Annotated in this window: 58 protein-coding genes (1 of these 58 running past the window's edge); 34 read left to right on the top strand and 24 right to left on the bottom strand. The window is 62.0% G+C overall.

Annotated features, from left to right (window positions below):
* From gabT to QZ564_RS00265, 5 genes are all read right to left on the bottom strand, one after another.
* On the bottom strand, positions 1-708 hold the 5' portion of the coding sequence (gabT, locus tag QZ564_RS00285; RefSeq protein WP_297103046.1) for a 4-aminobutyrate--2-oxoglutarate transaminase. It extends 579 nt beyond the left edge of the window; only the first 708 of its 1,287 coding nucleotides appear in the window; the start codon lies at positions 706-708; the stop codon falls past the left edge of the window.
* Positions 709-955: 247 nt separating this feature from the next.
* The gene (locus QZ564_RS00280; RefSeq protein WP_297103043.1) at positions 956-1,747 is read right to left on the bottom strand and encodes an ABC transporter permease; all 792 of its coding nucleotides are present in this window, start codon (positions 1,745-1,747) and stop codon (positions 956-958) included.
* A complete protein-coding gene (locus QZ564_RS00275) occupies positions 1,744-2,934 on the bottom strand; it encodes an ABC transporter permease (RefSeq protein WP_297103040.1) in 1,191 nt (396 codons plus the stop codon). The genes QZ564_RS00280 and QZ564_RS00275 overlap by 4 nt, the downstream gene beginning before the upstream one ends.
* Positions 2,931-3,977 (bottom strand): ABC transporter ATP-binding protein, encoded by a 1,047-nt coding sequence (locus QZ564_RS00270; protein ID WP_297103470.1) that lies wholly within the window; start codon positions 3,975-3,977, stop codon positions 2,931-2,933. Before QZ564_RS00270 ends, QZ564_RS00275 begins: the two co-directional genes overlap by 4 nt.
* A gap of 137 nt (positions 3,978-4,114) precedes the next feature.
* Positions 4,115-5,098: an ABC transporter substrate-binding protein gene (locus QZ564_RS00265; RefSeq protein ID WP_297103467.1), complete on the bottom strand. Its 984-nt coding sequence runs from the start codon at positions 5,096-5,098 to the stop codon at positions 4,115-4,117.
* A gap of 232 nt (positions 5,099-5,330) precedes the next feature.
* Here QZ564_RS00265 and QZ564_RS00260 point away from each other — a divergent pair, with 232 nt between their 5' ends.
* The 3 genes from QZ564_RS00260 (at position 5,331) to QZ564_RS00250 (ending at position 6,950) form a co-directional block, all read left to right on the top strand.
* Positions 5,331-6,272, top strand: a complete 942-nt coding sequence (locus tag QZ564_RS00260; RefSeq protein WP_297103037.1) for a LysR substrate-binding domain-containing protein — start codon at positions 5,331-5,333, stop codon at positions 6,270-6,272.
* 355 nt (positions 6,273-6,627) lie between these two features.
* On the top strand, positions 6,628-6,774 hold the full coding sequence (locus QZ564_RS00255; protein ID WP_297103034.1) for a hypothetical protein: 147 nt from the start codon (positions 6,628-6,630) through the stop codon (positions 6,772-6,774).
* Positions 6,775-6,794: 20 nt separating this feature from the next.
* Positions 6,795-6,950 (top strand): hypothetical protein, encoded by a 156-nt coding sequence (locus tag QZ564_RS00250; RefSeq protein ID WP_297103030.1) that lies wholly within the window; start codon positions 6,795-6,797, stop codon positions 6,948-6,950.
* Positions 6,951-6,993: 43 nt separating this feature from the next.
* Here QZ564_RS00250 and QZ564_RS00245 read toward each other — a convergent pair whose 3' ends face one another.
* A complete protein-coding gene (locus QZ564_RS00245; protein WP_297103027.1) occupies positions 6,994-7,494 on the bottom strand; it encodes an SRPBCC family protein in 501 nt (166 codons plus the stop codon).
* On the bottom strand, positions 7,472-7,837 hold the full coding sequence (locus tag QZ564_RS00240; protein WP_297103024.1) for a metalloregulator ArsR/SmtB family transcription factor: 366 nt from the start codon (positions 7,835-7,837) through the stop codon (positions 7,472-7,474). The genes QZ564_RS00245 and QZ564_RS00240 overlap by 23 nt, the downstream gene beginning before the upstream one ends.
* A 741-nt stretch (positions 7,838-8,578) precedes the next feature.
* Between QZ564_RS00240 and QZ564_RS00235 the strand changes: the two genes are divergently transcribed.
* Positions 8,579-9,985: a serine hydrolase domain-containing protein gene (locus QZ564_RS00235; protein ID WP_297103021.1), complete on the top strand. Its 1,407-nt coding sequence runs from the start codon at positions 8,579-8,581 to the stop codon at positions 9,983-9,985.
* A gap of 64 nt (positions 9,986-10,049) precedes the next feature.
* Here the strand turns inward: QZ564_RS00235 and QZ564_RS00230 are convergent, their stop codons facing one another.
* Together QZ564_RS00230 and QZ564_RS00225 are read right to left on the bottom strand one after the other, a co-directional pair.
* Positions 10,050-11,288: an MFS transporter gene (locus QZ564_RS00230; RefSeq protein WP_297103019.1), complete on the bottom strand. Its 1,239-nt coding sequence runs from the start codon at positions 11,286-11,288 to the stop codon at positions 10,050-10,052.
* Positions 11,289-11,437: 149 nt separating this feature from the next.
* Positions 11,438-12,220, bottom strand: a complete 783-nt coding sequence (locus QZ564_RS00225; RefSeq protein ID WP_297103017.1) for a DUF4386 domain-containing protein — start codon at positions 12,218-12,220, stop codon at positions 11,438-11,440.
* 35 nt (positions 12,221-12,255) lie between these two features.
* Here QZ564_RS00225 and QZ564_RS00220 point away from each other — a divergent pair, with 35 nt between their 5' ends.
* From QZ564_RS00220 to QZ564_RS00170, 12 genes are all read left to right on the top strand, one after another.
* Complete coding sequence (locus tag QZ564_RS00220) at positions 12,256-13,287, top strand: AraC family transcriptional regulator (RefSeq protein ID WP_297103014.1); 1,032 nt, start codon at positions 12,256-12,258, stop codon at positions 13,285-13,287.
* Between the two features lie 265 nt (positions 13,288-13,552).
* Positions 13,553-14,467 (top strand): AraC family transcriptional regulator, encoded by a 915-nt coding sequence (locus QZ564_RS00215; protein WP_297103011.1) that lies wholly within the window; start codon positions 13,553-13,555, stop codon positions 14,465-14,467.
* A 138-nt stretch (positions 14,468-14,605) separates the two neighbouring features.
* Positions 14,606-15,508 (top strand): alpha/beta hydrolase, encoded by a 903-nt coding sequence (locus QZ564_RS00210; protein WP_297103008.1) that lies wholly within the window; start codon positions 14,606-14,608, stop codon positions 15,506-15,508.
* Positions 15,509-15,539: 31 nt separating this feature from the next.
* The gene (locus QZ564_RS00205; RefSeq protein WP_297103003.1) at positions 15,540-16,280 is read left to right on the top strand and encodes an NAD(P)H-binding protein; all 741 of its coding nucleotides are present in this window, start codon (positions 15,540-15,542) and stop codon (positions 16,278-16,280) included.
* The gene (locus QZ564_RS00200) at positions 16,277-16,984 is read left to right on the top strand and encodes a DUF4386 domain-containing protein (RefSeq protein ID WP_297103001.1); all 708 of its coding nucleotides are present in this window, start codon (positions 16,277-16,279) and stop codon (positions 16,982-16,984) included. The genes QZ564_RS00205 and QZ564_RS00200 overlap by 4 nt, the downstream gene beginning before the upstream one ends.
* A 63-nt stretch (positions 16,985-17,047) precedes the next feature.
* Positions 17,048-17,245, top strand: coding sequence for a VOC family protein (locus QZ564_RS19175; RefSeq protein WP_363311244.1), 198 nt, complete (start codon positions 17,048-17,050; stop codon positions 17,243-17,245).
* Entirely contained in the window at positions 17,190-17,477 is a 288-nt protein-coding gene (locus QZ564_RS00195; protein WP_363311242.1) for a hypothetical protein, read from the top strand. Before QZ564_RS19175 ends, QZ564_RS00195 begins: the two co-directional genes overlap by 56 nt.
* A gap of 364 nt (positions 17,478-17,841) precedes the next feature.
* Positions 17,842-18,732, top strand: coding sequence for a metal ABC transporter substrate-binding protein (locus QZ564_RS00190; RefSeq protein WP_297102998.1), 891 nt, complete (start codon positions 17,842-17,844; stop codon positions 18,730-18,732).
* On the top strand, positions 18,729-19,604 hold the full coding sequence (locus tag QZ564_RS00185; protein WP_297102995.1) for a manganese/iron ABC transporter ATP-binding protein: 876 nt from the start codon (positions 18,729-18,731) through the stop codon (positions 19,602-19,604). The genes QZ564_RS00190 and QZ564_RS00185 overlap by 4 nt, the downstream gene beginning before the upstream one ends.
* Positions 19,601-20,452 (top strand): metal ABC transporter permease, encoded by an 852-nt coding sequence (locus tag QZ564_RS00180; protein ID WP_297102992.1) that lies wholly within the window; start codon positions 19,601-19,603, stop codon positions 20,450-20,452. The genes QZ564_RS00185 and QZ564_RS00180 overlap by 4 nt, the downstream gene beginning before the upstream one ends.
* Positions 20,452-21,282 (top strand): metal ABC transporter permease, encoded by an 831-nt coding sequence (locus tag QZ564_RS00175; protein WP_297102989.1) that lies wholly within the window; start codon positions 20,452-20,454, stop codon positions 21,280-21,282. The genes QZ564_RS00180 and QZ564_RS00175 overlap by 1 nt, the downstream gene beginning before the upstream one ends.
* A 460-nt stretch (positions 21,283-21,742) precedes the next feature.
* Positions 21,743-22,771, top strand: coding sequence for a DUF2793 domain-containing protein (locus tag QZ564_RS00170; protein WP_297102986.1), 1,029 nt, complete (start codon positions 21,743-21,745; stop codon positions 22,769-22,771).
* Between the two features lie 139 nt (positions 22,772-22,910).
* On the opposite strand, the gene QZ564_RS00165 is transcribed toward QZ564_RS00170, so the two are convergent.
* Positions 22,911-24,569 (bottom strand): MBL fold metallo-hydrolase, encoded by a 1,659-nt coding sequence (locus QZ564_RS00165; RefSeq protein ID WP_297102983.1) that lies wholly within the window; start codon positions 24,567-24,569, stop codon positions 22,911-22,913.
* Positions 24,570-24,677: 108 nt separating this feature from the next.
* Between QZ564_RS00165 and QZ564_RS00160 the strand changes: the two genes are divergently transcribed.
* The gene (locus tag QZ564_RS00160) at positions 24,678-25,028 is read left to right on the top strand and encodes a DUF1428 domain-containing protein (RefSeq protein WP_297102980.1); all 351 of its coding nucleotides are present in this window, start codon (positions 24,678-24,680) and stop codon (positions 25,026-25,028) included.
* A gap of 50 nt (positions 25,029-25,078) precedes the next feature.
* On the opposite strand, the gene QZ564_RS00155 is transcribed toward QZ564_RS00160, so the two are convergent.
* Together QZ564_RS00155 and QZ564_RS00150 are read right to left on the bottom strand one after the other, a co-directional pair.
* A complete protein-coding gene (locus tag QZ564_RS00155) occupies positions 25,079-25,630 on the bottom strand; it encodes an ActR/PrrA/RegA family redox response regulator transcription factor (protein ID WP_297102977.1) in 552 nt (183 codons plus the stop codon).
* Between the two features lie 51 nt (positions 25,631-25,681).
* Positions 25,682-26,989 (bottom strand): ActS/PrrB/RegB family redox-sensitive histidine kinase, encoded by a 1,308-nt coding sequence (locus QZ564_RS00150; protein WP_297102974.1) that lies wholly within the window; start codon positions 26,987-26,989, stop codon positions 25,682-25,684.
* Positions 26,990-27,128: 139 nt separating this feature from the next.
* Here QZ564_RS00150 and QZ564_RS00145 point away from each other — a divergent pair, with 139 nt between their 5' ends.
* The 4 genes from QZ564_RS00145 to QZ564_RS00130 all read left to right on the top strand — a co-directional run bounded on the left by QZ564_RS00145 (position 27,129) and on the right by QZ564_RS00130 (position 29,623).
* Complete coding sequence (locus QZ564_RS00145) at positions 27,129-27,584, top strand: DUF2852 domain-containing protein (protein ID WP_297102970.1); 456 nt, start codon at positions 27,129-27,131, stop codon at positions 27,582-27,584.
* Positions 27,585-27,669: 85 nt separating this feature from the next.
* Positions 27,670-28,482: a SprT family zinc-dependent metalloprotease gene (locus QZ564_RS00140; protein ID WP_297102967.1), complete on the top strand. Its 813-nt coding sequence runs from the start codon at positions 27,670-27,672 to the stop codon at positions 28,480-28,482.
* 49 nt (positions 28,483-28,531) lie between these two features.
* Positions 28,532-28,870: a hypothetical protein gene (locus QZ564_RS00135; RefSeq protein WP_297102964.1), complete on the top strand. Its 339-nt coding sequence runs from the start codon at positions 28,532-28,534 to the stop codon at positions 28,868-28,870.
* A 63-nt stretch (positions 28,871-28,933) separates the two neighbouring features.
* Positions 28,934-29,623, top strand: a complete 690-nt coding sequence (locus tag QZ564_RS00130; RefSeq protein ID WP_297102960.1) for a L,D-transpeptidase — start codon at positions 28,934-28,936, stop codon at positions 29,621-29,623.
* A gap of 92 nt (positions 29,624-29,715) precedes the next feature.
* On the opposite strand, the gene QZ564_RS00125 is transcribed toward QZ564_RS00130, so the two are convergent.
* Complete coding sequence (locus tag QZ564_RS00125) at positions 29,716-32,433, bottom strand: PBP1A family penicillin-binding protein (RefSeq protein ID WP_297102957.1); 2,718 nt, start codon at positions 32,431-32,433, stop codon at positions 29,716-29,718.
* Positions 32,434-32,691: 258 nt separating this feature from the next.
* Here QZ564_RS00125 and QZ564_RS00120 point away from each other — a divergent pair, with 258 nt between their 5' ends.
* Positions 32,692-33,222: a hypothetical protein gene (locus tag QZ564_RS00120; RefSeq protein WP_297102954.1), complete on the top strand. Its 531-nt coding sequence runs from the start codon at positions 32,692-32,694 to the stop codon at positions 33,220-33,222.
* Here the strand turns inward: QZ564_RS00120 and QZ564_RS00115 are convergent.
* From QZ564_RS00115 to mutM, 8 genes are all read right to left on the bottom strand, one after another.
* Positions 33,219-34,241 carry an LLM class flavin-dependent oxidoreductase gene (locus QZ564_RS00115; protein WP_297102952.1) on the bottom strand — a complete coding sequence of 341 codons (1,023 nt, stop codon included), beginning with the start codon at positions 34,239-34,241 and terminating at the stop codon, positions 33,219-33,221. The genes QZ564_RS00120 and QZ564_RS00115 overlap by 4 nt on opposite strands.
* A 276-nt stretch (positions 34,242-34,517) precedes the next feature.
* Entirely contained in the window at positions 34,518-36,971 is a 2,454-nt protein-coding gene (gyrB, locus tag QZ564_RS00110) for a DNA topoisomerase (ATP-hydrolyzing) subunit B (protein ID WP_297102949.1), read from the bottom strand.
* 99 nt (positions 36,972-37,070) lie between these two features.
* Positions 37,071-38,186, bottom strand: a complete 1,116-nt coding sequence (gene recF / locus QZ564_RS00105; protein WP_297102946.1) for a DNA replication/repair protein RecF — start codon at positions 38,184-38,186, stop codon at positions 37,071-37,073.
* 132 nt (positions 38,187-38,318) lie between these two features.
* Positions 38,319-39,440 carry a DNA polymerase III subunit beta gene (gene dnaN, locus QZ564_RS00100; RefSeq protein ID WP_297102943.1) on the bottom strand — a complete coding sequence of 374 codons (1,122 nt, stop codon included), beginning with the start codon at positions 39,438-39,440 and terminating at the stop codon, positions 38,319-38,321.
* 122 nt (positions 39,441-39,562) lie between these two features.
* On the bottom strand, positions 39,563-39,958 hold the full coding sequence (locus tag QZ564_RS00095; RefSeq protein ID WP_297102939.1) for a hypothetical protein: 396 nt from the start codon (positions 39,956-39,958) through the stop codon (positions 39,563-39,565).
* Positions 39,959-39,995: 37 nt separating this feature from the next.
* Complete coding sequence (dnaA, locus tag QZ564_RS00090; RefSeq protein ID WP_297102936.1) at positions 39,996-41,447, bottom strand: chromosomal replication initiator protein DnaA; 1,452 nt, start codon at positions 41,445-41,447, stop codon at positions 39,996-39,998.
* Between the two features lie 908 nt (positions 41,448-42,355).
* Positions 42,356-42,622 carry a 30S ribosomal protein S20 gene (gene rpsT, locus QZ564_RS00085; protein WP_297102933.1) on the bottom strand — a complete coding sequence of 89 codons (267 nt, stop codon included), beginning with the start codon at positions 42,620-42,622 and terminating at the stop codon, positions 42,356-42,358.
* A 157-nt stretch (positions 42,623-42,779) separates the two neighbouring features.
* The gene (gene mutM / locus QZ564_RS00080; protein WP_297102930.1) at positions 42,780-43,664 is read right to left on the bottom strand and encodes a bifunctional DNA-formamidopyrimidine glycosylase/DNA-(apurinic or apyrimidinic site) lyase; all 885 of its coding nucleotides are present in this window, start codon (positions 43,662-43,664) and stop codon (positions 42,780-42,782) included.
* 114 nt (positions 43,665-43,778) lie between these two features.
* Between mutM and ubiE the strand changes: the two genes are divergently transcribed.
* The 6 genes from ubiE (at position 43,779) to moeB (ending at position 48,649) form a co-directional block, all read left to right on the top strand.
* Positions 43,779-44,543, top strand: a complete 765-nt coding sequence (ubiE, locus tag QZ564_RS00075) for a bifunctional demethylmenaquinone methyltransferase/2-methoxy-6-polyprenyl-1,4-benzoquinol methylase UbiE (RefSeq protein ID WP_297103464.1) — start codon at positions 43,779-43,781, stop codon at positions 44,541-44,543.
* Positions 44,544-44,546: 3 nt separating this feature from the next.
* A complete protein-coding gene (gene ubiB / locus QZ564_RS00070; RefSeq protein ID WP_297102925.1) occupies positions 44,547-46,091 on the top strand; it encodes a 2-polyprenylphenol 6-hydroxylase in 1,545 nt (514 codons plus the stop codon).
* Positions 46,092-46,182: 91 nt separating this feature from the next.
* The gene (locus QZ564_RS00065) at positions 46,183-46,782 is read left to right on the top strand and encodes a hypothetical protein (protein ID WP_297102922.1); all 600 of its coding nucleotides are present in this window, start codon (positions 46,183-46,185) and stop codon (positions 46,780-46,782) included.
* Positions 46,779-47,231: a dUTP diphosphatase gene (dut, locus tag QZ564_RS00060; protein WP_297102918.1), complete on the top strand. Its 453-nt coding sequence runs from the start codon at positions 46,779-46,781 to the stop codon at positions 47,229-47,231. The genes QZ564_RS00065 and dut overlap by 4 nt, the downstream gene beginning before the upstream one ends.
* Positions 47,176-47,928 carry a DUF2259 domain-containing protein gene (locus QZ564_RS00055; protein ID WP_297102915.1) on the top strand — a complete coding sequence of 251 codons (753 nt, stop codon included), beginning with the start codon at positions 47,176-47,178 and terminating at the stop codon, positions 47,926-47,928. The genes dut and QZ564_RS00055 overlap by 56 nt, the downstream gene beginning before the upstream one ends.
* Entirely contained in the window at positions 47,918-48,649 is a 732-nt protein-coding gene (gene moeB / locus QZ564_RS00050; protein WP_297102912.1) for a molybdopterin-synthase adenylyltransferase MoeB, read from the top strand. Before QZ564_RS00055 ends, moeB begins: the two co-directional genes overlap by 11 nt.
* 69 nt (positions 48,650-48,718) lie before the next feature.
* Here moeB and QZ564_RS00045 read toward each other — a convergent pair whose 3' ends face one another.
* From QZ564_RS00045 to fabA, 3 genes are all read right to left on the bottom strand, one after another.
* A complete protein-coding gene (locus tag QZ564_RS00045; RefSeq protein WP_297102909.1) occupies positions 48,719-49,606 on the bottom strand; it encodes a PAS domain-containing protein in 888 nt (295 codons plus the stop codon).
* Between the two features lie 121 nt (positions 49,607-49,727).
* A complete protein-coding gene (gene fabB, locus QZ564_RS00040) occupies positions 49,728-50,954 on the bottom strand; it encodes a beta-ketoacyl-ACP synthase I (protein WP_297102906.1) in 1,227 nt (408 codons plus the stop codon).
* 87 nt (positions 50,955-51,041) lie between these two features.
* Positions 51,042-51,572, bottom strand: a complete 531-nt coding sequence (gene fabA / locus QZ564_RS00035) for a 3-hydroxyacyl-[acyl-carrier-protein] dehydratase FabA (protein WP_297102904.1) — start codon at positions 51,570-51,572, stop codon at positions 51,042-51,044.
* Positions 51,573-51,743: 171 nt separating this feature from the next.
* Here fabA and irrA point away from each other — a divergent pair, with 171 nt between their 5' ends.
* The 6 genes from irrA to QZ564_RS00005 all read left to right on the top strand — a co-directional run bounded on the left by irrA (position 51,744) and on the right by QZ564_RS00005 (position 55,575).
* The gene (irrA, locus tag QZ564_RS00030) at positions 51,744-52,190 is read left to right on the top strand and encodes an iron response transcriptional regulator IrrA (protein ID WP_297102901.1); all 447 of its coding nucleotides are present in this window, start codon (positions 51,744-51,746) and stop codon (positions 52,188-52,190) included.
* A 97-nt stretch (positions 52,191-52,287) separates the two neighbouring features.
* Positions 52,288-53,124 (top strand): arylamine N-acetyltransferase, encoded by an 837-nt coding sequence (locus tag QZ564_RS00025; protein ID WP_297102898.1) that lies wholly within the window; start codon positions 52,288-52,290, stop codon positions 53,122-53,124.
* Between the two features lie 4 nt (positions 53,125-53,128).
* Positions 53,129-53,725, top strand: coding sequence for a YdeI/OmpD-associated family protein (locus QZ564_RS00020; RefSeq protein ID WP_297102894.1), 597 nt, complete (start codon positions 53,129-53,131; stop codon positions 53,723-53,725).
* Positions 53,722-54,261 carry a DUF1697 domain-containing protein gene (locus tag QZ564_RS00015; protein WP_297102891.1) on the top strand — a complete coding sequence of 180 codons (540 nt, stop codon included), beginning with the start codon at positions 53,722-53,724 and terminating at the stop codon, positions 54,259-54,261. Before QZ564_RS00020 ends, QZ564_RS00015 begins: the two co-directional genes overlap by 4 nt.
* Positions 54,262-55,155, top strand: coding sequence for a ribokinase (locus tag QZ564_RS00010; RefSeq protein WP_297102888.1), 894 nt, complete (start codon positions 54,262-54,264; stop codon positions 55,153-55,155). It abuts the gene before it with no gap.
* 66 nt (positions 55,156-55,221) lie between these two features.
* Positions 55,222-55,575 carry a hypothetical protein gene (locus QZ564_RS00005; protein WP_297102885.1) on the top strand — a complete coding sequence of 118 codons (354 nt, stop codon included), beginning with the start codon at positions 55,222-55,224 and terminating at the stop codon, positions 55,573-55,575.
* Positions 55,576-55,706 lie beyond the last annotated feature (131 nt).

Here is a 55,706-nt window from a genome sequence, read left to right as displayed (position 1 = left end):
GAAGACAATGCCGTGCTGGTCGCAAAGCGTGCGCAGAGCCTGCAGCAGCTCAGCCGGCGCCGGCAGAAAGCCCCCCTCACCCTGAACAGGTTCAATAATGATGGCCGCGACATCGGTCGGATCAATGTCTGCTCGAAACAGGTACTCGAGCGCCCGCAAGCTGTCGGCGACACCGATGCGGGCCGCCTCGCTCGGAAAGGGAACATGATAGATGCCGGCAGGTGAGATACCGAACTTCTTCTTGTAGGGGGCGACCTTGCCTGTGAGCGCCATGCCCAGATTGGTTCGGCCATGAAATCCGCCGGCGAACGCGATCACGCCGGGTCGGCCTGTGGACGCACGAGCGATTTTGATGGCGTTCTCAACCGCCTCGGCACCGGTGGTGAAGAGTATGCTTTTGGCGGCGCCACTGAACGGAGCCAGGGCGTTCAGGCGTTCACAGACCTCAACGTACGGTTCGTACGGAAGAACCTGGAAAGCCGTATGCGTATAGGCGTCCAGCTGGGTGGCGACGGCGGCCATGACTTTGGGGTGGCGATGACCGGTATTCAGCACTGCGATGCCGCCAGCGAAGTCGATAAGTCGGCGTCCTTCGGTGTCCCAAAGCTCGGAACCCTCCGCGCGTGCCACGTAGACGGGAAAGGCATTGGCAATGCCGCGCGGGATAGCGTCGATGCGACGGGCATGTAGCTCTGCATTTGTGCTCATGGAACACTCCTTCTTGTCATTGCCTGGGATAGGCGTGGAGGCGAGGCACAAAAAGCAGATAATCAGCGACAGGGTGGTGCATTTGATGCACCACCCATTTGGCTCAATGCCAGCTTGGAACGCCGGCACGATCGGCAAACCGGCAGGGTCGCCAGCATGCAAGAAAAAAGAGCGCTGCCCGGGCAAGGCCCGAGCAGCGCTCATCTGACGACCGAAGCGGCAGCGCCGATGTGTTTCTACGGTGGCGTCACACGGTCACCGTAGACGGCTTCTGCCGTTGCGCCGCGGCCCGGAAAAGTAAGACCAGTCCGGCAACGACAACAGTTCCCACGATGATGACGAAGGCTGCGGCCGCGATGGCGGGACTGATATTCTCACGGATTGACGAGAACATCTGTCGGGCGAGCGTGCGTTGGTTGGGACCCGCCACGAACAGGGTCAGCACGACCTCGTCCAGCGACGTGGCAAAAGCCAGCACGGCCCCCGAGAGAACGCCCGGCAGCATCAGGGGTAGTGTAACATGCCCAAACACGCGCAGGGGATTGGCTCCCAGGCTCATCGCGGCGCGCTCCACCCGCATGTCGATCCCTGCCAGCGACCCCGAAACGCTGACGATCACAAAGGGCAAGGCTACTACCGTGTGCGCAATGATCACCCCCACATGCGTGTTGACGAGGCCCAACTGGATGAAGGTGATCTGCATCCCCACCCCCAGGATGACCGCCGGTACCACCATGGGCAGAAGGAGCGCCGACTTGAGTATGCCGGAGAATGCGAAGGACCGCCGGAGCCCTAGCGACACCAGGGTACCCAGAACTGTGGCCAGCAAGGTCGCCCCGGCGCCAATCACCAGGCTATTGACGATCGACATGCGCCAGGCGTCCGAGATCATCAGTTCCTCGAACCACCGTAACGAGAATGACCTTATGGGGTAGCTCAGTAGGTCGCTCGACGTGAAGGCCAAAGGCAGAATGGTCACCAGGGGCGCCATCAGGAAGGTTACGGCAAGCAATCCGAATACGATCTTGGCGGCTTTCATGTCGAACGTCCGTTGGTCCGCGATGTCACCCGGTCGTAGGCGACGTAGAGCAAGAGGGTTGGGATGAGCAGCAGGACTCCAAAAGCCGCCGCCATGCCCCAATTGGCGGAGCCCATGGCAAAGAAGGCGATGAGCGAGCTGATCATCTGGTCGGTCGGCCCGCCGATCAGCGCCGGGGTAATGTAGTAGCCAATCGCCGACATGAAGACGAGCAGGGAGCCGGAGGCAATGCCCAGCGAGCTGAGCGGCAGCTGCACATGCAGGAATGATCGGATCGGATTGGCGCCGAGCGAAGCCGCGGCGGGACCGAGATTGGGCGGTATGGTCAACAACACGCTGTAGATCGGCAGGACCATGAAGGGCAGGAGCACATGGCTCATGGCAATGACCACGCCGGTACGGCTGAACAGCAGCCCCAGCGGTTCGTCGATGAGGCCCACCCATTGCAGGGCCGAATTGATCAGCCCCTTGTCTTGCAGCAGGACATACCAGGCGGCCGTGCGGACCAGCAGGGAGGTCCAGAGCGGCAACAGTACCGATGCGATCAAAACGCCCCGGACCCAGCCCCGGCTGGACGCCATCAGCATGGCATAGGGGTAGCCGATGAGCAGGCACACAAGCGAGACGGTCGCAGCGATTGCAAATGTCCGCAGGAAAGTGTCGCGATTGGCGGAGACGTCGGGACCGACTGTGCCGATATTCCCCGCGGCATCCCTTGCCATGTCGACAGCAGCCAGCAGGAACCGGTCGGTCGTGGGAGACATGGTTGCGGCAATTGCCTGCGAGTAGATCGGATCATCCCAGCGCGGGTCAATAGCCACCAGGTCGATGGAGGCGTCGTCGGCGAGGCGGTTGAGAGCCCCGCTGGTCCGCGAGATGAGCGTACGGAAGCCGGCCTGCTGGCTATTGAGGCGACGGACCACGTCGCCCAAAATCTGGGGATCGTCGATGGCGCGCAGATCTTCGGCCAGGGCCTCCTGCATGGCGATGGTCGGTGCCGTATGCGGATCCCACTCCGCCACGGCCGCGACTGTCGCGGGCAGGGCATTGCTGATTGCGGGGTCCGAGACTGACTGTACAAGCACGGTCCAGATCGGCAGGAAGAAAACCATTGCCATGAAGACAAGCGCCGGCCCCAGCAGCATTGCTCGCGCGGACGCGGTCTTTATCTCCTGGGGGGCGCTCATGTGGGAATCACCCGGCAATTGTCTGCCTGGAAGACCACATCCACTTGGGTTCCCACCGCGTAGTCCGCGACTTGGCGGTCGAGCCGCGCAATCATCCTGCGCTGTCCGCAATCGAGGTGCAGGCGGAGATGGTCGCCCTGATAGACGCTGTCGGCGACCTTGGCCTGCATGATGTTGACCCGCTCGGTCCGGCGCGCAGTGCCAACAGGCTGCACCGTTACATTTTCGGGGCGAACGGAGAGCAGTGCCTCATTGCCAGCTGCCGGCCAATCGGCGGCCGAGGCTGCCATATCTTCCCCGCTATCGAGCCGGATCAGGCTGCCGTCCGGACCAGTCGTAGTGACCTTTCCGGCCATCAAATTGGTTTCACCGATGAACTCCGCAACGAAGCGCGATGCTGGGCGGTCATAGATTTCGGTGGGAGAGCCTATCTGCTCGATCCGCCCGCGGTTGAACACGGCGATCCGATCAGACATTGTCAGCGCCTCACCCTGATCGTGCGTGACGAATACAATGGTCAGGCCCAGCCGCCTGTGCAGGTCCCGGATATCGAGCTGCATCTGCTCCCGGAGTTGTTTATCCAGCGCCCCGAGGGGCTCGTCCATCAGCACAACCGAGGGCTCGAAGACGAGGGCGCGCGCCAGAGCGATGCGTTGCTGCTGCCCCCCTGACAGCATGGCCGGGCGGCGGTCACGCAGGTGCTGGAGCTGGACCATGTCGAGCGCGCGCGTAACCCGCTGCTCGATCTCCTCCCTGCCAACCCGGCGCATCCGCAGCGGGAAGGCCACATTGTCGGCAACCGACATGTGGGGGAACAGGGCATAGTTCTGGAACACCACGCCCATGTCCCGTCGATGCGGGGGCAGGTGGTCGATACGCTTGCCGCCCAGACAGATTGAACCTGCCGTTGGCTGCAGGAAGCCCGCCAGCAGCATCAGAATTGTGGTCTTGCCTGAGCCAGAAGGTCCCAGCAGGCTTACAAACTCGCCGCGGGTGATGGTCAGGTCCAGCTGATCGACGACGCGATGCGTTCCGAACATCATCTCGACTTGCTCAAGAGCAATGAAGGGTGCAGATGCGCCGTTCATTGCCGCGACCCGTGCCGAACTTGCTGCCATGCTGCCATCCCGCCCGGTGGTAGAGCCGCGCCCGGAGGCGCGGCTGGTTGCCATTGAGGCCGTCATTGATTCAACCAAGCATTGAAGCGCTGGGTCAGGGATTCTGAATTGTCGATCCAGAAGTCGACGTCCAGCGGCAGTGCTTCGGTCAGGTTGTCCGGATAGGTGGGCAGGTCAAGCTGATATTCGGCGGGGACCATGTCCGAGGCGCTGATCGAAGGGAGGCCATAGGCGATGAATTCGGGCAGCTTTGCCAGGTTCTCGGGCTTGCTTGCGAACGAGATGAAATCGAGAGCGGCCTCCTTGTTTTCGGCATCCTTGAGGATGACCCAGCTGTCCACGGCCAGGATACTGCCCGGCCAGACGACCTTGAAATTGCGCCCTTCGCTGCGATTGATGCCGGTGATACGGCCGTTGTAGGCCGCCGTCATCACCACCTCGCCACTGGCCAGGAGCTGCAGCGGCTGCGCACCAGCCTCCCACCACACCAGGCTGTCCTTGAGCTCATCGAGCTTGGCAAAGGCCCGATCGACACCGGGAGGCGTACTCAGCACCTGATAGACGTCATGGGGGGGCACGCCGTCGGCCATGAGGGCGAATTCCAGCGTATACTTCGGCCCCTTCCGCAAGGCCCGCTTGCCTGGAAACTTGGCCGTGTCCCAGAAGTCTGCCCAGGAATTTGGCCCCTCGGCAAGCACTGCGCTGTCGTAGGCGATGGCGGTGGACCAGACGATAGCACCTACGCCGCACTCACTGATCGCCGGCGGGAGGAAATCGTTCTGATCGGCAACACGGGACCAGTCGATGGTTTCATAAAGGCCATCGAAGCAGCCCAGGGCCAGTTCCTCGGCCTCGACCTGCACCACGTCCCAGTTGGGGTTCCCCGCCCGAACCTTGGACTGGATCACACCGATGCCGCCATCCCACGCCTCGTCCAGAACCGGCATGCCGGACGTTTCAGCGAAGGGCTTGAAGAAAATCTCGCGCTGCGCGTCCTGGTAATTGCCGCCCCATGAAACGACCGTCAGGTCTCGTGCCATGGTCATAGTAGGCGCCAACAGGGTCGATAGACCCACCACTCCGGCGATCGTCAAAGTCAGTCTGTTGCTCATTTGCTTGCCTTTGCCATCTAGATTCCCCATTTGCATTTCGCCTACCAATCGAGGCCCACGCGCAACTTAAGCTAACGTTCCACCGCGGAACGAAACAGCAGATTTATGTTGCCAAGGTGGTTCATCACATGCTCCACTAAATTGTTCAGCATGTATGGACTGTTTGATGAGTTCAAAGGACGATCCCGACGCCCGTGTTGCGCCGCTCGGCAAGCTTGTTGCTCGCCTTCCGCCGCTTCTGATGGTGAGGGCGTTCGAGGCGGTTGGGCGTACGGGAAGCATGCGCAAGGCGGCCGATGATATCGGCGTCAGCCACACCGTGGTCAGTCACCATCTGCGCAATCTCGAAGGGTGGCTCAATGCCAGCCTCATCGAGCGCAGCCCAAGGGGTGTGTCGCTAACTCCTGAGGGACGTCATTTCTTTGCTGCGGTTTCGGGCGCGCTCAACACGATTGCCGCTGCGGCGCTGGAGATACGCCCGCAGACCCGGCAGGGAGCGCTCCGCATATGGTGCATGCCTGGGCTGGCATCGCGCTGGCTAACGCCAAAGCTCTCAGAGCTGGAAAGACATCTCCCCGGGGTAGAGATCATCCTGCGGGCAATCGACCGTCTGCCAGACTTTACCCGCTACGAAGCGGACGTGATGATCGTGTTTGGTGAACGGGACGATGTGCCGCCAAGCGCCCAGATGATTGTTCGTCCCAGGATATTTCCCGTCGTCAGTCCGGAGTGGGCGGCTGCCAATCCGGTGCCGCGTTCGTTGCAGGATTTACTCGGCCAGCCTCTTCTGCATGAGGAAAGCCGCAGCCAATGGCGCCGATGGCTGATCGCTGCGGGGGTGGATGATCCAGGCGAACTGACCGGACCCCGGCTTTGGAATGCGAATCTTTGCCTGGATGCAGCCTTGGCCGGCCAGGGAATTGCGCTCACCTTTGCCCCAATGGCCACAGACCTGATCCGCAATGGCCAACTGATCGAAGTTCTCGAGACAGAAGTCACCTTGGGCGCCTATTTCCTGGTGGCGCCGGGAGAACGATGGACCGATCCTATCCTCGCCAAATTCAGGAAGTGGATCGAACAGAGCCTCTCAGGCGGCGAGCCCCGCTGAGGCGGCTACTGCCTTCACCCCGTTGAAGACGAAGCACCGGCGTGAGCTGACGGACAGCTGTCGGGATGCCGCCGAAGGGGTGCCGATGACCGAAATGGGGCGCACTGCCGCCGGTCTTGCCCTGCCGTCCATATGGGTGAAGTGCCTGTGGGGTCTTCACTCCGTAGCAAGGAACTGTAGGTTGATGATCCTGAAGTGTTCGGACGTTGCGGAGGAAGCTTCGTGGAAAAGACCGAGCTCATTGACATGGCGACACGCCTCGTCCGAGTTCATCGGGCCAGCGACGGGCGGGTGCATGGCGACGTTGCCGCGGTCGTAGTGTCGGCAACTGGGAATGTAATCCAGGGCGTCTGCGTTGATACCGCGAGCTGAGGGCGGCAAGATCGTCGGACAGCGCTTCACGGCGCAGCGGCCTGTCGGTGTCTGGCGTGCGCCCATGCGCCTGAAGATGGATGGCGATCACCTGACGGTTCTTGACCAGTTCAGCCAGATTGCTCCGTAGCTGTCAGGATTGCTCCCCCCGTGAAGAAGAACGAGCGGCTTGCCGACACCATTCACGCTGTAGATTATTCGCTGACCATTGACGTCGGCAAAATTCTCATCCGGCATGTCAGAGGGCTGCTCGGCTTGAATCCGAAGGGCCGCAGTGAGCGCTTCGGTCGCTATGGCGGTTTTTAAGAAATCGCCTCTCAGTATGTTGTCCTCGTGTCTCGTCGTATGATCACAGTCCACCTGCAAGCAATTCATCCAGCTGCGCAAACTGTTCGGGCAGCGCTTCTGCCGAACCGGCGAGGGCCTCGTCGAGGGTTACCGTCGTGGGATAGAGCTCGTGGAAGGTGAGAAGCGTCTTGCCGGCATGTTCTTCGAACGTCACTGTCGTCACGGCGCCCTGATCGCTTTCGTCGTTTGTCCAGACGATGCGCTTGTTCGGCACGACTTTTTTGTACGTGCCGAAGAACGCCATCGTCTGATCGGAGTCCGGAAAGCGGAACACGAGACGATATCCGCCCCCGGTGCGCATATCGATTTCGCACGAGAGCAGCGACAGGCTCATCGCCTTAGGGACCCACCAGCGCCGGAACAGTTCGGCTTTGCTCCATGCTTCGAAAACAATGTGCGCAGGGGCATTGAACCTGCGCGTCACGACGAGTTCGCGGTCAGACTTGCGCTCCACGACGGTGTGCTTCACTGCGGCGGGACTACTTGTTACTTCTACCTGCATGGGCCTTCTCCTTGGCTTTCAATTCTTCGACAATCTTGTCCAACTCGTCGAAACGTTCACACCACAGTTGGCGGTGCCTCTCGATCCAAGCGGCTTCTTCTTCGAGTGCGCGAATACCAAGCCTGCAAGTTCGGATGCGCCCAACCTTTTCTGTTGTCACGAGCCCCGCCCTTTCCAACACGCCAACATGCTTCTTCATCCCCGTTAGGGTCATGTGAAACCTGTCGGCGAGATCCGTGATCGAAGCATCGGCGCGGCCAAGTTGCTCCAGCACACCGCGCCGGGTGGCATCCGATAGCGCGGCAAATGAAGCGTCGAGGCGGGCTTGAGAATACTGAACCATAAGGTTCACTGTTAGCAGGCAGCTTGCCAGCGTGCAAGGAGAAACTCAAAATCATCCAGGATCACCGGCGAGCGCTGCTCGCACCGCGCAATGCCGCGAGTTGGTGCCTGTCGGTGCGTTGAGGCGACCGGAGCTGCCGGGCATTTGGTCTTGTGTGTGTGAGGGGAGGTCGGCCGCCCAACCAACCTTGCGGTCCCGCAGAAGCGCCTCGCTTTGGCTATAGAAATTCGTTCTACCTGCTTCCGTTTGGATCGAGTTGTGGAGCCTCCTGCCCTACAATCCTCCACGCCAGCGCCTCCAGCGGGGGCCGCTTGCGGACTCTCAGGTTCTGGACAGCAAACCACTTGAGCTGTCATTGTTTTAGCGCAGCGTGGCTCCCACTTGGATTCTCCGCTTCTGACATCTGTGATCTAGGCGTATGCGCCCTTTCGTTGAGTTATTGCCGGCCGCTTCCAAGGGACCACCACGATGAAATTCTCTCTGCAACGTGCTGTGGTCTTAGCCAGCGTTGGCCTGCCACTTGGCTGCGTACTGAGCGCCCTTTTCCTTGCCATTTCAGAGCAACCTATTGTAGCCGGTCAAATACTACCTGGAGGACCTGCCGTGGCGGGAGTGGCTGCCGCTTTCGGCGGGCTCTGGAGATCGCCAGAGTAGTTACAAGACCAAGGCATTTCCGGTCCTGTTGACTGGGATCGATCAATCCAATCCGGGTGACCGGAAGGCGCTGAGGGACACCACAGCATGCGGCTCTTCTTTATTCTGCTTGCATTGGGAGTCGTCACTGCAGCGCGGGCAGACGCACCCCGAGGGTCAATCGGTGACTTCATAGCTGCTGAGATGGCAGTCTCGGGCGTGCCGGGCCTGGCCTATGCGATCGTCAAGAATGGAGAATTTCAGTCGGACGCGTATGGTGAGGTGCTGATCGGCAGCGGTAGATTGGTGACACCCGATACGCCGTTCCTGCTCGGCTCGATCTCAAAGAGCTTCACAGCAATGGCCGTGATGCGGCTGGTCGAAGTTGGCAAGGTGGATCTGGATGCGCCGATTTCGCACTACCTGAAGGCGTTTGCGGACCAGTCTTCTGGCGCCATCACCACACGGCAATTGCTTAGTCACACGAGCGGTTACTCAACCCTGCAGGGCAACGAAGCCGCCTTTGATCCCGTCGACGACAAGGAGGCGCTCTCGCGGCAAGTGGACCGCATCGCGGGTTGGACACCGGCCTACGTGCCCGGCACCAAATGGGAGTACTCAAACGCAAATTACCAGATCGCCGGCGCCCTGATCGAGGCTGTAAGCGGCCGAGGCTATGCGAGCTACATCAGAACAGAGATTCTTGATCCGATCGGCATGACGCACAGCTTCGTTGCTGATGGACAAATCCATGACGAAATGGCGCGGGGACACCGGCCATGGTTTGGAACCAAACACGCCATGGAGCCGGATAGGACGAACCGTGTCACCGCACCTCAGGGCGGCGTCATAGCAAGCGCCAGGGATCTGGCTCGGTATCTGGCGATCATGATGAACGGCGCAGACGACATTATCAGCTCCGAAAGCAAAGCGGCCATGCTACGCCCGGCCAGCACCGTGTCACCCTTTTACGGACTTGGCTGGTTTCTATCGAGCGAGACTGGAACCGCGTTCCATTCCGGATCCAGTCCAGGAGTGGAGACACTGGCAACTCTAATGCCAGCACAGAATAAGGGGGTCGTCGTTCTGGTCAATGCTGGGAGTGGCATAGGGTTTGGGGAAACGACCGAACTGCGGACCGGCATCAGCGCCAGGGCCCTTGGTCTCGACTATGCAGGCGAGGGAAGCCGCTGGGAGCAGAAAGCGGTGTTTGTCGCACTTGTTCTTTTGCCCATTGCTTACGTGCTCAGCATGATCTGGGCTTGGCTACATCGAGACGATCTGCGCGCGAAATCCGGATGGTCTGGCCAGTTTAGCCTGTGGTTTCCGTTGTGCACGACGTTGGGAATTGCCGGGATTGTTTTTCTTCTGATTCCGAGGGTTTTCGGGGCCTCCATTGAAACGCTGAGCCGCTTTCAGCCTGACTTGGGTATCGCGTTCGTGGCGACAGCGGCCACTGGAGTGCTTTGGGCAGCATTTCGGTTGGGCCTCGCTTATTCCAGGCCCGACAGATAGTGACGCGCGAAATCGGCAAGCGCCATCCGTCCATGCGATGGTCGCGACCCCTAAACGATTGATATTACGGTCCAAGACTGACCCTTAAGGGCAATGTCTTCATGGCAATCCAGTAGTGGAATGCACTCCATACGCCAATCAGCTGAACACTGACGATGGACCAACCAAGCGCCCGGTCCCCGGATGCAGCGAAGACCGTGTCGCTCAATACCCCAATAAGCGTTGGTCCCACACCAACGCCCACAACGGAAAAGGCGAACATGAATATCGCTGTCGCCATTGGGCGCATCGCTGGTTCCACACGTCCGTGCAGGAAGGCGAAGGTCGGCCCCCAGAAGACGCTCGCCAATCCAATCGGCACCAGTAGACATAATAGTGCGACAACGGTTGGCTCGATAATGGCGAAGGCGGCAGAAAAGGGTTTTCCAATCAAAATTGCCGCAGCGACCATGCCCAAACGGAAGCGCGGATTTTTCTGCCCGTATCTGTCCGCGAGCTGGCCGCTTGCCCAAGTGACAGCCCCGCCCAGGATTCCCGCGCTCAATGCGAGAAAGACCCCGGTCTGAATGAGCGACAGGCCGTGGGTCCGGATCATGAATGGGGCGTTCCAGGTAAGGCCGGCATGTGTCAGGACGGACGCGAGGAAAACCCCGATCAGGGCGTGACGCAGCCCACGGTCCCGCCAGATTGCATGCCAGGTCTGGAGGAACAGGCTACCTTCCAGAACCCGCGCATCATGGTCGCGCTGCGGCTCACGAACAAAGACAAACAGGACCACCGAAAGGATGAGGCCTGGCACGCCGGCAATCAGAAAGGCGCCTCTCCATCCCACCAGCTCGCCGGCGATGCCGCCGACCAGAAAGGCCAGCAGAACCCCGAGATTGGCGCCCACGACAAAGCTCGCCATGGCCGAAGTGCGCCGATCGGCAGGATAAAGATCAGAAATGATGGAATGGGCCGGCACGACCGCCCCGGACTCCCCGATCCCAACGCCAAAACGCGCCAGCATCAATTGCCAGAAGTTCTGCGCCGCAGCGACACTGAGCGTCAGCAGGCTCCATACCGCGGTCGTCAATCCAATGATGTTGCGGCGATTGCCACCTGCGGAAAGCTTCGCAATGGGGAAGCCAAACAGCGCATAGACGACAATCAGCACGCCCCCCGATAACAAGCCGAGTTGGGTATTGCTCAGGCCGAATTCCAGCGAGATATCGTCAAGCAGAATGGACAAAATCGTCCGATCCATCTGATTGACCGCCAAAATGGCGATCAGGATCAAGAGGACGGTGCGTGGGTTTTGCATGTGGTTCGCCCCTTTTGAGAATTCGAGCAGAACTCGCTAGCCCTTTTTTCCCGCCAAATGCATCCAGATCAACCCGCGCAAAAAAAACGCCCCACAGTCAGGGGCGCTTTGCACTTGGTTTGCGTACAGAAAGGACCCTTTCTGAACCCTCATGCTTTCCGGCTGAGCAATACGAACCCGACCCAAACAAACCAGGCGATGTAGCCAAGTCCGAACACGGAACCGGCAGTGTCATTGAGCGCCGGGATTAGGGTCAACAGTCCGGACACTCCAATCAAGAAGCTGAAAAAGCCAAGGGGCTTCGGCATCAGTGCGGTGCGCAGCATGGCTGCCCCAGCCACCAGCGCCCAGACAGCACCGGCGATCTCATTGCCGCCGCCAAGGCCGTTTTCAACGCCCGAGAAAATTTGCCACATCAGCACTGCGGCCTCGGGGTCGGAAGCGTACTGGGAAGCGACGACCTCTTTACCGACATTGGCGACCATGCCCGCTCCGACCACAAGGGTCGCCCAAAGCGCACCAAACACCTGGATGACGGAGGACAGCGTCGGCGCATGCGGCTTGAAGATGTCTGCGAGCGCAATGGCGAGCAGAGCGACCAGAAAGCCATTGACCACATAGATGATCGTGTACCAGCTGGTCATGAGCTGCCGTTCGCTGACCACGAAGGAAACGACGGAGGCGGGATCAGCATCCGCCATGCCGTACCCGGATCCGGCAAGGACTGTGAGCAGGAGAACGAAGCCGAAGACATAGGTCGCGGCAGCACCAAATCCGGCTGCGGCGCCCCATTTTTGAAGTGAGAACATGTCTGTCACCTTTCTTTTCGTGGGGCGAAACCACTGTCCCCGTGTTGGAATGGTGAGGGGATAGGCGACGGCTCTCCAGATGAGCATGACCGTTGGTTTCAAGTTGTTGGCCTTGGGCGTCATGTTGACTAAGGTCCTGCCAAAACGAGGATGGTCAGGTGAAACGCGCAACGGTTGCCGCAGGATTAGTCCGCTCGCTCGCTGCATACGCGGCGCGCTATGGATTGCACCAGCCGGACATCCTTGAAGATGTTGGACTGACCGAGGCCGACCTCAGCGATCAAGACAGCCGCGTCGGCCTAGACACCTACCTGGATCTCATTGACGTGCTCATCTCTCAGACCGGCGAACCAGCTTTGCTGGCAAAGCATGCCGTTGAGACGCAACTTGAGAAAATCAGTGTCGTCGGGTTGATCGTGGGCTCCGCTGCCTCCCTGCCTGATGCAATGCAGCAGCTGAACCGCTATTCCACACTCATGGTGGATATCGACATCATGGAAAGGGGCCCGCGGTTCAGCGTGTCGCAGGAGGGCGCAGAAGTCTGGATCATCGACAACCGTCCCGATCCGAACCGAAGCCCTGCGTTGACCGAGGCCGCTTTTGGACGCTTCATCGGCGAGTTCAGGCGCAACCTTCCCGAGCACCCGTTCGCCGTGCGAATTGAAATGACCCATGCCAAACCGGCGCATGCGGGCCAATTGGAGCAATTGCTGCAATGTCCCATCACTTTTGGATGCACGCGCAACGCAATGCAGATCGCTCCGGAATGGCTCCTGCGTCCTTTCGAAAATACCTCTCGCTACGTATTCGGCATATTCGCAGACAAGGCGGATGCCCTGCTCAAGGACCTGGCAAGAGACGATAGTATCCGTTCACGTGTGGAAGCTGGACTGATGCCTGGCCTTCACAAGGGCGAGGTCTCGAGCGACGCGATCGCTTCCGAACTCGGTATGAGCCGGGCAACACTCTATCGGCGCCTAAAGCAGGAAGGCACGACCTTTGCGGAGGTCGCCGATGAATTGCGATGCCGCATGGCATCTGACTATCTTTCCGCCCGCAAGGTCTCCGTCAATGAAGCGGCTTATCTCGTGGGTTTTTCGGAGGCTTCCTCGTTTGTCCGCGCCTTTCGTCGCTGGACCGGCCAGACCCCGGCCGAATATCGCGATCAATTGCTCGCCTCTTCGGCCTGATTGCCGGGGAGCGACCGGGCATAGGGTGAGGGCGGTAATCGACTTTCCGGCAGACGAAATGGCAAGTTCGTGAGCGTCGCACGAGCCAACCTGCCGAACCCCAAGGTCGACCATCTGCAACTGACGTGGTACCCCAACCCTCAGGGTAGGCGTCCATATCTGGCACAGCATGGGAACCGTAACAGCAGCATTTGCGCGGGCCTTGGCGAGCGCAGCCGGGTTGAGACTGACCGAGGACGGAGGTCTGTTCGACGGGAAAGAGCGCGTGCGCCAGCTTGAATGCGTCGATGGCAGGCTCACGGATACCGATTACTTCGACCTGACCGCCTGGATTGGAGACACCCATCCCGATCGTGTTGGCCTGCCCTTTGCCTATGCCCAGGCTGTCGATGTCGACAACCTGGGTGCCTTGGGCCTCGCCATGAAGACCGCGCCGCGCCTCAGGGACACCTTGGAAAGGGCCGAGCGCTATTTCAGGCTGTTGACCGACACCGTGTCCTATCAGTTGGACGAAGGGGCCGAGCCAGCACTGTTCATCCTCCGTCGGCAGACCAGGGAGCATCCGGCGCTGCACCTGCGCAACGAATGCGCCCTTTGTGGCTTTGGCCGCATCTTCAAGCAGTTTATCGGTCCTGATCTGTCCTACGACTTTGTGTCTTTCCGACACCCAACACCCGGTCCCATTGCGCGGTATGAAGGTTTCTTCGACGCCCCGGTCCGCTTCAGCGCCGAGCGGAACGCCATCGCCATCCGTTCGGACATGCTGGACTTGCCGACACGGCTTGGCGATGCCGCCGTGTCGCGTTTCCTGACCGAGCACCTGGACGCGGAGCTTGGTGCCATGACATCCCCGGACAGTCTGCAGCGCGCCCTGGCCGAGCACCTTTCCGAAGCCCTAAGCAATGGCATTCCCAAGGCCAGCAATGTAGCGCGCGCCCTTGGAATGAGCGAGCGGACGCTCTATCGACGGCTGGCCGAAAGCGGACAGACCTATCAGGAGGTGCTGGAAGACACCCAGCGCTCTCTGGCCGAACGCCTGCTGTCCCAGCCTGCCTTTTCCATTCCTGACATTGCCTTTCTCACCGGGTTTTCGGAGCAAAGCAGCTTCAATCGCGCCTTCAAGCGCTGGGTCGGCCAGACGCCCGGTGCCTATCGCCGGGCCGCATCTCAGGTCGCCTGACAGCGCTACGCCCCTTCCATCGCTGTCCCGCACAGCGTCTTTGGCAGGCTCGGCCAAAACCCTGGCAGTGTCGGCAAATACTGCAGACCTCGATCCGCCTATTCCCTTGAACACCGCTTCAACAAGGGAGTCCGAGCGATGCACACCGATCAATTCATCCTCGCAGCCACCAATCCAGTCCGGCGCAGCAATCGCCTTGCCCTGATCGCGCCGTTGGCGTTGTCGCTGTTGCTTCCTGCCACCGCTCTGGCTGAGCAAGGCACGATCAGCTCAAATGGCGTTCATATCCATTTCGTCGATGAAGGCGAGGGCGAAACCGTCGTGTTCCTGCACGGTTTTGCCGGCTCCTCGGACATGTGGTCGGCCATCGGCCTGACGCCTATGTCGAACTTCCGCACCATAGCCCTGGACGCCCGCGGCCACGGCAGCAGCGGCAGGCCGGACGATGCCAGTGCCTATGGCCTGACCATGGTCGACGATGTTGTGGCCGTGATGGAGGCTCGCGGCGTCACCAAGGCGCACTTTGTGGGCTATTCGATGGGTGCGGAAACCGCCCTGAAACTGGCCGTCATCCATCCGGACCGCGTTGCGTCGCTGATCATTGCCGGCTCCGGCTGGTCAGGAGAAGCTGAAGCCGAAGCCTATAGCTTCGTCTCGGGCGCCTTGTCTGAAAATGAGACCTTCGGAAGCTTCATGGCAGCCATGGCGCCGCCCGACCAGGACATGCCGCCAGAAGCACAGGCGGCTATGCTGGAGCTTCTCGCTGCACACGGCATAGACCCGGAACAGCCAACCGGGCCCCTCGCGGTTGTCGCTGCGGCGCTGCCCGAGATCATCGATCTCGATGCTGCGGAACTGTCCGCCATCACCGCGCCCGTTCTCGGGCTCGCCGGAAGTGACGATCCTGAACATGACAATGTTGCCAGACTGGCCGGACCGCTACCCAATTTCACCTTCGTCAGCATCGAAGATGCCGACCATCTCATGGCGCCGCTCAGCCCGGACTTTGCCAGCGCGGTCTTCGACTTCCTCGGCAACTGACGTCCCACGTCCGCAGCAGGAGTGAACCACCATGAAACACATTGCGATCATCGGCATCTCAGGCAAGCTCGGCCAGTTGATGGCCAAGCACGCCCTGGCCCGCGGTTACCGGGTTACCGGCGTTTGCCGGCCGGAAAGCGTTGGAAAGCTGGACCACTTCCAGGACCACATTACGGTCGTTCCTGGCGAGACGAGCGATCCCGACGTCATCGCGAAGGCAATCTGGGGTTGTGACGGGGTTTTGACGGTCTTGGTGCCTTGGGGCATCGGTGGCATGGCCACGAAAACGGCGCTGACTGTGCTCGAACGCGCCGACCCGGGAGCGCGCCTGATCTTCTCGGCCGGCTGGCACATCCGCCGTAACGAGCATGACCGGTACGCGCTCAAGGATCGGCTGACGACCTGGGCTTTCGGCCGTCTCGCCCGTTTGACCGGCATGGCCGATATCAGTGACCATGTTCGGGCCGCGCGGCTCATTTTCGCATCTGATCGGGACTGGACCCTGGTGCGCGCCTCGGATCTCGAGGATGGCGACAGTGAAGGCTTACCCGTCTGGGCACCTCATGTCGGTGACCCGATCCTGCGCTCCAACCGTACCCGCCGCACCGACTTCGCCCTGTTCATGGTCAATGCCCTGACCGATGACAGCCTTATCCATCAAGCCCCCGCGCTGGTGAGCCGCGCATCGGCGTCCGTTCACGCCGGCCATTCAGGCGGACAGCAACCAATCGCCACTACCCGAACCACACCTGAAACTGGAGGACGACCATGAGAACCCAATTCAGCCATGCTGACCTCAAGACAGCGCGTCTTGCAGGCCTGCTCTATCTCATCATCATCGTCTGCGGCATCTTCTCCGAGGTAGCCCTGCGCGGCCCCTTGGTGGATTTCACCGACGCAGGATGGACGGCAACCGCCATTCTTGGCGCCCTCGACGCCTACCGCCTCTCGATCGCAGCCGACATCGTCATGGCTGTCGCCGACGCCGGACTGGCAATTCTGCTGTTCGTTCTGTTTCGGCCGGTGGCGCCTCGCCTGGCCCTGGCAGCGATGATCTTCAGGCTCATTCAATCGGTCATGATCGGCATCAATCTTATGAACATGCAGGCCGCGCTCTTGTTGATCGCGGGTGGCCAAGATCTGTCTGGCCTCGCATCCGGCACCGCTGAAGCGCTGGCACTGTTTTTCCTCAACATGCATGCACACGGCTATGACCTGGGCCTGGTCTTCTTCGGCATCAATTCAGTGATGACCGGCGTGCTGATCTGGCGCTCAGGTCTGGTGCACAAGAGCATTGGCCTGGGCGTTGCCCTTGCCGGAGCCGTATATCTGATGGGCAGCGGCCTGCGCTTCCTCGCGCCCGAGTTCTACGGCATCTTTGCTGCTGCCTATATTGTCCCGATGGTGACCGAGACGGCCTTCTGCGTAGCGCTCCTTTTGGTCGGCTTGCGTTCCCGCAGGACACAGGCGGCCTGACCCACGCCCACGGGCCGGTCAACGGCCGGCCCGCTCTCGCCAGGACAGAAATGGAGATTATCGATGTCCACACGCCCGAAACCCGGCGTCAACCGCCTCGTCGAGACAGCGATCTATGTCGACGACATCGCCCGTGCAAGCGAATTCTACGACACAGTCTTTGGTTTTCCAGCCCTGGTCCGCGACAATCGCGTGGTGGCCTATGATGCAAGGGGCTTCTACCATATTCCTGCTGTTCAAGCGGGGCGCGACCCTCAATGAAGTCGTGCTGGCGGGCGGTACGATCCCGCCCCACGACGGGTCCGGCCCGACCCATTTTTGCTTCGCCATCGACGCCGAACAGCTCGGCGATTGGGAGACCCACCTTGGCGAGCTAAACATCCCTATCGAAGCACGCATGAATTGGGATCAGGGCGGCAAGAGCCTCTATTTCCGCGACCCCTATGGCCATCTGATCGAACTGGGCACACCGGGCATCTGGCGAACCTATTGATTTGCTCCCGCACAAATCGATCTCCAAACGAAAATCACAAGCCACATCGGACCGGCGGTTGTCGGGGCAGTGTTCCGGCTCCCTAAATGACCGACTTGGGGCGCGCACCTGCCCGGCGGCTTTTCAATTCTCTTCAAGTACGCGCCACTCACGCAGCTCTTGGGTCCATTGCCCATGGGCAGCCCGGAGACGCAGGTGTGAATTGCGATGGAAGCAATAGCCGCTTGAGCCACAATATCCCTAGTGACGAGCCATTCTATGGCTCTGCCTACAGGCAGCTTTCGACCCGCGGCCCGCATCAAGCTACTTGCGAATGATTTGCAATTGCACTATCTAGACCAAGCCCAATCATTCGGAGTTGAGTATGCACCGCCGCCTTCTGACCGCCCTTATCCTTGCCGCGCCGCTTGCCTGTGCCCTGCCCGCTGCCGCCCAGGACCGCCTCAAGGCCGTCACCAGCTTCACCATTCTTGCCGACATGGCCCAGAACGTGGCTGGGGACGCGGCCGACGTGGTCTCGATCACCAAGCCGGGCGCTGAAATCCATAATTACCAGCCCACGCCGGGCGATCTAGTGGGTGCGCAGGATGCGGATCTGGTGCTGTGGAACGGGCTCAATCTTGAACAATGGTTTGAACAGTTCCTCGACAATCTGCCCGATGTGCCCAGCGTGGTGCTGACCGAGGGCATCGAGCCGATCGGCATTGGCGAAGGCCCCTATGAGGGCAAGCCGAACCCGCATGCCTGGATGTCGCCGACCGATGCCCTGGTCTATGTCGAGAATATCCGCGCTGCCTTCGTCGAGGCCGATCCGGCCAATGCCGACATCTACAATGCCAATGCCGAAGCCTATGCGGCCGAAATCACCGCCACGGTGGAGCCGATCCGCCAGGCGCTGGCCGCCATCCCCGAGGAAAACCGCTGGCTGGTTACCTCGGAAGGCGCCTTCTCCTACCTGGCGCGCGATTTTGGCCTCAAGGAACTCTATCTCTGGCCGATCAATGCGGACCAGCAGGGCACCCCAAGGCAGGTGCGCGACGTCATCGATGCGGTGCGCGAGCACAATATTCCGGTCGTCTTTTCGGAGAGCACGATCTCATCCAAGCCGGCTGAACAGGTGGCGCGCGAGACTGGCGCCAAATATGGCGGCGTGCTCTATGTGGATTCTCTTTCCGAGGCAGACGGGCCGGTCCCGACCTATCTCGATCTGCTCAAGGTCACCACAGAGACGATCGCCGCAGGATTTACTCAGTGAAACAAAATGCAGGCCCCGGCATTGCGGTAGAAGACATTACCGTTGCCTATCGCAATGGCACCACGGCCCTGAGGCATGCCAGCTTCACCAGCCCGCGCGGATCGATTACCGCGCTGGTTGGGGTCAATGGCGCCGGCAAGTCCACCATTTTCAAGGCCATTATGGGCTTTGTGCCGGTTGTTTCAGGCTCCATTTCCATTCTGGGGCAGGCGGGCCGCCAGGCCCAGCGCCAGAACAAGGTGGCCTATGTGCCCCAGTCCGAAGACGTGGACTGGAATTTTCCTGTCCTGGTCGAAGACGTGGTGATGATGGGCCGGTTCGGCCACATGAACATGCTGCGCATCCCCAGCGCCAATGACCGCAACAAGGTCGCGGCGGCGCTGGAGCGGGTCAACATGACCCAATATGCCAAACGCCAGATCGGCGAGCTTTCCGGCGGCCAGAAAAAGCGCGTCTTCCTCGCCCGCGCCCTGGCGCAGGAAGGCGAGGTGATCCTCCTCGACGAGCCCTTTACCGGGGTCGACGTCAAGACCGAGGACGCCATCATCGCCCTGCTGCGGGCCCTGCGCGACGAGGGCAAGGTGATCCTGGTCTCCACCCACAATCTGGGTTCGGTGCCCGAGTTCTGCGACCGTACCGTCATGGTCAAGGGCACGGTGCTGGCCTATGGTCCGACTTCTGAAGTCTTCACGCGCGAGAAGCTCGAGGAAGCCTTTGGCGGCGTGCTGCGGCACTTCGTGCTGTCTGGCGCGGGCCTGCATGCCGATGACGATCCGCGTCATCTTTCGGTCCTCACCGACGACGAGCGCCCGCTGGTCTTTTATGGCGAAGAAGGCAAGGAAGAGCACCAGCAGGCGAGCCGCGAAAAATGATCGACCTGCTGCTCGAGCCCTTTTCCTACAACTACATGGTCAATGCCATGTGGGTCTCGGCCCTGGTGGGGGGTGTGTGCGCCTTTCTCTCGGCCTATCTGATGCTCAAGGGCTGGTCGCTGATCGGCGACGCCCTATCGCACTCCATCGTGCCGGGCGTGGCCGGGGCCTATATGCTGGGCCTGCCCTTTTCGCTGGGCGCCTTCCTCTCGGGGGGCCTGGCCGCCGTGGCCATGCTGTTCCTCAGCCAGCGCACCAAGCTCCGGGAAGACGCGGTCATCGGGCTGATCTTTACCGGTTTTTTCGGCCTGGGGCTGTTCATGGTCTCGGTCTCACCCACCTCGGTCGATGTGCAATCGATCGTCCTGGGCAATATCCTGGCCATCACGCCGGAAGACACGCTGCAGCTGGTGCTGATCTCGGTGGTGACGCTGGGCGTGATGCTGGTGATCTGGAAGGATCTGATGGTCACCTTTTTCGATGAGAGCCATGCCCGCTCCATTGGCCTCAGGACCACCTGGCTCAAGGCGATCTTCTTCACACTCCTCAGCGCGGCGACAGTGGCCGCCATGCAGACCGTCGGCGCCTTCCTCGTCATCGCCATGGTGGTGACACCGGGCGCCACCGCCTATCTGCTGTCCGACCGGTTCCCGCGCCTCATCGGCATCGCCATTGCCGTGGGCGTCCTGTCATCGGCCATCGGGGCGTATCTGAGCTATTTCCTTGATGGCGCGACCGGCGGCATCATCGTGGTGCTGCAGACCCTGGTGTTCCTCACCGCCTTTGTCTTTGCCCCCAAGCATGGCTGGCTGGCGGCGCGGCGCCGCATTGCCGGGGAGACTGCATAATGACCTGGTATGAAATGGCGCTCTGGCCCTTCCAGCTTCCCTTCATGGTTCAGGCCATGGTGATCGGCGTTCTCGTGGCGGTGCCAACCGCCCTGCTCTCCTGTTTCCTTGTGCTCAAGGGCTGGTCGCTGATGGGCGATGCCATCTCCCATGCCGTGCTGCCCGGGGTTGTCCTGGCCTATGTCGTCGGCCTGCCCATTGGCGTCGGGGCCTTCATCGCCGGCATGGTCTGTGCGCTGTCGGTCGGCTTTCTCAAGGAGAATTCCCGCATCAAGGAAGACACGGTCATGGGCGTGGTGTTTGCGGGCCTGTTCGGCCTCGGGATCGTGCTCTACACCGCCATCACCACCGATGTGCATCTGGACCATATCCTGTTCGGCAATATGCTGGGCGCGAATGGCGCGGATTTGCTGCTGGCGGCGATCATTGCCCTGGCCGTGGTGCTGGTCGTCGGCGCGAAATGGCGCGACCTGATGCTCTTCATCTTCGATGCCCAGCAGGCCGGCGCCATCGGGCTCAATACGCGCCTCCTGCATTATGGCCTTCTGGCCATGATTTCCCTGACCATTGTGGGCGCCCTGCAGGCAGTCGGCATGATATTGGTCATTGCCCTATTAATTGCGCCGGGCGCCATTGCCTTCCTCATCACCCGTCGTTTCGGGGTCATGCTGCTGGTGGCCATGGGCGTATCGGTCGGATGCAACCTTTTGGGCGTCTATCTCAGCTTCTTCCTCGACAGCGCCCCGGCGCCCACCATTGTGCTGTTGATGAGTGCCTGCTTCATCCTGGCCTTTGTGGCCACGCAGAGACAACGGGTGGCGGCGGTCTGACGGCGGACTTATCCCCGCCCCCAAATCCTGCCCCATAATCCCGCCTATTCCTCTCGCGATAGGGCGGCCTGCAGCGACCAGTGGCGGGAGGGAAAGCCGGGCGTGGGGCAGTCGCGTGCCACCGCGGTCTGGGGGTCGGCGGGTGAGAGTTCGTGCCTGTTGTGGCTTCGGCCGCAGCTGAAAGCGGGTGCCCTAAGGGCGGCCGTGCCGGACAGCCTTCCAAGTTATCCCCTATCGAGAAATCCCGGCGTTCCCGAGACGGCTTTCGTCTCAGTTTTTGTTTGTTTCAGGGACGGTAGCCGTCTCGGGACTCCGCTCTTCATTCAGAACCGCGAGGCCAGCTGGCCGGGCGGCCAAAGCTGCTGGCCAGAAGTGCCAAGCGGCATACGGCGCACCCAGTTATCCCCGGGCCGTCTACCGGACGCACACTGGCTCCGAATGCAACCTCGGAGACATCCCCATGGACCAGACCGCCCGGCTTTCCCTGCCCTTCATCATGTCGGGACAGGCGCTCAAGCACATTACCCATAATGACGCCCTCAACCGGCTCGACGCCCTGGTGCAGCCAGTGGTGGAATCCACCGTTCTGGCCGTGCCGCCCGTCTCGCCCCTGCCCGGCGAAGCCTGGATCGTTCCGTCCGGCGCCAGCGGGGCCTGGGGCGGCCATACCGACGAAATCGCCGCCTTTCAGGATGGTGCCTGGATATTCTATGACCCGGCAAAGGGCTGGCAGGTGTTCGATCGCGCCAGCGATGCGCTTCTGCTCTTCTCCGGAACCGCCTGGGTGCCAATTGCCGCCACGGGAGCCGGCCTGCCGCAATTGGGCATCAATGCCAGTGCAGACAGCACCAACCGGCTGGCCGTGGCTTCGGCCGCGACGCTATTGACCCATGCCGGAGCGGGGCACCAGCTCAAGCTCAACAAGGCAGCCAGCGGCGATACGGCGAGCCTTCTCTTCCAGTCCAACTGGTCGGGGCGGGCCGAAATGGGGCTGATGGGCGATGATCACTGGCGCATCAAGATCAGCCCGGACGGCTCGGCCTGGACTGATGCAATCACCATCGCGGCCGACACCGCTTCGGTCAGCATTGCCGGCGTGCTGCGCCCGGCTGGCGACAACACCCAGAGCCTGGGTGCCAGCGGCGCGCGCTGGTCGGCCGTGTGGTCGGCCACCGGCACCATCCAGACCTCGGACATTCGGCACAAGACAGACATCGTCCCAACCGATCTGGGTCTCGATTTCATCCGGCGTCTGGAACCGGTCCGCTATGCCTGGAAGGGCGGCGACGGGCGCCATCACTATGGCCTCATCGCCCAGCAGGTCGCCGGGATCGTGAGCGATCTCGATATCGACTTCGGCGGCCATGTGCTGGCAGACCCCGAAGACCCGACCAGCCAGCAGGCCCTGCGCTACGACCAGTTCATCGCCCCGCTTATTCGGGCGATTCAGGAGCTGGTGGAGCGTGTGGAGGGGTTGGAGGGGCGGTAACCGCGGTTGGCCATTGATTTCCCGGTTCCTTCGTCATTGCCCGGCTTGTCCGGGCAATCCATCCCATAATGCCATGGACCACCCGGACAAGCTGGGTGGTGACGATGACGGAGGGGTCGCACCTGGTCTGTTACAGGCCCTATTCGTCATAGCCGGCCGTCTCCACCGGCGTGATCGGCGTGGGCCGGCCTTTGGGCGTGGGATTGGCACCCTGGGCGGACAATTCGGCTTGCAAGGCCTGCATCAGGGCGAGTTTTTCCGCATCGGGCAGTTCGTGCAGGCGCTGGCTCAGGCGGATGGTGAAATCGGAAAAGGCATTGTGCCAGTCGGATGGCATTTGCTTGAGATCGACGCGACGGGCCCTTGGCGCCTTGGCGGCCTGGATGCCGGCGGCGCTGAGTTCGAAGAAGTCGTCGAGCTGCGGCAGGATGACCTGGTCGCCCCCGAGCTTGCCGGAAGCGACCAGGGCTTCGCGCAGGGCATGGCGCTCCTCATCCTCGCCATGGGTCAGGAACAGCGCGCCATGGGCTGGCAGGCGCTTGCTGATCCAGTCCATCAGCTCCGTGTGGTCGGCATGGGCGGAGTAATTGCCCATGGAGCGGATGGTCGCCCGCACCGGCACCAGCGTGCCGTGGATGCGCACTTCCCGGGCGCCGGAGAGAATGATCTGCCCCAGCGTGCCCGGCGCCTGGTAGCCGACGAACAGAACCGTGGCATTGGAGCGGATCAGATTGTTCCGGAGGTGATGCTTGATGCGCCCGGCATCGGCCATGCCCGAGGCCGACAGAATGATGGCCCCACCCTTGATGGCGTTGAGCGCCTTGGAGTCCTCTACCGCCTCGATGATGCGGAACCGCTCGTCATTGAACAATTCGCCGGCGCTAAGCTCGGTGTCCTCGAACATCTTGGCGTATTTCCGGTAGACGCCGGTGACCTTGCTGGCCAGGGGCGAATCCAGGGCGACCAGTTGCGGGGTGATCTCGCCATCCCGGATGAGCGTGCCGATATCGTGCAGCAATTCCTGGCTGCGCTCGACCGCAAAGGTGGGAATGATGAGATTGCCACCGCGCTGGAGCGCCTCCTGGATTTCGGTCTTGAGCGTCTGCCGCCGCTGCTCAAGCGTATATTCCTCCCGCTCGCGGCCGCCATAGGTCGATTCACACAGGATATAGTCAAAGCCCGCCGGCCCCTCGGGCTCGGTGTAAAAGACCTTCTCATCCGGCCCGATATCGCCGGAGAACATCAGCCGCACCGGCTTGCCGTTGCTGTCCTTGACCTCCACCTCGATGGAGGCGGAGCCGATAATGTGCCCGGCATTCCAGTAGCGGGCGCGCACGCCGGGGCCGGGTTCGATCCAGCTGTCGTAGTCGCAGATGCGGCGGTGCTCCAGCGCCTCTTCGGCATCGGCCATGGTGTAAAGCGGCCTTACCGGCTCATCGCCCCGGCGCGAACGTTTGCGGCTTTCCCGCTCGGCTTCGCTCTCCTGGATGCCGGCGCCATCGGGCAACAGGTATTCGAGCAGGCCGGCCGTGGGCGCCGTCATCCACATCGGCTTTCGCCAGCCCTCGGCACACAGCTTGGGCAAGAGGCCGGCATGATCGATATGGGCGTGGGTCAAGAGCAGGAAATCGATCGCCTTGGGATCGAAGGGGGTGGGCTTGAGATTGAGCTCACGCACGCTCTTATTGCCCTGGAACAGGCCGCAATCGACCAGGAACTGCCCCCCTGGGTGCACGACGCGATAGCAGGAACCGGTCACTGTGCCCGCCGCGCCGTGGAAATGCAGGGTGACGGTCATGGGCAGGCTCCTGGGATTTTTGGTGCATTGGATGTCGAGGTTAGCGCCTCCCGCTCGTCAAAGTCGAGACAGGCGCAATCCCGCGCCGGGCAAATCAGGAGACGACCGATGCCCTATATTGATGGAATGGTCACCGCCGTACCCAAGGCGAACCGGCAGGCCTATATCGAGCATGCCAGCAAGGCTGCCGACCTGCTCAAATCCTGGGGCGCGACGCGGGTGGTGGAGAATTGGGGCGATGACGTGCCCAGGGGCGAGCTCAACGACTTCTATGGCGCCGTCCAGGCCAGGGACGACGAGGTCGTCGTCTTCTCCTGGATCGAATATCCCGACAAGGCCACTCGCGACGTCGCCATGCGCAAGATGATGGCGCCCGAAGCCATGCAGCAATTCGGCGAGATGCCGTTTGACGGCAAGCGGATGATTTTCGGCGGCTTCGAGACGCTGTTTACGAAGTGAGGGTCGCCCCCTCCCGGCCTCCCCTGATAGGGGAGGTTGGGTGTGGTGCCTCAGCGCGGCGCCCGCTTGGCCAGGATGCGCTGCAGCGTGCGGCGGTGCATGTTGAGCCGCCGCGCGGTCTCGGAGACATTGCGGTCGCACAATTCATAGACGCGCTGGATATGCTCCCAACGCACCCGGTCCGCCGACATCGGGTTTTCCGGCGGCTCGGGCTTGTCCTCGCCGGTCGCCAGCAGCGCGTTGATGACATCGTCGGCGTCGGCGGGCTTGGAAAGATAATCCATGGCGCCCAGCTTCACCGCGGTCACCGCCGTGGCGATATTGCCGTAGCCGGTCAAGACGACGGCACGAGCGTCCGGGCGCTTCTGGTGCAGGGCGGAGACGACATCGAGGCCATTGCCGTCCTCGAGCCGGAGATCAACCACCGCATAGGCGGGCGGACGCTCCGCCACGGCGGCCAGGCCTGCCGACACCGTGCCGGCAATGCGCACTTCAAAGCCCCGACGCGTCATGGCGCGTTCGAGGCGGCTCAGAAAGGCGGCATCATCATCGACGAGCAGCAGGCTCGGATCGGCAGCCAGAAGGTCTTCAATCGTATCCATGGCTTTTCCAATATTCCTTTGCTCACGCTACGTCAAAACCAACCGGTCCGATCACTCCAGGCTGCTGCGCAGCCAGGTGATGCGCACCCGCGCGTGACCGTTGGGCTGGGCATTGTCGAAAGTGAGCCGGGCCCCGGTTCGTTCCAGCAGGGTCTTGGCAATGAAGATGCCCAGGCCCAGGCCGCCGGGCTGGTGGGCGTCGCTGCCTGCCGGGTCGCGCGGGCGGCTGGTGAGGTATGGTTCGCCAAGCCGGGCGATCAGTTCGGGCGCGAAGCCCTTGCCGTCATCAATGATGGAAACGGTAATCCGGTGTTGATCCCAGCCGCTCTCGATGCGGACCGTCTGGGCGGCAAAATCGGTGGCATTCTCGATCAGATTGCCCAGCCCATAGAGCAGGCCCACACTGCGGGGAAAGACCGGAGGCGGTCCTGCGGTGTTTTCGGCGTCGAAGAGGATCACCTTGCCTCGCCCTTCATGAGGCCGCGCCACCTCGTCGAGAATGTCCGGCAGAGGCGCCTCGGCAAACAGGTCCGCCGGCTCGCTGCCCAGGTTCCGGAGCTTGGCCAGAATGGCCCGGCAACGCGCCGCCTGAGCAATGATCAGTTCCACGTCCTCAGCCAGCTGGCTGTTCTTGTCGACCTCGTCGCGCATCTCCTTGGCGGCCAGGGCAATGGTAGACAGCGGCGTGCCCAGTTCATGCGCCGCCGCTGCAGCCAGGCCATCGAGCGCCGACAATTGCTCGCGCCGGGACAGCGCCAGTTCGGTAGCGGCCAGGGCATCGGCGATCTGGCGGGCGTCATTCGCCACCCGATTGGTATAGGCGGAGATGAAGACCACGCCGCAGATGATCGACACCCAGATGCCGATGACATAGATGCGGTTGAAAACAATGTGCTGGTCAGGCTCCCAGGGCAGCGGCAGGTGCATGACGGCCAGCACCGAAGCGATGGCTGCGGCCAGCAGCGCGACCAGAAAGGCCTGGCGCTTGGGCAGCGAGGTCGCCGACACCGAGACCGGGGCAAGCAGCAGCAGCGCGAATGGGTTTTCCAGTCCACCCGTCAGGGCCAGGAGGCCACCGAGCTGACAAAGATCGAAGGCCAATTGCAGGGCGGCGACCCGCGCGGAAAGACGAAAGTGCGGCCCAAGGCGCAAGGTCAGACCGATATTGAGCGCCGCCGACAGACCGATGAGCAACAGGCATTCCAGCAGCGGCAGGGGAAAGCCCAGTCCCCAATTGACGAAAAGAACGCCGATGGTCTGCCCGATCACTGCCAGCCAGCGCAGAATGACCAGTGTCTGCAGGCGCAAGGGCCGCCAGCTTGCGGGCAAGGGCAATTGCGGGAGTGTCTGTTCGGTCATGCCGCTCGCTCCGAGGCTGTCATTTGTGGCGCATAGGAAGCACCAATGCCGATTTCAAGCACAAAAATTGGTAGGCACATGCTTGATCCTGCCCTGCGGCGGACCATTTGAGTCTCATCGTGACTGGGAGACGAACGATATGACAACTGCAATCATCAAACCGCAATGGTCCCCGCTGACCATCGCCCTCATGGTTCTGGGTTTCATCATCTTCTGGCCGCTCGGCCTGGCGATGCTGGCCTATATCCTCTGGGGTGAAAAATTCGGCGGCTCCGCCGAAAAGGCACAGGCCTATTGGAACAAGGGGTGTAGCTATATGCGCAACAATTCCAAGCATCACGGCTTCGGCCGCAGCGAATTCACCTCCTCAGGGAATGCCGCCTTTGACGAGTACCGTACAGAACAGCTCAAGCGCCTTGAGGAAGAACGCGCCCGTCTCGATGCCGAGATCGACGCCTTCCACGAGTACATGGCCAATCTGCGCAAGGCCAAGGACCGCGAGGAATTCGACCGCTTCATGAGCGAGCATCGCGGCAACCGCCAGGGCTTTGGCGACAACAACCAGAACAATTGGGGCAACAATAACGGCCAGTAAGCCGTTGTCCCTCCCGACTTCCCTAGCCTCCAATGACGACTGGCGCCCCCACAAGGGGCGCTTTTTCATTCGGGGCTGCACTAGCATGGGGAAGGGCAAGCTGGCGCCAAATGCGTTACACTGGCCCGATCTGATTCACTGGAGCACCATGTTCTCCTTCCTGCGCCAGCGCACCCCGCCTCCCAGGACCACACAGCTGATGCTCGACGGCCAGGCCGTGGAGATCGCTGTCAAAGTCTCAAGCCGGGCGCGTTCGTTCCGCCTGTCTCTGCCCGCGACCGGGCCGCTGCTGACCCTGCCCGAGGGCGCGCGCTGGGCGGACGCTGAAGCGTTTCTCCATCGGCACCGGCACTGGCTGGCTGCTCGATTGCCGCGGGCGACGCAGGCGCAAAGGCTCGTAGCCGGCGCGGCCGTACCGCTTCGGGGGGTCATGCACCGGGTCATCGCCACCGGCCGGCTGCGCGGCCGCGTTGAGGCCAGCGCGACCGCAGAAGGTCCGGTGCTGCTGGTTCCTGGCGAGCCCGAACACCAGCCCCGCCGGCTCTATGACTGGCTCAAGGTCCAGGCACTGGCCGATCTTGAGGCCCAGAGCGATTTGCATGCCGGGCGGCTTGGCGTTGGGGTGAAGCAGGTGCGGCTGCGCAGCCAGTCCAGCCGCTGGGGCTCCTGCTCCTCGAGCGGCAATATCAACTATAATTGGCGGCTGATCCTGGCCCCGCCGCATGTGCTGGACTATGTCGCCGCCCATGAGGTGGCCCACCTTTTGGAGATGAACCATTCGCCTGCCTTCTGGGCCACGGTCCGGCGGACCTTGCCCGACATGGAGCGTGGCAAAGCGTGGCTCAAAGCACACGGTCGGGAGCTGATGGCCTGGCAAGCGCCCGGAGAAGCACCCTAATCCCCATTATGCCCCGATCCTGCCGCAATCGCTGATGTATCAGCAGGATATGCGTCGACTCGTGGCTCTCATCATCGTCATCTTTGCCTTTGCCGCCGTGGCCGGCGCCACGACCGCGCATGCCCATCGCTATGTCAGCACACCCATTGTGGTGCTCAACCATGTCGATGCGCTCAATCAACCCATTCCGGTGGTGGTACATGTACAGCGCGGCCAGATTGATCTGGGGACTGGGATTACCATGCCCTGCGGACACCACCAGGCCATCCCTACGTCCCTGCCGGGGGTGCCACCGACAATGCCGGACCCAAGGTTGTGGCCCGAATTGACAGCACAGGCCCCCATCTGGACCGAGCCGGTTCCCCTGCGTCCACCCCGGCACATCTGAGCGCCAGGGCCAAGTCAAAACACATTAAACGCTTATGGTCCCATCCGGACCAAGGATTGCCTCATGTCTTCATTTACCGACGCGACCCTGTCGCGCCGCGCCGTCATGGCCGGCCTTGCCGGCCTCGGCGCTCTCACTCTTGCCGGCTGCTCCACCAGCGGCACCACACGCCTGGCCACTGCGGTGGCGACGCCTACCCGCCCCACCATACCCCTCGATGTGCTGGCCATGTATGCAGCCCGCCCGGAGGAAGCACATCCCGTACCGGCGGCCGACATTTCGCTGATGAACCCGGACTACTGGCGACAGGACGTCGTCAACCCAACCGGGGAGCCAGCGGGTCGGGTGGTCGTCGATACCACCAGTTACTTCCTCTATTTCACCATGCCATCGGGCCGGGCAATGCGCTATGGCGTCGGGCTGGGACGCGCCGGCTTCGAATGGAGTGGCCAGGGTCACATCGCCTATAAACGGAAATGGCCTGTCTGGACGCCACCGGCCGAGATGATCGCGCGCCAGCCGGAACTGGAAATCTATCGTCATGGTCAGCCCCCGGGCCTGCTCAATGCCCTGGGCGCCCGCGCGCTCTATATCCATCAGGGCAATCGGGACACCCTCTACCGGATCCACGGCACCATGGACGTCGCCTCGATCGGCAAGGCGGTGTCGTCCGGCTGCGTGCGCTTGTTGTTCCACGATGTCATCGATCTTTATGAGCGCGTTCCCAATGGAGCACCGATCCTGGTGATTTGAGGTGCGTGGCATCGCGACGCACCATTCTGGAAGACGCGACAAGCAAAGGCCCCGGGATCGCTCCCGGGGCCTTTGATGTACATGGCGGCGTGTTAGTTGCCGAAGATCAAGTCCATCAGAGTGCGCTGGCGCTGCGGCTCCTGATAAGTCGGCTGTTGCTGTACCTGGCCGGGCGGGACAATCTGACCCTGGGGAACAGCCTGCTGTCCGGCGGGGGCGCTGGACACCCAGACCTGTTGGCCGGTCGCCGGATCGACGATGAGCGTCATCGGCAGGCCCGTTTCAGGGTCGATAGGCGCGGTTCCAAACCCATTGGCCTGCTGTTGCAGCGGGAAGCCGGTGACCGGGTCAATGGCCTGACCATTGGCATCGTACTGCACCGCGGCCTCGCCTCCGGTAGCCAGGGGCAGACCTGTTGCCGGATCGATTGGAAGACCGGTGGCGGGATCATACTGCGCGCCCGTCGCCGGATCATAGTTGAGCCCGGTGGCTGGATCGTATTGCAGGCCGACCGGTAGTCCGGTGGCCGGATCCACCATGGTTCCGGTCTGGATCGGCGGGTTGATAGACTGGCTGTCCACAGGCGCCAGACCCTCAATGGGCAGGCCGGTCGCCGGGTCAATGGCCACGACCTGCCCCGTGGTCGGGTCGGTCATCGTCTGGACCGGCTGACCGGTACCCCCATCGACATATTGCACCATGGGCTGACCCGTGGCCGGATCGATTGCCGGCATGCCGGTATTGGGATCGATCATCTGCTGGGCGATCAGCTGGCCGGCATAGGAGCCACCGGGAATGGATGCAGGCGAACGGCCCGCATGCGCCTTGGTCATGAACTCGGACCAGATATTGGCCGGCACATTGCCACCCGAGAGCGTGGTCTTGGTGTCGTTGTCATTGCCCAGCCACACGCCAGTGACCATGGCCGAAGTGTAGCCAACGAACAGGGCATCGCGGGCGTTCTGGCTGGTACCCGTCTTGCCGGCAAAGTCCCAACCACCCAGATTGGCGCCGCGACCGGTCCCCACTTCAACGGCCGTCTTGAGCATGTCGTTCATCTCGGCGAGCACGTTGGGGTCGACCACCCGGCCCGGTCCGGCATTGGAGGCCTCATAGAGCACATTGCCCTGGACGTCCGAAATCTTGGTGATGACATTGGGTATGACCCCCATGCCACCATTGGCGAAGGGCGCGTAGGCACTGGTCAGCTCGAGCAGGTTCACTTCCTGGGTGCCCAGCGCAATCGAGGGGACAGGCGTGAGATTGGAGGAAATGCCCATGCGCATGGCCACTTCGATCACCTTCTCGGGTGTGACGTCGATCGCCAGTCGTGCCGCGATGGTGTTGAGCGAATAGGCCAGGCCCTGCCGCAAGGTGACCGTCCCGGCATATTTGCCCGAGGCATTGCGCGGGCTCCAGCCCTCATATTCAAATTGGGCGTCCTCGGCCAAAGTGTCGGGCGTGTAGCCCTTCTCCATGGCGGCCATATAAACGAAGGGCTTGAAGGTCGAGCCCGGCTGGCGCTTGGCGGTGATGGCCCGGTTATACTGGCTGGCCTGGTAGTCCACGCCGCCCACCATGGCGCGCACCGTACCATCGACATCCATCGCCACGAGAGCCCCCTGGGAGAAGCCGCGCTTCGGCCCCTCATTGGCCACCGCCTCCTTGACGATGAACTCGGCGTCTTTCTGCATCTTGTAGTCGATGGTGGTCTGGACCACCACGTCACCTTCGATCTCGCCGATATAGGCGGTCATCAGGCTTTCGACCCAGTCAGCGACATAGGATTCGGAACCGGCGACGACGGTGCGAATGGTCTGGTTGGGATCGATGCGGGCCGCGTCGGCTTCTTCGCGGGTGATATAGCCTTCCTGCGCCATGGCATTGAGGACAAGGCGCTGCCGGTCCCGGGCGGTATCGGGGTTAGCCTTGGGATTATAGGCCGAGGGTGCTGGCAGAATGCCGACCAGCATGGCGGCCTGGCCCAACGAAAGATTACGCGCCGAAACGCCGAAATAGGTCTGTGCCGCCGCCTCGATGCCGTAGGCGCCCGAGCCGAAATAGACCCGGTTCATATAGAGTTCGAGGATTTCTTCCTTGGTGAAGTTCTGTTCCAGCCAGACGGCGAGAATGGCTTCCTGCACCTTGCGGCCCAAGGTCTGGTCCGGTGTAAGGAACAGGTTCTTGGCGACCTGCTGGGTGATGGTCGAGGCGCCGCGGGTCACGCCGCGCGCTTCTACCATTTCCACGGCCACCGAGAGCAGCCCGATCGGGTCGACGCCGAAATGGCTCATGAAGCGCCGGTCTTCCGAGGCAATGAAGGCCGCCGGCACATATTGGGGCAGCTCGCGGAAGGTGATGGCCTCGCCGCCGGTCTGACCGCGATTGGAAATCAGGCTGCCATCGGCCGCCAGGATGCGAATATTTGGGGGACGCTCGGGGATTGCCCAAGTATCGGCGGACGGCAGTTGGGCCCCGTAATAGACGATAACGCCTATCACGGCCAGACCACCCCAAAGGCAGGCGACAAAACCCCACCACAACAGGCCCATCAACAGGCCGCCGGAACGCTTCTTGCGGCGCGGGCGAGCCGGTTCGGCCCTGCCCTTGCGCGCCGGCTTCTTCGGTGATTTGGGCGGCTTACCGCCGCCCCCGGCGCCACCGGTGCGGACTTCATCCACGGAGAAGGCCATGGTCTGTCCCATGGTCGGCTCGACGCGCTGTCCCTTCGCCGCAGGCCGCGCCTGGGTCTTGTTCTGGCGATCCTTGGGAGCGCCAACGCGATCATCGGCCGAAATGCGGAAATCCATCAGGCAAACCTAGTGAAGGGAAGGGATCCAAGCTGCTTCTACCCTGTTCGTCCAGCAAGGGAAACAAATGGTAAGCAAGAGGTTAAGATCGGTCGATATCGACTGGCTAAACACCCGCTGCGGTCCAGCAGCACATGGCAGACGCTTCTCCGCGCCAATTGTGGCCGGTTTATGGGTCAAGTCGCCACTTGTGCGGCATGTGTGACAGACCTGCCACAGCTCTTGCCAGCGCAGAGCAGGCAGGGCAACACATCGGTCATGCGCGCGCTTTTGCCTTTGCTTGCCCTGTCCATATTGCTCCTGTCGGCTGTCCAGCCCAGGGCCGATGCGGTCCAGACCGCGTTCAACGACGCTATCGCCGCCTTTGAGACGGCGCGGACAGGACTAGCGGCCGAGAACTTCGGGGTCGATGTGACTGCCTATCAGGACGCCCTTACGGAGGGACAATTTGCCTCCCGGCATTGGGGCGGAGAGATCGCCGTGGAGCTGATCGAACCTGCGGAGAACAGCGGCGCCTGCGCGCGGTTTGCCGCCTATGTGCACCTGCCGGCCCATGACGGCCGGGTGCGCATGGTCGTCTGCCCGCAGTTTTCTGCCGACGGAACCCCGGCACTGCGGCGGCTCACGGTGCTGCACGAGATGGTGCACGTCGTCGCTGGCGCCGATGAATGCCGCGCCATGGCATTTGCCGCACGTGTCGAACTGCTGGCGAATGGGGCGTTCACGCCGGTCGAGCGCTATTGGCGGGCCAATGATTGCGACCAATCGCCATTTCGCTTGCCTGACTAACGCCAACCCAGACCGGGGGCGACATATTTGAGGATGCTCTCGATGACATGGGCATTGTAGTCCACACCCAGTTGATTGGGCACGGTCAGCAGCAGTGTATCGGCCTCGGCGATGGCCTCGTCGCGCTTGAGTTCCTCGATCAGCTTGTCCGGTTCGGCCGTATAGCCGCGGCCGAAGACGGCGCGCTTTTCCGGTTCGATGTAGCCGAACTGGTCTTCCTCGGGTCGGCCAGAGCCGAAATACATGCGGTCCCGATCATTGACGAGGGCGAAAATGGAGCGGCTGACCGAAACGCGTGGGGTGCGGGTGTGGCCGGCTTCCTTCCAGGCGGCGCGGTAGGCACGGATCTGTTCGGCCTGCTGGATGTGGAAGGGTTTGCCGCTTTCGTCGAATTTGAGTGTCGAGGATTGCAAATTCATGCCCATCTTGGCCGCCCAGACGGCCGTGGCGTCGCTGGCCGCACCCCACCAGATGCGCTCGAGCAGACCCTCGGAATAGGGTTCGAGCCTGAGCATGCCGGGGGGATTGGGAAACATGGGGCGCGGATTGGGCTGGGCAAAACCCTGGCCGGTCAGGGCCTTGAGGAAAATTTCTGCGTTGAGCCGGGCCATGTCGGCATCGGTCTGGCCCTCGGCCGGCTCGTAGCCGAAATAGCGCCAGCCATCGATCACCTGTTCGGGCGAGCCGCGCGAAATACCCAATTGCAGCCGCCCCTCGGAGATCAGGTCGGCCGCCCCGGCATCCTCGGCCATGTAAAGCGGATTTTCGTAGCGCATGTCGATAACGGCGGTGCCGATCTCGATCTTGCTTGTTTTCGCACCCACCGCCGCCAGAAGCGGAAAGGGTGAGGCAAGCTGGCGGGCAAAATGATGCACCCGGAAATAGGCCCCGTCAGCGCCCAGCTCCTCTGCGGCCACGGCCAGATCAATTGACTGCAGGAGAGCGTCCGACGCCGTTCGCGTGCCCGAATTGGGCGACGGGCTCCAATGACCAAAAGAGAGGAAGCCGATCTTTTTCATGGAAACCTCGCGGAAATGGTGCAGCCGGAACCGGCTCTCGTCCGTAACTAAGCATCTGCCGCGCCGATGAGAAGATCACCGGGTCAGACGCATTGATCCATGTGGTCGAACAATGTCGCGCAGACAAGAAGGCACGCCTATGTGCTCATGGGCGACAGCGCGAGCCTGAGACATGCGCAGCCGACCAACCAAGCCAAAACGCCATTCGAGCATAGGTCTCATGGCCTGCTCACCTAAAATCACCCCACTGGGGAGATTTTGCCTTCGGCACGGCTCTCAGACGTCCAGATTGCTCACATTAAGCGCATTGTCCTGGATGAAGTCGCGGCGGGGCTCGACGAGGTCGCCCATCAGGGCGGTGAAGATTTCGTCGGCTTCGTCGGTCTGGTCGATCTCGACGCGGAGCAAGGTTCTGGCATTGGGATCGAGGGTGGTTTCCCAGAGCTGCTCGGCGTTCATTTCGCCCAGGCCTTTGTAGCGCTGCAGCGACACGCCCTTGCGACCGGCATCGGTAACGGCCTTGAACAGGCTCGCCGGGCCATAGATGTTGGAGGTCTCGCCCTTGCGGGTGAGTGTGGGCACCCCGCCGAAAAGCTCGTCCAGCCGACCGGCCAGCTGCCGCAGCTTGCGCGCATCGGCGCTTTGCAGCAGCGCCCGGTCGATCTGGTGCGTCTCGGTGACGCCACGTACGGTACGCGAGAAGGCGAGGGCCTCCTCGTCGGTGACCGCTCCGGTCCAGCCGCGCTCCAGCTCGTCCGAAATGCGGTCGAGACGATTGGCCACGCGCTTGAGGGTCGCCGCACTCTTGTCCGGATCGGAAATGCCCTCGGGGTCAAGGCCTCCGACAATGGCTGCCTGCTCGACAAGATTGCGGTTGTAACGGGTGTTGAGGTTGTTGATCGCGTTCACGATTTCGCGCGATTGCTGCAGGATGCCCAGCAGGTCCTGCCCCGCGTGGGTGGTGCCATGCTGGGTGGTGAACACCGCATCCTCGATGCCGCCTTCGAGCAGATAGTCTTCCAGCGCCCGCTCGTCCTTGAGATAGAGCTCGGAGCGACCGCGCGTGGCTTTGTAGAGCGGCGGCTGGGCGATGTAGATGTGCCCGCGCTCGATCAGTTCGCGTGTCTGGCGGTAGAAGAACGTCAGCAGCAGCGTGCGGATATGGGCGCCGTCGACGTCGGCGTCGGTCATGATGATGATCTTGTGGTACCGAAGCTTGTCCGGGTTGAATTCCTCCCGGCCGATGCCAGTCCCGAGAGCCGTGATCAGCGTGCCGACCTGATCAGACGAGATCATGCGATCAAAGCGGGCGCGCTCGACGTTCAGAATCTTGCCTCGAAGCGGCAAGACGGCCTGGTTGGAGCGATCGCGCCCCTGCTTGGCCGAACCACCGGCCGAGTCGCCCTCGACGATGAAGATTTCCGATTTTGCCGGATCACGCTCCTGGCAGTCGGCCAGCTTGCCGGGCAGCGAGGAGACTTCCAGCGCGCCCTTGCGGCGGGTCAGTTCGCGGGCCTTGCGCGCCGCTTCGCGAGCGGCGGCCGCTTCTACCACCTTGCTGACAATGGTGCGGGCCTCGTTGGGATGCTCCTCAAACCATTGCCCGAGTTTCTCATTGACGATGTTTTCCACGACCGGCCGGACTTCGGAGGAGACCAGCTTGTCCTTGGTCTGGCTGGAGAATTTGGGATCGGGCACCTTGACCGACAGCACGCAGGTCAGGCCCTCGCGGGTATCGTCGCCGGAAAGCTCGACCTTTTCCTTCTTGGCGATGCCCGAGCTATTGGCATAGCCAGTCACCTGGCGCGTCAGCGCCCCGCGCAGGCCAGCTAGATGGGTGCCACCATCGCGCTGCGGAATGTTGTTGGTGAAGCACAGCACATTTTCGTGGTAGCTGTCGTTCCACTGCAGCGCCACTTCGACGGTAATACCGTCCTTTTCGGCGCGCATGGTGATAGGCGCCTCGATCACTGGCTGCTTGGATTTGTCGAGATATTTGACGAAGGCCTGCAGCCCACCCTCGTAGAACAGCTCGATATCGACAGGCTCAGGATGGCGGTGGTCCGACAGGATGATGCGGACGCCGGAATTGAGGAAGGCCAGTTCGCGCAGGCGGTGTTCGAGCGTCTTGAAATCAAACTCCACCATGGAGAAGGTTTCAGAGCTGGGCAGGAAGGTAATTTCGGAGCCCGAGCGACCCTCATAAGTGCCGGGCTGTTTGTCCGGGGTATAGGCGCCGGTCACACTGAGGGGCGCATCGGCGACCCCCTGGGTGAAGCTGATCTCGTGAATCTTGCCATCGCGCCGAATGCGCAGCTTGAGCCAGACAGACAGGGCATTGACCACGGAAATGCCCACGCCGTGCAGGCCACCAGACACCTTATAGGAGTTCTGGTCGAACTTCCCGCCGGCATGGAGCTGGGTCATGATGACCTCTGCCGCCGAAACACCTTCTTCCTTGTGCAAGTCCGTGGGGATGCCGCGCCCATTGTCGATCACGGTACAAGAGCCGTCGGCATTGAGCCGCACCGTCACCAGATCGGCATGGCCGGCCAGCGCCTCGTCGATGGCATTGTCGACCGCCTCGTAGACCATGTGGTGCAGGCCCGAGCCATCGTCGGTGTCGCCGATATACATGCCCGGGCGCTTGCGCACGGCATCAAGACCCTTGAGCACCTTGATGCTGTCGGCGCCATATTCGGTCGGGATCGGGTTTTCGCTGTCGCTCATGAGGTCCGAATCAGTCGATTTTCACGTGGTATGGTTCTAGCGGAATGGGGGTGAAACCCCAAGAAAATTGGCCGTTTCACCGGCTTTTGCCGGGGATTTTCACCCTTGTGCCGCCAGTCTGCCGTCGCGCACGCCAATGCGCTGGGCGCGATCCTCCAGCGCCTCGAACAACACAGGGTCGGTGCCGGTCAAAAAGCACTGGGTCTCCAGGCCATCGAGCGCCGCAAACAGGGCTTTTCTGCGATCCGGATCGAGATGGGCGGCGATCTCGTCGAGCAACAGGATAGGCACGATACCCGTGCGCAGCCGCACCAGTCGGGCATGGGCCAGAATGAGCCCGATCAGCAACGCCTTCTGCTCCCCGGTCGAGCCGAGAGCGGCGGGCATCTGCTTTTGCGCATGCACCACTTCAAGATCGACGCGGTGTGGACCAGATGTGGTGCGTCCCGCTGCCCGATCAAGAGGCCGTAATGCATTCCAGCGCTCTGCCAGCAAGGCTTCAAGCGCCGCCGAGGTCGACGGCTCCTGCGTGTCTTCAAACAATGGCGTCAGTGCCAGCAGAGCTGCGGGGAAACTGCCGTCGTCCAGGCTTTCCGCGATCAATGCTTGCAGGTGAGTGAGGCTATCGGTGCGATTGAGATGGATCGAGGCGCCCAGTTCGGCCATCTGTGCCTCAACGGCACCCAGCCAGCCCGGATCGCCCCCGTCCTCGAGCAGCTTGTTGCGCTGCCGCATGGCCTTGTCATAGTCGGAGACGGCGGCGGAATGGCCAGGGATCAGCGTTGTGACCAACCGGTCGAGAAAGCGACGTCGATCGCCGGCCGGCCCTGAGAACAGGCCATCCATCGCCGGGGTCAGCCAGAGCACCCGCAGATAGTCGCTCATGGCCTCAATGGACCGGGCATTGGCGCTGTTGATACGTACACGCCGGCCGCCGTCAGGGAGGGCGCCGGTGCCGATATCGGCCGGGCCATCATCGGTTTCAATGGTTGCCGCTACGGCCCAAGGCAGGTCCGATCCATGCGATTGCAGTGTGTCGAAGCTGGCCCCCCGCAGACCTCGTCCGGGCGAGAGCACGGAGATGGCTTCGAGCAGATTGGTTTTGCCCGAGCCATTGGGCCCGGTCAGCACGACGTGACGCTCATCAAGATCGAGCGCAGCACTGGCATAATTACGAAAGGCGGTGAGGCGCAGGCGGGAAATATGGCGGATCATGACTACTTCACGCTCCGGCTAACCCTTGGCCCCTTCGAAAACAGCGGGATCGAGCATGCCGGACACCGGGACCCTGCGGACCTAGTCGGCTCAATTCGCTCCACTGGAGCGATGTCCCCGACGGGACGCCGCCTAGACACGCATCGGCATCAGCACATAGAGCGCGCTGGATTCGCCCTCTTCCTTGACCAGGGTCGGAGAATTGGCATCGTTGAACAAAAATACCGCGCTGTCCGAACGGATCTGCTGGATGATGTCGAGCAGGTAGCGCGCGTTGAAGCCGATTTCGAAGCCGTCGGTCTCGAATTCGACCGCGACTTCCTCGCTGGCGGTCCCATGGTCCGGATTGGTCACCGAGAGCTCAAGCAGCCCGTCCTTGGCCGAAAGCTTGACCGCCTTGCCGCCGCGATCCGAGGCAATGGTCGAGACGCGATCAACGGCGATGGCAAAGCCGGCCTTGTCGACCATCATCTGCTTGTCGTTGTTCTTTGGCGTCACCCGATCATAGTCGGGGAAGGTGCCCTCGATCAGCTTTGACAGCAGCACCACCGGGCCGACAGTGAAGCGGATCTTGGTGTCGGACACCTCGACATGCACATCGCCATCAACGCCATCGAGCAGTTTCTGCACCTCGCCGACAGTCTTCTTGGGCACGATAATGCCACTCATGCCCTCGGCACCGGCAGGGGCAGCAATTTCGGCCCGGGCCATGCGATGCCCATCGGTGGCGACGGCGCGAAACAGCGACCCGGCTGCGGAGCTTTCGACAGCATGGAAGTAGATGCCATTGAGATAGTAGCGCGTCTCCTCATTGGAGATCGCGAACTGGGTACGCTCGATCAGCTCGCGCAGGGATGCGGCGGGGATGTCGAACTCATGCGCAAAGGCGCCGGACTTGAGGTCGGGAAAGCTGTCCGGTGAAAGGCAAGCCAGGTTAAAGCGCGAACGGCCCGAGGTCAGGACCATGTTCTCGCCGCCATCGGTTTCCAGCCGCACCTCGGCGCCATCGGCCAGCTTGCGGACGATCTCGTAGAGGGTGTGCGCCGGCACCGTGGTGGAGCCGGGCGTGGATACCATGGCGGGCACGCTCTCTGTCACCTCGATATCGAGGTCGGTAGCGCGCAGTTCCACCCGATCGTCGCTCGCCTTGAACAGCACATTGGCCAGGATCGGATAGGTATTGCGGCGCTCCACCACCCGGTGCACATGACTCAGCGACTTGAGCAGATGATTGCGTTCGAGCGTGACTTTCATGGAGTTCTTCTTCCCGGCAATACGCGACAGCAGACCCGGCGAAGCCGGGGTTGGGACGTTTACAGTTTCATAGGAAATTGGCAAGGCCGAGGGGACCTTTGGCCGCATGCTAGCTGTGGACTTCAGCCTGAGAAGTGAACGGTGATGTCAAATCGTTCGCCCGGCAGCGCACCCAATGCATCCAGCCCCTGAAACGGTACGCAATTGGCGATCGCGTCCGCGATCGAACGGATCAACTCGGGATATTTGCCGGCCGTTCGCAGGCTCTCAGCCAAGACATGGGGATCGCCGTCCAGTTCGCCATTCCCCAGAAAGGCCAGCCGAACGGAGATCGACCGGCTCTCATACCCGGCCGGCAGGCGCCAGCAATCAAGCAATTGTTCCTGAACGGCCGTGGCGATGGCCAGGTTCTGGGCCGCCCGCTCCTCCGGAGTTGGGAGCTTGGGGGCAACCTGGGCAAAGACAGGGCTGCTGATGAGACCGAGAAGGGCCAGAAGGCGGGCAGAAGCACGAAACATTGCGGAAAACTGCCCCGCCAATCCGGCTATTCAAAGGCTATTCTTCGAGCATTCTCTTGAGCAGCTCAATTTCCTGACCCAGTTCCAGGTCATCCTTGATCATTTGCTCGACCTTGCGGACGGAATGGAGCACGGTGGTGTGGTCGCGACCGCCGAAGCGACGACCGATTTCCGGCAGCGAGCGGCTGGTCAGCGCCTTTGCCAAGTACATGGCTATCTGGCGCGGACGCACCACATCGCGCGAGCGGCGAGCCGAAAGCAATTCGTTGCGCGGCACCTTGTAGTGGCGGGACACGATCTTGAGGATGTCCTCGATGCGCACGCGCTTGGCATCGCGGGCACGGATGAGATCGGCCAGGGTCTTTTCGGCCAGCGGCACGGTGATCAGTTCACCGGTGAGCTGGTTGGCCGCCACCAGGCGGTTGACGGCGCCATCGAGGTCGCGGCCATGGCTGACCACGGCGCGGGCAATATAGTCGATCACAGCCGACGGGAACTGCATGCCGAAGCGGGCATTGACCTGATCTGCACGGCGCTGGACGATATCCCGGCGCAATTCGTGATCAAAGGGAGAGATGGGCACAACCAGGCCGCCCGAGAGGCGCGAACGGACGCGCTCATCGAGCATTTCAAGATCACGCGGCGGAGCATCTGCGGCAACGACGACCTGCTTGGCGCCGGTCAGAAGAGCGCCCAGCGTGTGGCCGAACTCGGTGGCCGACTTGCCCTGCAGGAACTGCATGTCATCGATCAGCAGGAGGTCGACACGGCGCAGCCACTCCTTGAAGCCGAGCGCGCTCTGGCGCTGCACGGCGGTAATGAAGTGGTACATGAAGTGGTCGGCGGTCAGGTAGACGATGTTCTTTGTGGGGTCGGCCTCGGCCACGGCATGGGCTATGCCGTTGAGCAGGTGCGACTTGCCCAGACCGACGGTGGAATGGATATAGACCGGGTTGAAGGTGACCGCATTGTTGATCGCCGCATTGGCGATCTGACGGGCCACGCCGAGGGCCATTTCATTGGCCGCACCGGCGACGAAACTGTCGAAAGTCATGCGCGGATCAATGGCGCTGCCGGAAAGAGCATCGCCGGACTTGGCGTTGTCGCGCACCAGCCGCGGCAGGGCGGGGGCCGAAGGAGCCGGAGCGGAGGGCTGCGCTGCCGGAGCTTCGGGCGCCGCGGCTTCGGCGACGGGCGCCAGACGCGGCCGGGCCTGGCCGTTGACCCGCATGGTCACCTGCAGGCGTCCGGCTTCAGGCACGTCATTGCGGAAGGCCTCCAGAATACGGTCGGCATAGTTGGACTGCACCCAAGAGCACAGGAAGCGTGTCGGGGCACTCAGATGGACGAGGTCATCAACCAGTTCTTCGAGCTCAAGCCGGGCGAACCAGGAGGCAAAAACATCCTCGCCCACAGCCGCTTTGAGCCGCGCCCGCACGCGGGTCCAGAGCTCGCGCTGATCGGGAGAAGAAGCCTCTGGTGTGGACATGACAGGAGTACCGCCTTTGCTGGAAGTGGAAGGAGAAGAGGAATTGGCCGCAGCCCAATCATCTCTTCCCGCGGTTGCCTGTCGCATCATCGTGTCTTGCCCCATTCTTTGTTGCCGCCGTTCCGGTCCGCAATGCCGGAATCGCCCCTGATTAGTTTTGTGCCCAGCCGGCCCCTGATGGTCCGGTTCAGACACGGCTTCGCCCCTGCGCCCGCAAAACGCGGACACAATTCTATTGTCCGGCGGCTCATGGTCCGCCGTTCCCGTCTTGACCTTTCACTTGAACCAGGCCTTTTCGGTCACTGGTCGAATGAACGCTGCCAACCCAAGTTTGACCGGCCGCCACCTGTGCGGCCTACACAAAGTTACTGGCTGAATTTCCCGACATTGCTGCCGGAACTGCCCCAAACCCAAACTCCCTGGCGGGAGCCTGCCGCAAGGTCCGGAGGGTCGTTCCACCCCTCTCTTTCCCTGTCGGCAAAGGTACATTAGAGGCACGAAATTGGACCCGCAACACGTGAATCGTTGAAATAGGGGCTTGACTCGGAGGCGGGATTTTAGTGGTCCGCGGACCCGGGAAAGTGACCCCTTACAAGAGCCTGTGACTCAAGGCAGATTCGAACACTTAGCCGCCCTTGCCACAGTAGGAGAATTTTTCACCTCACCGTGCCCACAGGCCGGGCTGGCGGAAAGGCACGAGTGCTCCGGAAGGCCTAGGCCTCTGTAAAGAATAGAGAAAACCAAAGCTTCCCGGTTCGTTCCCGGTCCGGCCCGTCCGTCACTATTTAGTCATGTGACAGAACAATGGCGAAAAAACTACCCGACTACCATACAACAAAAAGGGCCCCTTGCGGAGCCCGAATTGCAGTTCCCAGACCGCCTTGCGAAGACCGCGCGGTCCTTAATGCTTATACGGCCAGAGCCTTTACGCGGCTGTTCAGCCGCGAGACCTTGCGAGCGGCCAGATTGGCATGAACGATACCCTTGCCGGCAGCGCGATGGATTTCCGGCTCGGCAGCCTTGAGAGCCGCGAAGGCAGCAGAGTGATCACCAGCGGTGATCGCTTCCTCAACCTTGCGGATGAACGTACGCACGCGGCTGCGACGCGACTTGTTGATCGCGGTGCGGGCAGCAATCTTGCGGGTCGCCTTCTTGGCTGACGGCGTATTGGCCATTGTGGTCCTCTTGGGTCGTCCAACCGGCAGATTGTGCGCCTATCGAGCGCTGCAACCGTCCGGGATGAAATGAAAGCGGCGGCACAGCTGCCGCCAAGTCGGGGGGTCTATAGGGCAAAGCCTGGTAGGCGTCAACTGGATTCGGGCCCGAGGCGGGTCAGGGCGCCCTCTGGCAGACCGGGCAATAAAAGGTCGAGCGGCCCGACTGGACGATACGATTGACAACACCCTTGCACAGTGGGGTCGGGCAGGGATCGCCTTCCCGGTCATAGACCGCAAAATTGTGCTGGAAGTAGCCCGCGCCCTCGAGGCTGCGGAAGTCGCGGATCGTGGAGCCGCCCACCTCTATGGCGGCCGTCAGCACCTCGCGTATGGCGTGGGTAAGATGATCCAGCGCCTTTTTGGGCCTCCCCGCCTTTGTGACCAGGGTGCGCGCCTCGACCATGGGCAGGATATGGGCCCGATGCAGCGCCTCGGCAACGTAGATATTGCCCAGTCCGGCCACCACGCGCTGGTCGAGCAGAGCCGCCTTGATTGGCGCCTTCTTGCCGGCAAAGGCCTGCGCCATCTGCGCGGCACTGAAGTGATTGCCGAGCGGCTCGGGCCCCAGGTCCTGCAAATAGGGGCTGTCAGCCGGGTCGTCATAAAGCGCGATGAAGCCGAAACGGCGTGGATCGGCATAGATAAGGTGGCTTCTGCCGTGATCGGGATGATCGAGCGCCCAGACCATATGGTCGTGCCGGGGCTCAGTCCCCGGCTCATAGTAACGCGGGGGCTTGTCAATCGGATGCTCGGCGAAGCGCCAGGAGCCGGTCATGCCCAAATGGCTGAGCAGCGTCTTTCCGTTCGAGAGAGCAATCAGCAAATATTTGGCCCGCCTTCCGACATGGGTTACCCGCTGGCCTTCCAGCGCGCCCTTCAGGCCTTCGGGAAACGGGAAACGCAGATCCTTGCGGTTGAGCGTCACAGCCTTGATGGTGGCCCCCTCAAGCCAGGGCGCCAGACCCCGGCGCACGGTTTCGACCTCCGGCAATTCGGGCATTGGCAAAAACTCCTTCACCCTGCGCGCCTTTGTGGCATGGGCAAGTCTATGCGGCTTATGTATACGGGCAACACAAGATCCATCGACCCGATGCCGGTTGAAAAGGCCTTTGCCATGAACCAGACCCGCGAGACCACCCATTTCGGCGAACGGACCGTCGCCCTGGAGGACAAGCAGGGGCTGGTGGACAAGGTGTTCCACGATGTGGCCGACCGCTACGACCTGATGAACGATCTGATGAGCGTTGGCGTCCATCGCCTGTGGAAAGACGCGCTGGTTGCCGAGCTTGCGCCACCCAAGGCCGGCTCGCGCCCCTATAGGGTGCTCGACATGGCGGGGGGCACAGGCGATATCGGCGAACGCATCGTCAATGCTTCCCTCGGCTATGCCGAGGTCATCGTCTCGGACATCAATGACGACATGTTGCGCGTCGGTGCGGACCGGGCGAAGGCCTGGCGCTACCCTGGGCAGGTGCAGTTCATCGAGGCCAATGCCGAGGAACTGCCCTTCGAAGCCAACAGCTTTGACGCCTATACCATCGCCTTTGGGATCCGAAATGTGCCCCGCATACAAAAGGCGCTGGACGAGGCGCATCGCGTGCTCAAGCGGGGCGGACGCATCCTTGTTCTCGAATTCTCGCAGGTCGACGTGCCCGGGTTCGACGCCGTCTACCGGTTCTATTCGGACAGGTTCATCCCGCCCATGGGCAAGGTGGTAACAGGCGACGCGCAGCCCTATCAGTATTTCATAGAATCGATCCGCAAGTTTCCGGCGCCGCCTGAGTTCTCGGCCATGCTAGGCAAGGCCGGGTTCAAAAGAACCAAACACCACAGCTTCACGGGCAATATCGCCACGCTGTTCTCGGGCTGGAAGCTCTAATTCATGGCACTTGGGTCCCTGCTCCGCCTGATCCATGCCGGCTGGGTGCTGGCGCGCGAGGGCGCTTTCTCCGTGCTGCCGGCGGAGTCGCTGCCACCGATGATGAAGGCCGGCATCGGCTTGGCGCGGCTGGTCGAACGACGTGCCGTGCGCAGAACCGGCAGCATTGAGCGGCTTAATGCCGCCCTGCACAAGCTGGGCCCTTCCTATGTGAAATTCGGCCAGACGCTGGCCACCCGGCCCGACATTGTCGGCGTGCAGGCAGCGGCAGATCTTTCGGGCCTCCAGGATCGCATGCCGCCGTTCGATCCGAAGCTGGTCCCCGGCATCCTCCAGGCGGCCTTGGGAGACAAGGCGGAGCAACTCACCGAGATCAGCGAGCCGATTGCTGCGGCCTCGATCGCCCAGGTGCACAAGGCGCGTCTGCGCGTACCCAATGAGGTCCCACGCGTCGTGGCGGTCAAGATGCTGCGGCCCGGCGTCGTTGAGCGCTTTCGGGCAGACACGGACAGTCTCCATGCCGGTGCGCGGCTGGCGGAGGCGCTTTCGCCAGCCAGCAGGCGGCTGCGCCCGACCGAGGTGGTGCGCACGCTCGACCGCTCCATGAAGCTTGAACTGGATCTGCGGCTGGAAGCCGCCGCCATCTCCGAGATGGCCGAGAACATCAGCAAGGACGAAGGCTTTGTCATTCCCGAGGTCCACTGGGATCATGTGGCGCAAAATGTCCTCACGACCAGCTGGATGCAGGGCATTCCCATTCGGGACCACGCCGCCATCGACGCGGCGGGGATCGACCGCAAGGCGCTTGCCGCCAAACTGCTGCAAAGCTTTCTGCGCCACGCCATTCGCGATGGCTACTTCCATGCCGACATGCATCCGGGCAATCTGTTCGCCGACCCCCGAACGGGCGACGTAATCGCCGTGGATTTCGGCATCATGGGCCGCATTGGCAAGACCGAGCGACGGTTCCTCGCCGATATCCTTTATGGCTTCATCACCCGCAACTACCGCCTGGTGGCGCAGCGCCATTTCGATATCGGCTATGTGCCCAGGACCCAGTCGGTGGATGATTTCACCCTCGCTATCCGCTCCATCGGCGAACCCTTGCATGGCCGCACGGCCGCCGACATTTCCATGGCCAAGGTTTTGGGCCAGCTGTTCACCGTCACCGACCTGTTCGACATGCAGACGCGACCCGAGCTGGTGCTGTTGCAGAAGTCCATGGTGCTGGTGGAAGGGGTGGCGCGTAATCTCGACCCTGACCTCGATATCTGGACGATCGCCGAACCGGTCGTGAGCGAATGGCTGAGACGGGAGGAAGGGCCCATTGGCCGGTTGGAGGACCTGGCTGGCCATCTGGGCCGGATCGGTGCGGCGGCCGGCAGGGTGCCCGCTCTGATCGAGCAGGCCGAAATTGCCCTGGCCGAGCACCGGGCGATGGTGAACCGGCCCCGCGACAGGCTTTTGCGGGGCCTGGCGATAGCGGTGATGGTGAGCGTACTCGCGCTCATCGGCATTCTCATCTGGCAGGCTCTGGTTTCGACCTGACGGGAAAGTCCTGCCGTGGCTTGTCCATTGCCGGGTATGCCCCATAGATTGCCCTCACAAGCGGCGGAGGCCGCCAACACGGGAGAAGACAATGAGCGTCAAACTGTTTGGCAAGCTGGCAACAGCGGTCCTGCTGGCCGCCGGGCTGACCGGTTGCATTGATGTGACCGTCGACGTCGCCATCACCAGCGCGACCACAGCAAAAGCCACCATGACCCAGGTCATGGGTGCCGATGTGTATTCAATGGTCAAGATGAGTGCGGAAAGCGGCGAAGATGATGCCGACAGCTTCTGTGCGGAGGGCACCCTGACCGAGAACGCCGATGGCAGCGCGACGTGCACGATCGTTGAGGAAGGCAATTTTGCCGATCTCGATCTCGGGCAGAACGAAGGCGGCATGAGCTTTAGCGAAGCCGGGCCTGGCCTGGTCCGCGTGGCCCTCCCCACAGCCGACATGCAGGCTGAATTGGGCGCCGAGGACGACATGGACGAGCAGACCCGACAGATGGTCGAAGCTTTCTTTGAAGGCCGGACCATGACGATCGCGGTTTCGGGCGCCGAGATTGTGGACACCAATATGACGCTCTCGGCAGACAAGACCCGGGCCGAGCAGGTGATCGACATGCTCGACCTGATCAATGGCGCGGCCGATCTGCCTGACGAGTTGTTTGCCGTGGTGCGCGCGCCGTGAGCGTCCGGGTCAATGTCAAATGGCTCGCGCATGGCGCGGGCCTCCCCCTTCCCCGCCAACAAACCGCTGGCGCGGCCGGGCTTGACCTGTGTGCCGCCATTGGTGCTGACGAGATTGTGACCATTGCCCCGGGCGATTATGTGATGGTGCCCACGGGGCTTGCCATTGCCCTTCCTGAAGGATTCGAGGCTCAGATCAGGCCGCGTTCGGGGCTTGCGGCCAAGCATGGCGTGACTGTGCTCAACTCACCCGGTACGGTGGATGCGGATTATCGCGGCGAAGTCAAAATACTGCTTATTAATCATGGTAGAGAACCCTTTAGCCTGCGCCGTGGTGAGCGCGTGGCCCAAATGATTGTGGCGCCCGTCAGCGCCGTTGAATTGGTGGAAGTTGATGAACTGGATGCAACCGAACGTGGTGCAGGCGGCCACGGCTCGACTGGCCGTTAGCGCCCTTCTTGCGGTGATCCTGGCCATGCCGGCCAAGGCCGGAGACCGCGCCCTGATCGACTATGTCGGCTTTTCCGAAGACTTTCGCTATTTCGCCTTTGAGGAGTTCGGCATCCAGGATGGCTCTGGCTTTGCCTATTCCAATCTCTATGTCGTCGACCTCAGGACCGATAGCTGGGTCGTGGGCACTCCGGTCCGGGTGCAGGCGGAAAGCGAGGAGACGAGCCTGAGCGCCGTGCGCGCCCAGGTGGCCGACCAGGCGGCGAGCCATATCGAGGGTTTCAGCATTGATGTGCCGATCGAGATTGCGGCACTGATCGGCGATGGTGTGCCCGATAGCGAAGCCAAGGCCCTCAGCTTCGGTGCGCCCGGCTATCTGCCCGGCACGGTGGCTGGAGACTACACGCTGGAGCTCTCCACCTTCCCGGCCACCGCCACCAGCCCCTGCGCGGAATGGTTCAGCGTCGCCCCACTCGGGTACCAATTGACGATCACCGATAGCGGCAGCACAAGGCTGATATATCGCGACCAGAACCTGCCGCGATCGCGCGGCTGCCCTACCGAGTATCGCATCCATTCGGTGGTCATGCCGTTCCAGGGGGCGATCCTGAGCAATGCCGTGGCAATAGTTTCCGTCTATCCCGGCGGATTTGAAGGGCCGGACCGGCGCTTCCTGGCGGTCCCCCTTGGCCTCTGATCATCCGCTCAGCCCCGAAGAGACGAGGCGCTATGCGCGCCACCTGGTGCTCAAGGGCTTTGGCGGCGCAGCCCAACAAAGGCTGAAGGGAGCAAGGGCACTGGTCGTTGGCGCCGGCGGGCTGGGGAGCCCGGCCATTGCCTATCTGGCAGCTGCCGGAATTGGCTACCTGACGATCATCGATCACGACACGGTCTCCCTCTCCAACCTGCAGCGGCAGGTGATCCATACGACCGGGTCAATCGGTACCAGTAAGGCGGACAGCGCCGGCGCCTTCGCGGCCGCGCTCAATCCGCATGTAGGGCTCGCGCTGCGGACTGAGGCCGTCACAGCGGCGAATGCAGGCGAGCTTGTTGGGTCATCTGACGTCGTCCTCGACGGTACCGACAATCTCTCGACCCGCCGGATCGTTGCGGCGGCGGCGGAGCGGCAGGGCAAGCCATTGGTTTCCGGAGCGGTGTCGATGTTTTCGGGCCAGGTGACAGTGTTCGCCCCGCATCTGGGCGGGCCACCCCATTCAGCCCTCTATCCAGACGAAGCCAGCGATGACGTCCTGCCTTCCTGCGAAGCCAACGGCATATTGGGGCCCGTCACGGGTGTGATCGGCGCGCTCATGGCCATGGAGGCGATCAAGCTGATCACCGGCTTGGGAGAGCCCCTCATCGGGCGGCTGCTGGTCTATGATGCCAGAGAAGCCGGGTTCTCCGAACTGAGTTACTGAACCTTCCGACCTGTGGCGATGAATGCTGCCCGGCATTGCGCCCGCGGGCGGGACGTCCTACCAGGCGCCCTACAGGGTTGCCAGCAGGTGCAGGAATTCCTCGCGGGTGGGCAGGGAGGTCTCGGATTTCTCCGCCGGCAGCGCGTTGGCCATATCGACGCTGCCGAGCATGATGATCATGCCCCCGACCTTCTTTTCCATGGTGTACCAGGGGCAGATGACGCAGGTCTGCCGGATGGGTCGGCCTTTGCGATCCTTCAGATATGCCCTGGGCCTGCGCAGGGTGGCGCCATTGAGGACCTGCTGATGCTCGCGCCGGACTTCTGCGGGCAGATCCGGATGCTCGTCATAATGGCTGAGGCCGATCAGGTCGTTGGGAGATTTCATGCCATGACCGGCCGCCCAGTAATTGGATACGGCCAGATAGCGCATGTCGCGATCCAGAACGGCAATGGCGGCGGGTATATTGATCAGCAGAGACCGCACCAACAGGCTGCGTCCAGCCGCTTGTGCGTCGGCCTTGGCGCGTTCGGAGATGTCCCTGACCGTCCCCACCACTGCCACCACCTCGCCAAGCTTGCTGAGCACGACGTCGGCAAAGACCTCGATAATCTTGATCGAACCTCCCTCCGGAAGAATGCGCAGCACGAAGCGGTAGCCGCATTTCTTGGCAATGGCGTGCGAGAGCAGATCGGCGCCGCGACGCCGGTCCTCACGCACCAGCGCGTTGAGAATGAGGTTGAGCGGCACCCGCTCCCTTGTGGGCGCGTAGCCATAGATGCGGCAGGCGGCGTCGGACAGGTAGAGATGTCCACTCGGTAGTTCCAGGTGGAAGGTGCCGATCCCCAGATGATGCTCGATGATCTGGACAATGGCGAGCGGGTTCGACTCATGTTTGCCCCAGGAGTCGGAAAGGACACTGGGGACTAGAGACCCGGAGGTCATCTCTGATTTCATCTGCCCTCCGGCCGCGTCCCTATTGAGGGTCAGCGCCGGGCACAGAACCCGCGCCGATCCCTAATGTCTAGGCGCTATAAGTGCGACTACCTATTGGGAAATATCCCATGGGGTCGCCGTCCTAGGCGTCGGGATGCTTGAACACCAGGGCCGCGTTGGTGCCGCCAAAGCCAAACGAATTGGACAACACATAGCCCAAATCGACGTCATCACGACGCTGACGCAGGATGGGCATGTCGGCGAAGGCGGGATCGAGGGTGTCGATATTGGCGCTTTCGGCGATAAAGCGGTGGCGCATCATCAGGATCGAATAGATTGCCTCGTGCACGCCCGTCGCGCCCTGGCTGTGGCCGGTCAGCGACTTGGTCGCCGAGATGGGCGGGCATTTGTCCTCATTGCCGAAGACGGCGCGCAGGGCCTCGATTTCCTTGAGGTCCCCGACCGGAGTGGAGGTGGCGTGGGGGTTGATGTAATCAATGGGCGCCTTGATGCCCTTGAGCGCCATGCGCATGCAGCGCTCGGCGCCTTCGCCCGAAGGGGCGACCATGTCGAGGCCGTCGGAGGTCGCGCCATAGCCAACCACTTCGGCCCAGATCTTGGCGCCGCGTGCCTTGGCATGTTCCAGTTCCTCGAGAACCAGCACACCGGCGCCGCCCGAAATCACAAAGCCATCGCGGTTCGCGTCATAGGCGCGCGAGGCCTTTTCCGGCGTCGCGTTGAAATCCGAACTCATGGCGCCCATGGCGTCGAAGAGGTTGGACAAGGTCCAGTCGAGATCTTCATGGCCCCCGGCAAAGACGATGTCCTGCTTGCCCAGCATGATTTGCTCCATGGCATTGCCAATGCAGTGCTTGGACGTGGCGCAGGCCGCGGTGATGGTATAGTTGATGCCCTTGATGCCATAGGAGGTGGCCAGCGTCGCCGAGGCGGTCGAGCCCATGGATTTGGGCACGGCCAGCGGTCCGATCCGCTTGGGGCTGGTATTCTTGCGGGTAACGTCCGCCGCTTCGACGATCGTGCGCGTCGAGGCGCCGCCCGAGCCCATGACAATGCCGGTCATGGGGTTGGAGATGTCGCCCGGCTCCAGGCCGGCATCGGCAATGGCCTGCTGCATGGCCAGATAGTTCCAGGCCGCGCCTTTGCCCATGAAGCGGGTGACGCGGCGGTCGAGAACTTCAAACGGATCCAGGCGGGGATCACCCTTGACCTGGCTGCGGAAACCCAGCTCGGCATAATCTTCAGCAAAGACGATGCCGGGCGTCGCGTTGCGCAAGCTGACCGTCACCTCGTCGAGAGAGTTGCCGATCGGTGAAATGATACCCATGCCGGTTACGACAACTCGTCTCATTTCGTCCTCGCTTTAGTCGTTTCGTGCGTTCGCATCGGGGTTGGCGTCGCACTTATATAGGGTCGTTGCGGCCAGCATTAAGGCCGGTCAAGCGGACTGCTGCTCGTGCAATTGGGCTTCCGTGAAGAGTCCAACGCGCAGGTCCTTGGCTTCGTAGATCACTTTACCGTCAGCCTTGACCCAGCCATCGGCAATGCCCAGCGTCAGCCGCGAGCGCATCACCCGCTTGAGATCAATACCATACTCGACCAGCTTGACGTCATCGGTCACCTGGCCGGTGAACTTGATTTCGCCACCAAGGGCGCGCCCTTTGCCGGGCTGGCCGATCCAGGAGAGAAAGAAGCCGGTCATCTGCCAGACGGCATCAAGTCCCAGGCAACCGGGCATCACCGGATCGCCGATGAAGTGGCACTTGAAGAACCACAGGTCCGGATTGACATCGAGTTCTGCCCGCACCTGGCCTTTGCCATGCGCACCGCCGTCCTCGGTGATCGAGGTGATCCGATCGAACATCAGCATGGGCGGGGCCGGCAGGCGGGCATCGCCCTGTCCCGGCAATTCGCCGCGTCCATGGGCCAACAATTCCTCGTAATTGAATGCGTGCTGCCGCTCAGCCATCAAAGCTCCTCGCTCTCGCTCAAGTCTCGTCTCGTATAGGGGTGCCGGGTAAGGGTCAAGACAGCCGGGGGCAGCGCGACAGGCCACCCATGGGCTGCGCTTGTCTGGCAGGGGCTTGGCGACTATAAGATAGCGACAAATCCGGACCTGAATAAGAGACCCGAAGGCCCTATGCCCGATCGCGATACCGCCGCCCGGCCCGTTCCATCCCGCAAGCCGTGCCTGACGGCCGTGCTGCGCATGGCCGGTCTTCGCCCGACCCGGCAGCGCGTGGCCCTGGCCGAATTGCTGTTCGGCGGCCCGCACCGGCATGTCAGTGCCGAGCAGCTGCATGGTGAAGCGGACGCTGCCAATGTGAACGTGTCCCTGGCCACGATCTACAATACGCTGCACCAATTTCACGAGGCGGGGCTACTGCGCGAAGTGGCGATCGATGCGTCGCGCTCCTATTATGATACCGACACGTCCGACCATCACCATTTTTACGTCGAAGACGAGCAGCGGATGATCGACATCCCGCCCGATTCGGTTGAGTTCAAGGCACTGCCCACTGCGCCCGCAGGCATGGAAGTGTCCCATGTCGATGTGGTGATCCGCGTTCGCAAGGCGTCGGCCTGAGTACGGCCGTTTTGCGCAGAGGCGCCTGTCAGCCCGTGACAAAGGCAATCGGGGTGACCATATTGTGCCTCGGTTTTAACAGCGGCACGGGTGGCTAATGGCTGAAAAGGTCAATCTCAAGGGCTATTTCGAGCGAATCGGGTTTGCCGGCTCGATCGCGCCGACCCTGATGACGCTGGACCTGCTGCACGCGCTGCATCCCGCCACTATCCCCTTCGAGAACCTCAATCCGCTGCTGGGCGAACCAGTGCGGCTTGATCAGCCGAGCCTCGAAAAGAAGCTCCTGACCGACAAGCGCGGCGGCTATTGCTTTGAACATAATCTGTTGTTCATGCGCATGCTCCAGGACCTCGACTTTATCGTCCGGCCTCTGCTGGCGCGCGTGGTCTGGACCAACCCGGATGCCGCCAGCCTGCCCCCCAGCCACATGCTGCTGCTGGTTGAGGTCAATGGGCAGAACCACATTGCCGATGTTGGGTTTGGCGGGCTGACGCTCACCACGCCGCTGCGGCTCAGGGCCGACAGCGCGCAAACCACACCGCACGAAACCTTCCGGCTGACCGGCGGCGAGCCGGACTGGACGCTTGAGGTGAAGCTCGCCGAAGACTGGCGGCCGGTCTATGTCTTCACGCTGGACGAAGTGAGCGAGGACAGCATCGCCGCGATCAACCATCGGATCGCCACTGATCCGGCTTCTCCCTTCACGCATGAGTTGCGTGTCGCACTGGCCCCCAGCGGCAAGCGCCTCAAGCTGCAAAACACCAAGTTCACCCGTCAGCCTACCGATGGTGAGGCAGACTATCGCGAGCTGACCTCGGCCGAAGACATCAAGCAGGTGCTGACCGAGGATTTCGGCATCGTTCTGCCCCAGCATGACCGGTTGGACAGAGTGTTGGCAGAGCTGCTGACTCCCAAGCCGGCCCCAGCCGCCTGACGCCATGGCGCCGGTCACCGTTCCGACGGACAAGCTGTTCGAGTTCGTGGATTTTGATGCCTTCTATACCTGGCTGGCTGGCAATCACGACCAGGCCGACGAGGTCTGGATCCGTATTTTCAAGAAGGCATCGGGCAGGCCGACCATAACGCCGGTCGAAGCCATTGACGTCGTGCTCTGCTGGGGCTGGATCGATGCCATCAAGAAAAGCTGGGACGCGGAGAGCTTTGTGCAGCGCTATTGCCCGCGGCGCCCCAGATCGGTGTGGAGCCAGATCAATCGCGACAATGTCGCCCGGCTGATCGAACAGGGTCTCATGACTGAACATGGTCTTGTCCATGTGGAGGCGGCAAAGGCAGACGGCCGCTGGGACGCGGCCTACAAGACCACACAGGAGCCTCCCGCCGACCTCTTGGAAGCCATCGCCGCCAACCCGGCGGCACAGGCGACCTATGACGGCTTGACCGCCCAGAACCGCTTCGCCCTCACCTTTAGGATCATCTCGCTTAAGACCGAAGCGGCGCGAAAAAAGCGCATCGCCGATTACGTCGCCATGCTTGCTCGTGGAGACGCCATCTATCCGCAGAAGGCCAGGCCATGAGCCATATCTGGGGGGCCTTCCTGCGCGGCATCAACCTGGGCAAGCGACAGATGAAAATGGCCGACTTGCGGGCCTGTCTGGAGGCAGCTGGATTCACCGACGTGAAGACGGTGCTGGCCAGTGGCAATGTGCGGCTTTCGGCTCAGGGTGGCGAGGCGGAGGTCAAGACGACCCTGGAGACGACCATCGCGAACCAATTCGGGTTCCGCGTTGGTGTGGTGCTGCGCTCCGAGAGTGAACTCAGGGCCATGCTCAAGGACCATCCATTCGGTACTCTTGATCCAAAGGCCGACGTCGCGCGGCATGTGCTGATGTTTGCTGAAGCGCTGCCGCAAGGCATCGACCTCGCCGATCGGCCCGGCGAAACCGAAATCCTGCGCATCGACCAGCGCGATATCTATATCGCCGCCTATCGGCAGCCCAATGGGCGCTATACCGAGCATGTCGAAGAGGTGCTCAAGCCACTCTATGCAAAGCTGGACAAAGGCGTGCTTGACACCATGCGCAACTGGAACACGATAGAAAAGATCGTCTGAATGATCACCGTATTCGGCTCCACCAATCTCGATCAGATCGGCACCGTCACCCGCCTGCCCAAGCCGGGGGAAACCGTGGCTGGAGGCACCTTCTCCATGGCCCCTGGCGGCAAGGGCGCCAACCAGGCGCTGGCGGCGCGCCGCGCCGGGGCAGAGGTGCTGCATGTTTCGGCCGTCGGTGATGACGCCTTTGCTGATCTTGCGACCGAACTGCTGCGGGATGGTGGGGTCGATCTCAGCCAGCTGCGCAGGGCCGAGGCGGCAACCGGCATCGCCATGATTTTCGTCGATGCGGCGGGCGAGAATGTCATCGCCATCCTGCCCGGCGCGAATGGCACGGTGAGCGCTGAAGACGCAACGCGCGGGCTGGCCAAGCTCACTAGCGCGGACACGCTGCTGGTGCAGCAGGAAGTGCCGCAGGCCGCAACGCGCAAGGCACTCGAAATAGCCCGCGAAAAGGGTGCGCGTTCCATTCTCAACACAGCGCCCTTCCTGCCCGATACGGCAAGGCTCGCACCTATGGCCGATATTGTGGTGGCCAATGAAACGGAGTTTTCCCTGCTGACCGGCCGCCCCATTGATCAGCTCGACATGGCCATGCAGGACTGGGTCAACCAGACTGGTCGTACCATTGTGGTGACGCTTGGCCCCGAAGGCGCCCGAGCCCGCACACCTGATGGTCCCATTTCGGTGGCGGCGCACAAGGTCAAGCCGGTCGACACCGTCGGGGCGGGCGACACGTTCTGCGGCTATCTCGCGGCGGGGCTTGACGCCGGATATTCGCTCGAAGCCGCCTTGCGCCGCGCGGCAGTAGCCGGGAGCCTCGCCTGCCTCAAACCCGGCGCGCAACCGGCCATCCCGAAGAAGGCGGATGTGGACGCGATCGCCAGTTGACCCGGTGACGCCTTCGCCGTGAAGGGCTAGTCTGGTCCGGCGTTTTATTACCTGCAGGACGCCGCCATGCCGCATTTTCTGGCCGTCTATACGATGACACGCTCGGACCTGGCCAAGTTCCGGGCCATGCCGAAATCTGAACAGGACGCGGTGGACGCCAAGGGCCTGCCGGAATGGGAGGAGTGGAACAGGCGTCATGCGGCTGCCATCGTCAATCATGGCGGCATGGTGGGCAAGACCACCCGCATCACCCGCGACGGTAGCATCGCCCCGGCCACCAATGATTTTTGCGGCTATCTGATCGTCGAGGCGGAAAGCGCGGAGGCCGCTGCCCGGCTCTTCGCCGACCATCCCCATATCAGCACCTTCCCCGGCGACGGCGTCGATATCATGCCATTTTTGGCGGGCCCGGATCTCTAGCTCCAACTGCGGAAATAGTGTCCAGCCAACAAAAAGGGCGCCATGTGGCGCCCCCAGACTGCTGACAAACCCCTGGCGTTTGCCGGGGGTTTTTGATTCACTGGGTCATGTTGCGAAAACCTGGCCCCGAA

This window comes from uncultured Devosia sp. (assembly GCF_913055165.1).
Lineage (GTDB): Bacteria > Pseudomonadota > Alphaproteobacteria > Rhizobiales > Devosiaceae > Devosia.
Note: the sequence above shows the minus strand (reverse complement) of the source record. Positions and strands in the feature narration are given on the sequence as shown.

Coding starts and splice junctions, on each gene's coding strand:
- QZ564_RS00280 (WP_297103043.1), bottom strand. CDS start 1,747: ATGAAAGCCGCCAAGATCGTATTCGGATTGCTTGCCGTAACCTTCCTG.
- QZ564_RS00275 (WP_297103040.1), bottom strand. CDS start 2,934: ATGAGCGCCCCCCAGGAGATAAAGACCGCGTCCGCGCGAGCAATGCTG.
- QZ564_RS00270 (WP_297103470.1), bottom strand. CDS start 3,977: ATGATGTTCGGAACGCATCGCGTCGTCGATCAGCTGGACCTGACCATC.
- QZ564_RS00265 (WP_297103467.1), bottom strand. CDS start 5,098: ATGACCATGGCACGAGACCTGACGGTCGTTTCATGGGGCGGCAATTAC.
- QZ564_RS00260 (WP_297103037.1), top strand. CDS start 5,331: ATGAGTTCAAAGGACGATCCCGACGCCCGTGTTGCGCCGCTCGGCAAG.
- QZ564_RS00245 (WP_297103027.1), bottom strand. CDS start 7,494: ATGCAGGTAGAAGTAACAAGTAGTCCCGCCGCAGTGAAGCACACCGTC.
- QZ564_RS00240 (WP_297103024.1), bottom strand. CDS start 7,837: ATGGTTCAGTATTCTCAAGCCCGCCTCGACGCTTCATTTGCCGCGCTA.
- QZ564_RS00235 (WP_297103021.1), top strand. CDS start 8,579: ATGCGGCTCTTCTTTATTCTGCTTGCATTGGGAGTCGTCACTGCAGCG.
- QZ564_RS00230 (WP_297103019.1), bottom strand. CDS start 11,288: ATGCAAAACCCACGCACCGTCCTCTTGATCCTGATCGCCATTTTGGCG.
- QZ564_RS00225 (WP_297103017.1), bottom strand. CDS start 12,220: ATGACGCCCAAGGCCAACAACTTGAAACCAACGGTCATGCTCATCTGG.
- QZ564_RS00210 (WP_297103008.1), top strand. CDS start 14,606: ATGCACACCGATCAATTCATCCTCGCAGCCACCAATCCAGTCCGGCGC.
- QZ564_RS00205 (WP_297103003.1), top strand. CDS start 15,540: ATGAAACACATTGCGATCATCGGCATCTCAGGCAAGCTCGGCCAGTTG.
- QZ564_RS00200 (WP_297103001.1), top strand. CDS start 16,277: ATGAGAACCCAATTCAGCCATGCTGACCTCAAGACAGCGCGTCTTGCA.
- QZ564_RS19175 (WP_363311244.1), top strand. CDS start 17,048: ATGTCCACACGCCCGAAACCCGGCGTCAACCGCCTCGTCGAGACAGCG.
- QZ564_RS00195 (WP_363311242.1), top strand. CDS start 17,190: ATGCAAGGGGCTTCTACCATATTCCTGCTGTTCAAGCGGGGCGCGACC.
- QZ564_RS00190 (WP_297102998.1), top strand. CDS start 17,842: ATGCACCGCCGCCTTCTGACCGCCCTTATCCTTGCCGCGCCGCTTGCC.
- QZ564_RS00180 (WP_297102992.1), top strand. CDS start 19,601: ATGATCGACCTGCTGCTCGAGCCCTTTTCCTACAACTACATGGTCAAT.
- QZ564_RS00175 (WP_297102989.1), top strand. CDS start 20,452: ATGACCTGGTATGAAATGGCGCTCTGGCCCTTCCAGCTTCCCTTCATG.
- QZ564_RS00170 (WP_297102986.1), top strand. CDS start 21,743: ATGGACCAGACCGCCCGGCTTTCCCTGCCCTTCATCATGTCGGGACAG.
- QZ564_RS00165 (WP_297102983.1), bottom strand. CDS start 24,569: ATGACCGTCACCCTGCATTTCCACGGCGCGGCGGGCACAGTGACCGGT.
- QZ564_RS00160 (WP_297102980.1), top strand. CDS start 24,678: ATGCCCTATATTGATGGAATGGTCACCGCCGTACCCAAGGCGAACCGG.
- QZ564_RS00155 (WP_297102977.1), bottom strand. CDS start 25,630: ATGGATACGATTGAAGACCTTCTGGCTGCCGATCCGAGCCTGCTGCTC.
- QZ564_RS00150 (WP_297102974.1), bottom strand. CDS start 26,989: ATGACCGAACAGACACTCCCGCAATTGCCCTTGCCCGCAAGCTGGCGG.
- QZ564_RS00145 (WP_297102970.1), top strand. CDS start 27,129: ATGACAACTGCAATCATCAAACCGCAATGGTCCCCGCTGACCATCGCC.
- QZ564_RS00140 (WP_297102967.1), top strand. CDS start 27,670: ATGGGGAAGGGCAAGCTGGCGCCAAATGCGTTACACTGGCCCGATCTG.
- QZ564_RS00135 (WP_297102964.1), top strand. CDS start 28,532: ATGCGTCGACTCGTGGCTCTCATCATCGTCATCTTTGCCTTTGCCGCC.
- QZ564_RS00130 (WP_297102960.1), top strand. CDS start 28,934: ATGTCTTCATTTACCGACGCGACCCTGTCGCGCCGCGCCGTCATGGCC.
- QZ564_RS00125 (WP_297102957.1), bottom strand. CDS start 32,433: ATGGATTTCCGCATTTCGGCCGATGATCGCGTTGGCGCTCCCAAGGAT.
- QZ564_RS00120 (WP_297102954.1), top strand. CDS start 32,692: ATGCGCGCGCTTTTGCCTTTGCTTGCCCTGTCCATATTGCTCCTGTCG.
- QZ564_RS00115 (WP_297102952.1), bottom strand. CDS start 34,241: ATGAAAAAGATCGGCTTCCTCTCTTTTGGTCATTGGAGCCCGTCGCCC.
- gyrB (WP_297102949.1), bottom strand. CDS start 36,971: ATGAGCGACAGCGAAAACCCGATCCCGACCGAATATGGCGCCGACAGC.
- recF (WP_297102946.1), bottom strand. CDS start 38,186: ATGATCCGCCATATTTCCCGCCTGCGCCTCACCGCCTTTCGTAATTAT.
- dnaN (WP_297102943.1), bottom strand. CDS start 39,440: ATGAAAGTCACGCTCGAACGCAATCATCTGCTCAAGTCGCTGAGTCAT.
- QZ564_RS00095 (WP_297102939.1), bottom strand. CDS start 39,958: ATGTTTCGTGCTTCTGCCCGCCTTCTGGCCCTTCTCGGTCTCATCAGC.
- dnaA (WP_297102936.1), bottom strand. CDS start 41,447: ATGTCCACACCAGAGGCTTCTTCTCCCGATCAGCGCGAGCTCTGGACC.
- rpsT (WP_297102933.1), bottom strand. CDS start 42,622: ATGGCCAATACGCCGTCAGCCAAGAAGGCGACCCGCAAGATTGCTGCC.
- mutM (WP_297102930.1), bottom strand. CDS start 43,664: ATGCCCGAATTGCCGGAGGTCGAAACCGTGCGCCGGGGTCTGGCGCCC.
- ubiE (WP_297103464.1), top strand. CDS start 43,779: ATGAACCAGACCCGCGAGACCACCCATTTCGGCGAACGGACCGTCGCC.
- ubiB (WP_297102925.1), top strand. CDS start 44,547: ATGGCACTTGGGTCCCTGCTCCGCCTGATCCATGCCGGCTGGGTGCTG.
- QZ564_RS00065 (WP_297102922.1), top strand. CDS start 46,183: ATGAGCGTCAAACTGTTTGGCAAGCTGGCAACAGCGGTCCTGCTGGCC.
- QZ564_RS00055 (WP_297102915.1), top strand. CDS start 47,176: ATGAACTGGATGCAACCGAACGTGGTGCAGGCGGCCACGGCTCGACTG.
- QZ564_RS00045 (WP_297102909.1), bottom strand. CDS start 49,606: ATGAAATCAGAGATGACCTCCGGGTCTCTAGTCCCCAGTGTCCTTTCC.
- fabB (WP_297102906.1), bottom strand. CDS start 50,954: ATGAGACGAGTTGTCGTAACCGGCATGGGTATCATTTCACCGATCGGC.
- fabA (WP_297102904.1), bottom strand. CDS start 51,572: ATGGCTGAGCGGCAGCACGCATTCAATTACGAGGAATTGTTGGCCCAT.
- irrA (WP_297102901.1), top strand. CDS start 51,744: ATGCCCGATCGCGATACCGCCGCCCGGCCCGTTCCATCCCGCAAGCCG.
- QZ564_RS00025 (WP_297102898.1), top strand. CDS start 52,288: ATGGCTGAAAAGGTCAATCTCAAGGGCTATTTCGAGCGAATCGGGTTT.
- QZ564_RS00020 (WP_297102894.1), top strand. CDS start 53,129: ATGGCGCCGGTCACCGTTCCGACGGACAAGCTGTTCGAGTTCGTGGAT.
- QZ564_RS00015 (WP_297102891.1), top strand. CDS start 53,722: ATGAGCCATATCTGGGGGGCCTTCCTGCGCGGCATCAACCTGGGCAAG.
- QZ564_RS00010 (WP_297102888.1), top strand. CDS start 54,262: ATGATCACCGTATTCGGCTCCACCAATCTCGATCAGATCGGCACCGTC.
- QZ564_RS00005 (WP_297102885.1), top strand. CDS start 55,222: ATGCCGCATTTTCTGGCCGTCTATACGATGACACGCTCGGACCTGGCC.